Source organism: Streptomyces sp. NPDC007095 (assembly GCF_040634475.1).
GTDB lineage: Bacteria > Actinomycetota > Actinomycetes > Streptomycetales > Streptomycetaceae > Streptomyces.
Window position 1 is genome coordinate 57,425 of the sequence record NZ_JBEYFS010000010.1, and the last position, 43,866, is coordinate 101,290.

A 43,866-nucleotide genomic window follows, 5' to 3' on the forward strand; every position below is an offset into this window, starting at 1 on the left:
CCGCGCCGCTCACGAGGGCGCCCGCGAACTGGAGGAAGCCGGGGTCCGAAAAGACCAGGTTCACCGACTGGAGCGCGACGGCCGCCGTCACCAGCAGCGCGCCCCGGCCCCACAGGCGGCGCCGCAGCACGGGACGGCGCTCCCACCCCGGCACCCGGCCGCACGGCGACGATCCCGACGGCCGCCGCGAGTCCGAGGACCACGCCTTCGCCGAGGCCTGCCGCGAAGAGCCAGGGCCCTGTCATCGGCGTTCGGGGGCGTCGGCGCGACCGGGGCTCCGGGAGGCTATCTGGAGCACGAGCCCCGCGATGAACAGGGCCATACCGGTCATCGCGAAGGGCGCCATGCTGAGGTCGGGCCCTCGGAGCGGGCCGATGAACATGTACAGGGACATCCCTGCGGCTCCCATCACCGAGCCGTACCCCCACAGCTTCGGCCGGAAGACACGGGGGCGCAGCCAGGGCGGCACCCATCCCGTGACGATCCCGGCGATCCCCATCAGCGCCGCGCCGGTCATGGCCAGCGCGGCGAAGGCCACCAGATACGGGTGCACGGACTTCCCCCTCCCCCGGAGCGCGCCGAACCGACGCGCGCCCTCAGATCATGGCACGGGGTTCTCCAGCAGCGTGAGGGTCTGCCCGATGCTGTGTTCCGCGATCGCCCGCATGAACTCCGGATCCGGGAAGTCGCCGTCGAGGAGCCGGAGCGGGCCCGCGACCAGTGAGAGGTGCATGGCCAGGCGGTAGAGGCGCAGCCGGTCCTCGTCGAGGCCGTCGGCGCGCAGTGCCTCGTAGGCGTGGTGGAAGCGCTGGCGGAGGAAGACATGCTCCCACTCGGCGTCGAAGTAGAGCAGGCCCTCGATGTCGATGAGGGCGGGGCGGCCGTGCCCGTCCACGAGCACGTGGTCCGGGCCGAGTTCGCCGTGGACCAGGCCGACGCGGCTACGCGGGCGGACCCTCTCGGCGAGGGCGTGCAGACGGTCGTGCAGGGCCTCGCGTACGGCGGCGATCCGGGGGTCGCGTGCGGCGGCCTCCGCCAGGTCGGCCAGGGCCCGTTCGAGGACGACCTGCTCGCACGAACCGCCGTGCGCGCTGCCGCCGTTGTCGACGACGGCGACCTTGCCGTGGCGTGGTGCGGGGTGGGCGTGCAGGGTGCGCAGGGCCTCGGCCAGGTCCCGCAGGGGCCCCGCGGCGGCCTCGGGGTCGCGGTGCAGCAGGTCCTCCAGACTGCCGCCGCGTATGTCCTCCACCACGGCCACGTCCGAGGGCACGCGCGTGTGTGTGCGGTCGGCGAACAGCAGGCGGGGGGTGCGGATGCCGAGGGCGGTGAGTCTGTCGTACGCGGCGGTGAAGAGATCGAGCCCGGAGGCGTGCGAGAAGGAGTCTCGTGGGTCGGCCGGCTCCGCGTCCCAGTAGTCCTCGGCCGGGTCCCAGACGTAGGCGACCGCGGTGGAGCCGTCGTCGAGGAAGAGCCGGTAGACACCCTTCTTGCTGCCGCCGCGCAGACGGGCGACAGCGGTGAGCGTCCGGGCCGGGCCGAGGGCGGCACGCGCGAGGGGCGCCAGCTCGTCCCTCGTGAGCGGTCTGCGGGTGACGGTCACCGGACCCAGCCTTCCTCGTACGCCGTCCAGTCCTTCTCCCGGGCGGCGAAGTCCACGTACAGGGCGACGCCGAAGTGTTCCCGGGTGCGGTCGGTGCGGGAGAGGCCGAGGCGGGCGCCGCGGACGGCCGCCGCGACCGTCTCGGCGGAGCCGTGGTGGTCCATGTTGTCCTCGTAGTAGAAGGGCAGCCCCATCAGCAGGTCGGTCGATTCCGGGGTGACTTCGAGAGCGAGGGAGGTCTGCTCGGCGACGTAACCCCCGTACAGGCTCTCCAGCGGAAGCGCCGTGTCGTACGACATCACGGCGATCTGGTCGACCCGGCGGGCGACCTGTCCGAAGAACGACTGGGACCACCACTTGGGGTGCGCCGTGAAGACGCCGAAGACGGAGTGGAGGTTCGGGAGCGGGTCGATCTGGTGGGCGGCGACGGAGAGCTGGGCGTCGTGGGCCCGGGTGACGCGGCGCAGATCGTCGAGCAGGGAGAGGTAGTTCGAGTCGCCGGAGTGCAGGGGCTCCAGGTCGAAGTGGGCGCCCTCGAAACCGGCGTCGAGGATCTGCCCGGCGGAGCGGACGACGGCGGCCCGGGTGGCCGCCCGTTCCAGGCGCATCCCGACCTCCCCCTCGGTGGCGAGCACGTCGCCGAGCCAGGCCTGGACGCGGACGCCGGGCAGTTCGCGGTGCACGGCCTCGACCAGCCAACGCGCCTTCGGGTACGCCGACTCGGGCAGGGTCCCGTCGTGCTCCAGCGGTCCCGCGTGCACGTACAGATCGCGGATCCCGGTCGTCCGCAGCCGCTCCGCGAGCGCCTTGACGTCCGCGTCCTTCTTCCGGCCGTCCACCCAGGCGTGGCCCATCCAGAGGGCGTCACGGTTCCTGGTCCGGGTACCGGAGGCCGGGTCTCCGGCGTATTCGACCCGCAGGGCGGTGCCCACGGCGAGCAGGGAGAGCACCGACACCACAACGAGCGCGAGCGCGACCCGTTTGGGCCGGCGGAGGCGGGGGTGCCGCCAGCCCCGGCCCACCGTTCGAAGCCAGGCGGGGACACGGCTCGGGGAGGTACGGCACCCGTCGTCCTCCGGCCCGCCCGCTCCCCTCTTTGTCCCCGCCCCGGTGTCCGCCCCCGCCCCGGCCGGTGTCGCCGTCGTCTCCTCCACCGGCTCCGCCCCGGTCCCCGTGCGCTGCTCGTCCATCCCCCGTGCCCCCTCCGTACGCCCCCGTATCTCCCGTACCTTAAGCGGCACCGCCTCGGCGCACCCCCGGTCGCGCCCCGGCGCAAGCGGTCATACGCTCCCAAATGTGACGTCGCCCCTGAGCCGAAGCCGGTCGCGCCGAGCCACGTCCCACATAGCCGTACGGGTGGCGCATGCCGTGCTCGGGGGGCTGCTGGCGGTGGGGTGGCTGCTGCTGCCCGTCGCACGGGCGGGTGCCGACGAGGTGCGGGCCGCGCCCGGGCGGGGCGGGACGAGCACCGGCGATCTCGTGCTGCCCCTCGTCGTGGTGGTCGCCGCGGGGGCGCTGGCGGCGTACTCATACGCGCGGCGGACACGGCGGGCCCGGACCCGTACGACACCCGGCGGCGGCACCCCGCATCCCGTGCCGTTCACCGAACTCGACCGGCGGGCGGGGCGGTTGCTCGTCGAGATCGACGACTGCGTGCGCACCGGCACGGAGGAACTCGGCTGGGCCGCGGACCGGTTCGGAGAGGAGGCCGTCGAGACGTACTCGGAGGCACTGGCGTTCGCGCGCTCCGAGCTGACGGTGTCCTTCCGGCTGTGGCAGCGGCTGGACGACTCCCTGACGGACGACAGCCTCGTGCGGCGGCAGCTGCTGGAGGACATCGTCGCCCGCTGTTCGGAGGCGGGGCGGCGGCTGGACGCGGAGGCGCCCGGGTTCGACCTGCTGCGCGCCCTGGAACGGACGCTGCCTGCCGCGCTGGAGTCGGCGCAGGCCCGTTTCCGGGAGCTCGCCGCGCGCACCCCGGCCGCGGAGGCGGCACTCACCGAGCTGCGCGAGCGGTACGCGCCCTCCGCGTCCCTGTCCGTCGCGGGCCACGTCGAACAGGCCAAGGACCGGCTCGTGTTCGCCACCACCCGCCTGGACCAGGCCGGGCAGTCCCTGGACAGGGGGGAGGGCGCGCGGGCGACGGCGTATCTGCGGGCCGCCGAGGCCGCCGTCGACCAGGCGGGCCTCTTCATGGACGGTATCGACCGGCTGGCCTCCGAACTCGCCTCCGCGGCGGCCCTGTTGCCCGGCGCACTGCGTGACGCGCGGGTCGAGCTGGCGGCGGCGCGCGGCCACCCGGCCGTCGGTGCGCTGCCCGGTCGGATCACGCACGCCGCGTCGGCCGTCGCCGACGTGCGGCGGGAGATCGCGGGCGGCGTCCGTCCGTACGACCCCCTCGGCGCCCTCCGTCGCGTCGCCGACGCCGCGGCACCGCTCCTCGCCGAGGACCGCGTCTCCGTCGACCGGGCCATCCTGGACCGGGCCTTCCTCGACCACGCGCTCCTTCCGGCCCGCAGTGCCGTCACCCTCGCCTCCGACTTCGTCACGACGCACCGGGGAGCGGTCGGGGTCGGGGCCCGGACCCGGCTGTCGGAGGCGGAGTGGCACCTCGCGCTCGCGCCCCGCACCCTCGTCGACGTCCGGCGCGCCGATGGGCTCGCCCTGGAGGCTCAGCAGCTCGCGGAGCGGGACGTGCGGGCGTACGGGAATCCGTATGCCGGGCCCGAGGGTGCGGGCGTCGGCGGTGCGGTGCTCGGCGGGATCCTGCTGGACGACACCCCCGAAGCCCCCGCGGCGAGCTTCGGCGGACCGCGGACACGCGGGCGCAGGGACTTCTGAGGGCGCGGGGGCTTTCAGGGGTGCAGGGGCTTTAGGGGGTACAGGAACTTGAGGGGCACAGGGGCCTTCAGGGGCGCGGGGAACTCTGCGGTCAGAACAGGCTCAGCAACGCCTCCGCCGGGTCCGTGAGGGGTGTGCCGCCGTCCGGGAGCGGGAGTTCGAACCAGACCGTCTTGCCGCGCGGCGTCCGCCGCGACCCCCACGCGGCGGAGAGCAGACCGACGAGCTGCAGCCCCCGGCCCCCCTCGTCCGTGTCGCGGGCGCGGCGCCGGCGCGGCTGGACGAGGCCCGCGTCCCAGACCTCGCACACCAGGGTCCGGTCCAGCAGCAGGCGCAGCCTGATCTCGCCCTCGCCGTAGCGCAGCGCGTTGGTGACGAGTTCGCTGACCAGGAGCTCGGCGGTGTCGACGAGCGGCTCCAGATCCCAGGCGGTGAGCTGGGTGCGCGCGTACTCACGGGCCCGCCCCACACTGCGCGGCTCGCGCGGCAGCGTCCAGTCGCCCACGGAGTCGGCGGGCAGCCCCTGGACACGCGCCATCAGCAGCGCGATGTCGTCCTCGCCGTGGTGGGTGTCTAGGGTGTTGAGGACGTGGTCACAGACGTCCTCCAGGGGGCGGGAGGGGTCGGTGAGCGCGCCGACGAAGGCCTGCAGGCCCTCGTCGAGGGGGTGATCGCGCGATTCGACCAGTCCATCCGTGTAAAGCGCCAACAGTGCGCCTTCGGGTAGTTCGACCTCCACCTCCTCGAAGGGCTCGCCGCCCACCCCGAGGGGCATGCCCGGCGGCACGTCGAGCATCAGCGCGCTCTCGCCGGGTTCGACGAGCACCGGCGGCAGATGGCCCGCGTTGGCGAAGGTGCAGCGGCGGGTCACGGAGTCGTACACCGCGTACACGCAGGTCGCCAAATACACCTCGGAGAGGTCGGCGTCGCGGGGCTGGCGGGCCGCGCGGGTGGCCTGCTGGACCCCGCCGGGTGTGCCGAGCCCGCGGGCGATCTCGTCCAACGCCGAGAGAACTTCGGCGGGTTCGAGGTCGAGGAGGGCCAGGGTGCGGACCGCGGTGCGCAGTTCACCCATCGCGACCGCCGCGCGCAGACCGCGCCCCATGACGTCGCCGACGACCAACGCCGTGCGGTGACCGGGGAGTTCGATGACGTCGAACCAGTCGCCACCGACCTCGGTGGCCGCGTTGCCGGGCAGGTACCGACACGCGATGTCCAGGCCGGAGGCCTCCGGGTCGCCCGGCGGGAGGAGCGAGCGCTGCAGGATCAGCGCGCGTTCGTGCTCGCGGCGGTAGAGGCGGGCGTTGTCGATGCAGACCGCGGCGCGCGCCGCGAGCTCCACCGCGAGCGCCCGGTCGCGGTCGCCGAACGGCTCGCTGCCCTTCGTGCGGGAGAACTGGGCGAGGCCGACCACCGTGTCGTGGGCGACCATCGGGACCGCCAGCGTGGACTGGATGAGCCCGCCGTCCTCGGCGGGGACGCGCTGGGGGCGGGCGGTGCGCAGGGCGTCCGCGCAGGGCGAGTTGAACGGGTAGTGGTGGACGGCGCCCACGGTCACGGGGGCCGGTCCGCCGATGAACGGCGCGTCGGACACGGCGCTGGCGAAGGCGACCCGGCGCAGCTCCGCGCTGCCGTCGGCGAGTGCCCGCGGGGTCTCGTCGCCCGCCAGCAGGCCCTGGTAGAGGTCGACGGTGGCGAGGTCGCAGAAGCCGGGCACGACGACGTCGAGGAGTTCGCGCGCGGTGGTCTCCAGGTCGAGGGAGTTGCCGATGCGGGCGCCCGCCTCGTTCAGAAGGGCGAGATTACGCCGTGCGGCGGCCGCTTCCCGGGCCGCGGCGCGGCGGCTGGTGATGTCGGTTCCGAGCCAGGCGATACCGATGGGGCGGCCGCTGCCGCTGTGCACGCGGTAGAGGTTGATCGACCAGTGCCGGCGCTCGTCGGAGCCGGGTATGAAACCGGTGACGTGCATGTCCGTGATGGAGTCGCCGGTTTCGAGGACGCGGCGCAGCGTCGCGGCGACCCGCTCGGCCTCGGAACGCGGCAGATAGTCGTGGACCGTACGGCCACGGTGGCTCTCCACGTTTCCGCCGAACACCGAGGCGAACCGCTTGTTGGCGCGCCGGACCCGCAGATCCGTGTCGATGAGCAGGAAGCCGAACGGAGATTGACCGAAAATCGCCTGCGAGGCGGCGAGGTCCGTCTCGATGCTGCGGAGGGTCCGGACGTCCACGACGATGCACACGGCGGCCCGTTCGCCGTCCTCCGTCGTGGTGGGCATCACATAGACCTCTGCGAGGCCCTCGTCGCCGGGCCCACCGTCCTCGGCGGCCGGCATGCGGAAGGGGACCACACCGGTCCACTCGCGGCCGTCCAGGATCTCCGCCATCTTGCGCTGGCCGCGCTCGCGCTGGTCGGGTTCGAAGAACGCCTCGATGGGGTCCATGCCGAGGGCGCGCTCGGGGGATATCCCGAAGAGCTGCTCGGCACGCAGGCTCCACTGGTCGACGAGGCCGTCGGCGCCGATGGAGAACGAGGCGACCTTGATGTAGTCGTAGATCGAACCGGGCGGGCTGCTCTGCCACATCGCGTCGCCCATGGGCTCTCCGGACGGTTCGACGGACGCTCCGCCCTGCGGTCCACCAGGCGACTTGGCCATGGCCCGGTGCATGTCCGCGCCGCTGTCCGTGCCCGCGTCCGTCGGATCGCCCGTCGGGGAGCCCGCCGAGGCGCCCGTCGTCCGGGGCCTCGCGTCGCCGCTCGCTCCGGCGGGTGTGCCGCCCCATGGTGTGTTCGTCGGCTCGGTTCTCGCGTCGCCTCGCGGTCGGGTCATGGCGTCGCCCATCGCCCCGCCCGTCGCTCCGGCCACGGCGGAATCCCCCGCGACCCCCGCCCTCGCGCCGTCCGACGGGTCCTCGGACTCCGTGGCCTTCGCTGGTATCTCGCTCACGCGAACCGTCCCCTCCAGCTCACCGCGTCCGGCACCGGTCACCGGGGGCGGCTGCCCGCAGTATCCAGCACTACGGCGCCGCACAACACGGTGTTCACGATCACAGCACGGTCCCGATGGTTTTTGGACCGGCCGCGACATACTCCCAGTCTTCTAACCAGGTGGCGCCCCCTCGAATCAAAGACTCCGGACAACTCTGCCGGCCTGAACCAATCGGTCGCCCCACCCTCCGCCCGACACACCCTCAGCACGACAGCCGACGCACCCTCAGCCGGGCACCGTCAACGCACTCGACCGGACACCACCCGGCCCCTCAACCGGGCCGCGTCCGCACCCTCGGCCCGGCACCGTCGGCACACCCTCAGCCGGGCACCCCCAGTTCGAACCACACCGTCTTTCCAGTGTCCCCGGGCCGCGTACCCCAACGCCGCGACGACCCCGCCACCAGTTGCAGCCCTCGACCGCTCTCGTCGTCCGCGTCGGCGGACCGCTCACGGGGCGGGTCGGGCAACGGGTCGGAGACCTCCACGAGGAGGGCACCCGGAAGCCCCCCGGGTCTGACCAGGCGGACACCGATGGGGCCGGTGGCGTGCCGCAGCGAGTTGGTCACCAGCTCGCTGACCAGCAGCGCGGTCACATCTACGAGGGAATCCAGCCCCCAGGTGCGCAGCTGCCCCCGGACGACGGCACGGGCGGTACGGACGGCACCGGGCTCCGCGGGAAAACTCCACTCGGCACAGTCGCCTTCGGTGTCGATCACGCCGATCACTTCCCAGGCCAGGAACCCACCCATGTCCGGTTTCATGGGGTTAATGGGCACATACCCGATATCCGGGACGCCTTACCGCACATGTGGGCGCACTGTGGCACGAACGGCGTACGGGACTCCGAGCCGCGGACACGGCTCGCGCTCCCCCGCCCCCTAAAGCCGTACACACAGCGCCGCGCACCGGCGCCCGCGCCCGCACCTCGCATGTGACCGGTGTCCCCCGAAGAGAGGACCCGGTGTGCGAAGCCCGGTCCTGCGGCCCGCCGGCACCTCAGCCGTCCCAGCGCCGCAGCACCGCCTTCACGGCGGGGACGTCCTGGTCCAGCCAGTCCACGTCCCAGAGCTCGTCCGGGCTAAGCCAGCGCAGCTCGTCGTGATCCTCGAGGGGCATGGGGTCGACCGAGCCGGGAAGCAGCCGCGCGGTCCACACACGCAGGACGTACGGCGTCCGCAGGGGCCACTCCCCCGGGACGCGCTCGACGGACTCCGCCGTGACGCCGAGTTCCTCGCGCAGTTCGCGCACGAGGGCGGCTTCGGGGGCCTCGCCCGGTTCCACCTTGCCGCCGGGCAGCTCCCAGCGTCCGGCCAGTTCGGGGGGTGCGCTGCGGCGCGCGGCGAGGAGGCGTCCGTCGTGCAGCAGGGCGCCGCCCACCACCACGATCGTTTCGTCCATGCGCCGGAGCCTACGGCAGGGCACACCGGACACGGTCGGGACGTCGGACCGGGGCCGGGGCCGTCACACCGTCACCTGGATCCGTTCTGCGCGATCCGCTCGACCCAGTAGAGCTGCTTGTGGCCGCGGTCGTCGAGGCTGTCCGCGATCTTCTGAGCCTCGGCCCGGGTCGCGTACCTGCCGACGCGGTAGCGATTGCCGTTGTCGTCCTGCCGTATGACGAGCCAGGGAAGAGTGATCGTGCCGTCGTTCATCGAGCCCCTCCGCTTCCCGCCCCCGGCCCGCGCCGTGCCCCACACCCTAAGGAAACCGCAATCCGCATATGCCCGAGCGTACGCCTAACCTTCACGCAGCGAATACGCCTTTACACAAAGAGGTACGCAACCGGCCAAGACGGAGGGGGCGCATGGGTACGAACGCGCCGTCGAGCGCCCTCCGTGCGCCCGTCAGGCAGCGCGAAATCCGCCCGGGGCAGGGCATTTGAGAAAGGCCAGATTGCAACCGACCTCGCACGCGGGGCACTTGGCGGTCCGCTCACCCGGGAACGAGGGGGTACCCGCCCCGCGGACGCCGACCGCCCGTGAACTCCTACGGCTACTTCACCGGCAGGTGGTACGCGATGCGATACCGGTCCGCCGGTACGACGACGTCGGCCGTCTCCACCGGACGGCCGGAGGCGAAGTACGTCCGCTGGATGACGACGACGACATGCCCGGGGACACCGCCCAGCGCGAGGAGTTCCTCGGCGAGGCCGGGACGGGCGCCCACTTCCTCCGTGACGTTGTCCACGATCACGTCGATGGCCGCCATCCGCTCGACGACGCCCATGCCCCCGAGCGGGCCCTCTTCGGGGAGCATCACCGGGGTGCGGCCCGTGACGGCGAGGGGCTCCCAGGAGGTGGAGAGCATCATCGCCTCGCCGGCGTCCCGGAAGACGTAGTTCGTACACATCACGCGGTCGCCGGGCCGGATCGAGAGGCGCTCGGCGATCGCGCCGCTCGCCTCGGCCTGCTCGCTGTGCGACTCCCAGGTGCCTCGCACGGCCAGGTCCGCCTGCTCCTGGCGGAAGGGGGTCGCGCCACTGTCCGGGCGGTACCCGGAACGGGCCACCCGGCGCGGCACCGGCCGCTCCCGCACATACGTCCCCGAGCCGGAGCGGCCCTCGACCAGGCCTTCGGCCATCAGCACCTTGCGCGCTTCGAGGGCGACCGTGTCCGAGACGCCGTACTCCTCGCGGATCCTGGCCTGGGAGGGGAGGCGGGTGTGCGGTGGCAGCGAACCGTCGACGATCTTCTTGCGGAGATCACCCGCGACACGCAGATACGCCGGCTGCTCACCGAAAGTCACTGGCCGCTCCCATCAGGTTGTACAGACAGCTACAGCCTGGCAACCGTGGGTTGTGCCATGCAAGCGAAGGCCAGAGAATCACTCGATGTGATTACCGATCCTCGCCGAGGGCTTTACCCAGGCACTTTCTCCCCGCTATAGCCCGCGTCACACCTCCAGGCCGCCACTGCTTCCCCCGTCGCCCCGGCCGCCCCCGCCCCCGTCGCTCGACGGCGGGGTGGTGGTGAGGCCCAGAACCTTGCGTGCGGTGACCGTCCTCCTCGGGTCGACGAGCTTCAGGCCCTTCTTGCAGTGGGCGGAGAAGGTGCCCGCATCCTTGGCGGCCGCCGCCTTCACCCACTCCTTCCGCGAGGCCTCGGCGTCGTCGACGAGGGTGGCGACGGGCTTCTCGGCGGCGGGGAACCAGCCGTGTCCGCGCAGCAGATGCACCTCGTCGTCGAGCGCACGCACCCTCCGCGGCAAGGGAGTTGCTGACGGCAACGGCGGGGGTGCGCGGGCTCGACTCCGCACTCGGGCTGTGGACCCGGCGCACGCTGGAGGTGCGGGAGGCATGGCAGGCGGGGCTGCCCTGGGCTTCCGGGCCGCAGCGGTGACGGCCTTGGGCGCGGTCGGAGCGAGCGGTGCCATGTCCGCCCTCCGCCACTCGTCACCACGGTCAACGTCACCTTCGACCGCCCCTTCGGCTTCCTCGCTCTGCACCGCACCTCGCGTCTCGTCCTCGCGGCGGGGTGGGTCACGGACCCGGAGCCGCTCCCCGAGGATGTCGAGGTGCACGCATAGCCTGCGCCCATGACACCTTTGCCGGATTGCTTCTGCCCGGCGGACGGTACGCGCGTCCCCGGCGGCTCGCTCGACTGGTGCTGCCCGGTCTGCCGCGGCCCGCTCGACCTGGACTTCGCACCGACCCCCGCGCCCCTCAAGTCCCTGACCGGGCGCGTGAACTCACTGTGGCGGTACACGGAGTGCCTGCCGCTGGCCGCGCCCTCGGTCAGCCTGGGCGAGGGCCGTACCCCGCTGGTGGAGCTGCGCGGGGGCATCTCGGCCAAGCTGGACTTCCTGATGCCGACCCTGTCCTTCAAGGACCGCGGCGCCGTCCTGCTCGCCGAGCTGGCACTGCGGCTGGGGCCACGGCAGGTGATCGCGGACAGCAGCGGAAACGCGGGGACGGCGATCGCCGCGTACTGCGCGCGGGCCGCGCTGCCCTGCACGGTGTACGTCCCCGAGGAAACGTCGCCGAAGAAGCTGGAGCAGATCGAGGCGCACGGGGCGCGGACGCACGTCGTGGACGGGGACCGGGAGGCGACGGCCCGGGCGGCGCGCGAGGCCGCGGACCTCCCGGGCACGTTCTACGCCTCGCACGTCTTCAACCCGTACTTCCTGCACGGTACGAAGACGTACGTGCACGAGCTCTGGGAAGACCTGGGCGGGCGCCTGCCCGACGTCATCGTCGTCCCCGTCGGCAATGGCACGCTGCTCCTCGGCGCCGCCCTCGCCGTCGCCGAGCTGCACGGGGCGGGGCTCATCGACCGGCGGCCCGCGCTGTACGCCGTCCAGGCCGCCGCGGTGGCGCCGCTCGCGCACGCCTGGGCCGAGGGCGCGGACGACCTGGTCGGCGTCACTCCCCCGGCCCCCACCTTCGCCGAGGGCATCGCCATCCCGCGCCCGCCCCGGGCCCGCCAGATCCTGCGCGCCGTACGCTCCTCCGGCGGCACGTTCCTCACGGTGACCGAGGACCAGATCCGCCACGCCCAGAGGGACTTGGCGTCCCGGGGCCTGTACGTCGAGTCGACAGGAGTGGCGTGCTGGGCGGCGGTACGGGAAGGGGTGCTCGGGGGACGTACGGCGGTGGTGCCGTTGTGCGGGGCGGGCCTGAAGACGGGGCCGGCCCGGGGATAGGCGGTCCGGGCGGCCCCAGGCTTTACAACGTCCCGTCGGCGGTCACTCGTCGAAGGACGTGCTCCGCGTGCGCTTCTCCCAGGTCGCGATGTCACCGCGCACCTGGTCGAGGTGGTCGAGTACGGCGGTGACGGCGTCGTCGCCGAGGGGCAGGCGCAGCGGGGTGTGCTCGGCGTCCAGCGCGGCCAGGACGAGGGCCGCCGCCTTCACGGGGTCGCCCGGCTGGGTGCCGTCGGCGGTCTCGACCATGCGGCGGGTGGCGCCGACCGAGGCGTCGTACACACCGAGGTCGGGGCTGACGCCCGCACGGGTGCTGTCCATCAGCGCGGTGCGGAACGCGCCGGGCTCGACGATCAGCACCCTGATCCCGAACTCCTTCACCTCGTCGGCGAGCGCCTCCGACATCCCCTCCAGCGCGAACTTCGTACCGGAGTACGCAGAGAAGCCCGCGAAGGACATCTGCCCGCCCATGCTGCTCATCTGCACGATCGCGCCGGCCCGCGCGGCCCGCATGTACGGCAGCACGGCCCGTACGAGCGCCGCCGGACCGAACACATGCAGATCGAAGAGCGAGCGCAGCTCACTGTCCCCGGTCTCCTCCATGGCCCCCACGTGCGTGCGCCCGGCGTTGTTGACGAGCACGTCGATACGCCCGTGCCGCTCCACGACCCCCCGCACGACGTCCTCGGCCGCCGTCACGTCGGTCACGTCGAACGGCACCGCCTCGACCCGTTCGGGATACGCGGCGACGAGATCCGCGAGCCCATCCACGCGCCGCGCCGCGCCGACGACCACGTCGCCCGCCCCGAGCGCCGCCTCCGCGATCGCCCGCCCGAACCCGCTACTGGCTCCGGTGATCAGCCACACCCTGCTCATGGCGCCCCCTGGTCCACGCAGCCGTGACCCTCACGGCTCCCGCGCACCACCCTGCACCGGCCCCACGCCGCCCGCCAGTCGTATTTGCTCCTCCTCCACGATGCGGCGGGCGAGGGCGCTGTCGGAGATGTCGACCGCGTCCGGGCTCTGTTCGGCGGTGTCGCTGCGGCGGGCGTAGGCGTCGAAGAGGCGGCTCTTGTTCTTGAGGATGTGCAGCAGGCGCTGGTCGACGCTGTCGGTGGCGAGGAGGCGGTGCACCTGGACGGGGCGGACCTGGCCCATACGGTGGGCGCGGGCCACGGCCTGGTGTTCCATCGTGGGCTTGACCTGCGGTTCGCACAGAACGACCACGGAGGCGGCCTGAAGGTTGAGGCCGATACCGGCGGCCTCGATCTGACAGAGGAGGACCGCGTGACCGGGAGCGGCCGTGAAGTCGTCGACGAGACGCTGCCGGCGCGCGGCGGGCACGGCACCGGAGACCGGCCCGAACACGCCCTCTCCCAAGGCTTGTCGAACCAGTGCCAGCACATCGCGGAAGTAGGAGAACACCACCACCTTCAGGCCGTTCTCCGCCGCCTCGGCCACCAGTTCGCGCAGTCGCCCGAGCTTCGCGGACTTCTCCGCGTCGGCGTACGCGGCCCGGCGCATCGCCATGAAGTTCCCGTCCTCGACGGCCCTGAGGTACGCCTCCCGGTCCGCGGCGCTGAACTCCTCCCACTCGTCGACCTCCACCAGCGCGGGCAGTTCGGTGAGGACGTCCTGCTGGTTGCGGCGCAGATAGGCGGGGGCGACGGAGGCCGCGGGCAGCAGCGCCCCGAGCCGCTCGTCGAGCCGCGTCGCCGCGTCCACGGCCCGGCGCAGCTCGGGACCGGCCTCGACGAGGGTGCGCAGGGCGATCACCAGGGCGGTCGTGCGGGGCTCGGGCCGGTCGACGTCCATCCGTACGGAGACGGTCTCCTCCACCGCCCTCGCGAGCTGCCGCGCCGCCGCGAGGGCACGGTCGGCGGTCTGCGCGCCCACCCCCGGCAGCTGCCGCAGCTCGTAGCGCCCCACCTCGTACACCGCCCGCACCGACGCGAACCCGGCCGTCTCCAGCGCCCCGAGCCGCAACCGCCCCTCGGTGACGTCCTTCAGCCGGGAGACGGGGATGGACTCCAGCTCCTTGCCGACGAGTTCGGCGTGGACCGGTGCCAGCGCCGCGCGCACCGCTTCGAGCGCGCGGGCGTGATCGGCGAGCACACCCCGCGCGGCCTCGTGCAGTCCGGCGCCCTCGGCGAGCAGACTCCGCTCACGTTTCCCCACCGGCCCGACATTACTGCCCGCCACCGACAGCCCGACCCGGCTCCGGGTGCGCGGAAGCACGGTGGACCGAACAGGGCTTCACGGCCCGCCTGTTGGCCTTGCGGGGCCACCGCCGTCTGCCCGGGCGCGAGGGGCGGGGGCCTGATCGAACACGTCGGCGGGACGGCTACGATTGGGCGGCTTCGGGGTCGGGGTCTGGAGCTGGAGGGGGAGTCATGACTGCAAGACGTACAGCAAGACGGATGCCGCTCGCTTTCGTGGGCGTGGCCGTGCTGGCGCCGTTGTTCGTTCCGGCGGCTTCCGCGCAGGCGGCGTCGGCCTCACTGACCGTCACCACGCTGGGGCGGCACGGCAGTAAGGTCGCGACGACGGTCACCGTCGTCGCCGTTCCGTCCGGTGAGTCGTACAGCGTCGCGTCCGGCAAGCGGATCAACCTGCCCTCGGGGCGCTACGTCGCGATGACCGACATCTACGAGAGCGCCGCGAACGGGCTGGGCACCGACACCCTCGGCGCGCAGGTCGTGTCGGTTTCGGGCAGGGCCTCGGTGACGCTCGACGCCCGCAAGGGCAAAGCGGTGAAGGCGTCGCTCGACACCCCCGCCGACGTGACCGGGCCGCCGCGGATCAGCGGACAGGTGTGCGCCGCCACCGTCGGCAACATGCCCTCCGCCTTCAGCGTGGCGGGCTGGAACACCGCGGGGTCCCTCTACGCCATTCCCAACTCCTCCAAGCTGCTGCAGTTCGGATACCTGGCGCAGTGGACGGGGAACGACACCTACGTCGCGGTGAAGAAGACCACCGGGATCCCGGCACAGCCGGGCGGGTCGTTCAAGCGCTCGGGGCTGGCGGCGATGCGCTTCTCGGTGCGCAGCGGGACGCAGATGGCCCGTCGGAACGACACCGCGCTCCAGGCCCTGCCGAAGGTCTCGGACTGCACGACCGACCTGTACGCCGACGTCCACGACGCCAACGCGCCGTACAGCGCCACCGCCCATGTGACTCCCGGGCGCTGGCAGCCGCGCTCCGACATCTTCGCCGACAACGGCGACGACGTCGGCGGCGGTTTCCCGGCGGCCAGGACACTGAAGGCGGGGCAGCGTGTCACCCAGTCCTTCGGCCGCGCCGCGTGGAGTCCGCTCCGCTCCCTGCCCATGGTCCGGCAGAAGTCCGTCCAGTTCTATCCGGGATCCCTGATCGGCGACCCCGACGTGGGCTGGGCCGACCCGACGAAAGAGTCGGTGGCCCTGTACAAGGGCAGCACCACCGTCAAGAAGCAGACCCTGACCAACTGGCGCTCCGACCCCGCCTTCTCCGCCCGTATCCACGCGGCCGGCTGGTACCGGTTGACCGTGGACGCCCACCGCTACCGCCCGGGCATCACCTTCCCGTCCGGCATGCTGTCCCCGCGCGTCACCCTCGACTGGCGGTTCAAGGCCGACCCGGCCAAGTCGGCGGTCGCGCCCGTCTTCCTGACGCGGTTCCTGCCCGCCGGCCTGAACAACCGCAACCAGGCGGCGGCCAACAGCACCACGACGGTCACCGTCAGCGCCGGGCGCGGCTCCCAGGACCCGGACGTGAAGTTCACCAAGGTGGCGGTCAAGACCGTACGGGTCTGGACGTCCGCCGACGGAGGCAAGACCTGGAAGGCCGCCGCCGTCGCCCGCTCCGGCTCCTCCTGGAAGGTGTCGGTGCACAATCCGGCCTCCGGCGCCATCGCCCTGCGCTCCGAGGTGACCGACTCCGATGGCGATCGCTCGGTGGAGACCGTGTACCGCGCTTACGCCATCGGGTGACTCCGTCATCCCCGAGTGACGGCCGCACAGTCCCCCCGGATTTCACGATCAGGTCTCTGTCCGGCCCTCGTCCTCGCCTTCCCGAACACCGTTGATCGGCTGGGTCGTTGGCCGGGACTTCCGGGTCCCGGGCAGCCGACCCGCCGTCAGCCCCCGTGCCATGGAATGGATCGCGTCACTTCGCACCCTATTGCGTTGCGTCTGCAACGCGTGATGCGAGAGGATGTTCGACGGCCGTGAGGCGTGCATGACGCGCGGGTACGTCGGGGCGGTCGAACGACTGCGGTACACAACACACTTACGGGGGCGAGTGGATGAAGTTCGACATGGGGTCGTCGACCCTGGCGGATCTCGGCAAGAGCACGCTCGGCTCAACCGAGGACCTGGGCACGCTCATCCGCTGGCTGGTGCAGGCGGCGGAGCCGTTGGAGGGGAAGTTCAACGGGGCGGGCAAAGCCGCGTTCGACTCGTTCAAGGCGCACACGGACGACATCACGAACGCGCTGAACGGGTCGCTGGGCGCGATCCTGGGCGGCCAGGGCGGGATGGACACCGCGTTCGGCTCCGGTGACCTGGAGCAGGAGGACAACGCCCACCAGAACATGGGCCAGTCCAACTTCGACGCCGCCCGTTTCGGCGCCCGATAGTCGTCATCGAGGGGGAGCTTGATCATGGGTCAGAATCTGGATCGTCGCTCGTACGACACCGGCGCCTCCACCGAGGTGCAGGGCAGCCTGCAGGGCATCATCGGCCAGCTGGAGCGCGTCCTCGGCGATCGCGACCGCGCGGTGCAGGCCGCGATGGCCGACTTCACGGCCGACGGCGTCGCCGACGAGTACCACGGCAAGGAGCAGCGCTGGAACCGCGCCGCGAACGAGGTCCGCGACATCATCCGCCTTGTGCGCACCACGCTGGAGCAGAACGACGGCACCGCGCAGTCGACCATGGCCAAGGCTCGCGCCGCCGTCGACAACATCGGCTGACCGAGGCCGGGGCCCGCAGTAAGCAGGAACGTTTCCACGGGGGTTTGGCATGTCGGGGTGGGACATCTCGTCGTCCGGCGTCGAGTTCGTGACCTCGCTGGTCGCGGACGCGATGGACGACGTGGCCAAGGACGTCAAGGCGTACGGGACGGACATGGAGAGCGCGGCCACCTCGGCCGGCACGGTCAGCGGACCGTACTGCGGGGCCGCACCAACCGGCGCGATCGGCGCGGCGCTGGCCATCTTCGTCGAGAAGACCGCGGGTGACGTGCTGTTCCTCGGCGCGCGGGCGGCGAAGTCGGTGAACGGGGCGCGGGAGGCGACCGCGTACTACATGGCCGGAGATCTCGAAATGGCCGCCCAGGCCGAGCACAAGGCGCTCGGCGCACCGAAGATCGATCTGCCGGGTCGGGGCGGCACGGGCAAGGACGGCGGCGCCAAGTGATCGACCCGTCGGGCATACCCCAGTTCACCGGCGACTTCGACCAGTTGGACAAGGACACCTCCGGGCTGCGCGGCGACGCCATCGGGATCCGCAACGGCGGGATGGACGTGCACTCCCGCTTCCAGATGCTGGAGGCCTTCTACACCGCTCCGGAGGCCGACGACCTTTTCGCGACCACACAGCCGGTGATGGACAAGGCGGATGTCTTCGCCACCAAGCTGGACACGGTCGCGGACGCGCTGGACACGTACTCCGTCGAGGCCCGTCCGCTCGCCAAGAGGCTCGCCCAGCTCAAGACGGACGCCTTCGCGTTCGTCGACAGCGTCGAGGGCGACGACGACTGGACGTACGACGGGGACAAGATCCACCGTCACCAGGAGCTCATGGACGGCATCGCCACCGCGGAGAGCGCCTTCCGGGAGGCTGAGCGCCGGGCCGCCACCAAGATCTCATCCCTCGTCGGCGGGCCGGAGTTCGTGGTCGACGACGGCCACCACACCGTCGACAAGAAGACGGTGATGTACGGCTACGACCTCGACGTCCTCAAGCACGCCGAGAAGACGCCCTGGGGGGTCCCGGAAAGCGAGTCCCACCACGCGTGGGAGGTCGGCTACTGGGCCAAGAGCTTCTTCTGGGACGGCCTCGTCATCGACAACATCTGGGGCGGCATCAAGGGACTGGGCACCCTGGTCGGCTGGAACGGCTCGGACGCGGCCGGTGACGCCTGGGGTCATCTCGGGGACGTCGTCAGCGGTATCGGCCAGTACACCGCCAAGCCGTACGACGCGCTCATGGACTGGGCGATCGGCCCGGACAAGGAGAGCGCCACGGAGGTCCGGCAGAAGAAGGCCGCCAAGGACTTCGCCAAGTCCATGGTCGCCTGGGACATGTGGAGCGAGAACCCCGCCCGCGCCGCGGCAACGGTCGTCTTCAACGGCCTCACCCTCGGCGCCGGCCCCCTGGCCGTCGCGGCCAAGGGCGGGGAAGTCGGCGCGGTTGCCAAGGGCGCCGGGATCGCCGCCAAGGTCGGCGAGTACATCGACCCGGTCGCCGTCGGCCTCAAAGCGACCGGCAAAGCCATCAGCACACTGCCCAAGCTCTCCGACCTCACGTCCAGGATCTCAACCGGCATCGGCGCCTCGGCGGACTCCCAGCGCATCCACACCGTCATCGAACTCGGCGACGGCTCCAAAGTCGTCATCGAGGACGGCAAGTTCATCCCTGTCGACAAGCACGGCAACGTCGTCGGGGACACGCCGCGCCAGGAAGCGTCCGCGGACGCACGGTCCACGCCGGAGGAGACACCCGCACAGCAGCGGGAACCCGCCGGAGTCGGCGCCACCTCACGCACTCCCGGAGCCACGACTCACGTCGGGGAAGCATCCGGCAGGGCCGGAGCCTCGCACCCCGTCGGCCCCGAGACCCCAAGGCCCGGTGCCGGGCCGGTCGGCAACGGCCATGCCGGCACGGGGTCCGGCAGCCACGGAGGCGGCGGCCCGGACGACCTCGGCCGGGCAGGCGACGACGCGCTCGGAGACGGCGCGGACAGGCCGGACAGTGACATCCCTGGTCAGCGTACTGAGGTCGAACGCCCCAGTTTCATCCGTGAGGGAAGCAATCCTTACGGACATCGCGGATCGCTCACGCTGGAGCAGATCGAGGAGATCCAGGTCTACCGGGCCAACCACGAGCCCGGTTACTTCGAGCACTACTACCGCAAAGACGGCACCCGAAAGCTCCTGGAGCGCTACGACGAGAGCGGGCACACCCCGCCGCAGCTCACTCGGCTGTCCGACGACGCACCGTTGACCCGTGCCAAGGACGCACCGGAGCCGCCCAAGCCGCATTTCCTTGACGACGATTACATCTCCGTGAAGTCCGACACCGTCACGAGTACGGCACGGCGTCGGGTCTTGGAGGAGGCTGCGCGGATCCGCCACTTCGCTATCAAGTGGGACAACCTCGTCTCGGACTGGAAGGCGGAGACGGGCAAGGCGCACGAGCTTCACGGAACCATCGATTCGGCCGCACAGTGGGGTGAGGCCCGTGGTGCGTACAAGGAATCCCACACCCTTATGGGGGAAAAGGCCGAAGACTTCGGCGAGGCGGCGGCCGAGTATCACTACATCGCCGAGAACCACCCGGACTTCACGAAAGAGACCCTCCTCGGCCCGAAGAGCGGAAACGACCAGTTCGACCAGGTCTGGACTCATGAGGACGGCCGTGCCGTCGTCATCGAGGCCAAGAGCAGCCCCACTACCGAGCTGGGCAGACGTACCCTGCCGAACGGTCGCCAAGTATCCCAGGGGAGCAGGGAGTACTTCTTCGACATCATCGACGCCATGGAGAAACGCGGCGAGTTCGATTTGGCGGAAACCCTCGACAAAGCGCTCAACGACGGGAAGCTAGAATATGTTGTCGTAAAGGGCGAAAAGAACGCGGGGACATACACCGGATTCAAATATCGCCAGTTCGACATCAGCAAGGGGACCCTTCCGTGACAGCACGCATCGACCGGCATGAGCTGCCGACAGGGCCTGAGGCCGAACAGTTCGCGGAACGGCTCAACAAGCACCTCAGCAGGAAGGTCGACCGGCTCGAGGAGTCCACATCCACCATCGACTCGGCCTTCAACACGTCAATCCTGAACCTGCGTGCCCACTGTGTCATCGACCCTCGGGCAGCCGCGGTGGAGACGTGGGAAGCCACGGTCACGGCGATGCAACTGGGTTCTGCGCTGTTTGCTGTGACCGGCGTGAGCGAGGGCACCGTCGAGTGCCGTATCGACCGCGAGGTACGCAGCTTGCGGGCCGTCGGCCCCCTCTCTACTGCTGATGCGGGCACCTGGCTGCAGGCGTTCTGGCTGGCTGTCATCTGCCGCGAACAGGACCGCATGACGCAACTGTGCGAGATCCCGCTGGAGCGCCTGCGTGCGCCGGAGGGGCAGTACGACGAGTACATCTACCACTGGGTGGACACCCTGCAGACGTACTGGCTGCGGCGATCGGGGCTGGTGGAGAAGCTCACCGCCGCGTTCCAGGCGTCGGATCCCGCGGTGGCGCAGGTTGCCCCCCGGGATCTGCTGCAGGGTGTGCTCTATCCGCCGATCAACCTCTTCTACCACTTCGTACGCAAGGACGAAGAGGGCTTCAGCCCGGCCCTTGTCGAGGCACTGAAGCTGCACCGTGCCTACTGGACCTTGAGCGAGGAGCGGACGGCGGACATCGACGGCAGCATCGCCCTGGGTCCGCTGGCCATCGCATGTCTGGCCTACGACGGGGGCATCCCCATCGAGGTCGAGTCCGACTATCTGCCCAAGCACCTCCTCCAGCACGGCTGGCTCGGCGAGTTCCCCACCTGAGAACTGAAACGGACGACGGATACCTGTGGCAGCCCAGGACTACGACAGCCAATTGCTGGAGTCGGTGTCGGTTCGGCGCCGGCGGCTGCGGGATGCCGTCCTGTTCGGGACGCAGCGACAGCGGCGGTCGGTCGACGAGCGGTTGGGGAAGGTGTTCGCCGGGATCGTGGTCGCGGCGGTGCTGTGTGCCGGGTGTGTGGGCTGGTCGTTCGTTTCGCACCGGGTCGTGGGGAAAAGCCCGTACGGCCCCTCCGCGCCCTCTTTCTCGCCTTCCGCGGCGCCTTCGGCGTCTTCCACCCGATGACTCGATGATAGGTTCGAACGCGTGATATCTGCGGGGTCCCTGAGCCGTACGACGCCGAACCGGACTGCTTTGAGCCGGGTCACTCTGATCGGCGAGCGGAGGCGGATCGACCTCGTCCTGCCCTCTCAGGAACCAGTCGGGCTGCTCTTGCCCGAAGTGATGCGGCTGCTGGACGATCGGGCATCGGCCCGGCCGGAGTCGCGGCACCTCGTCACCACGGAGGGTTCGGCGCTCGCGCACGACAGCACGCTGGAATCGGCGGGGATTCCGGACGGCGCCGTCCTGCGGCTCGTGCGGCTGGAGGACGCCCCCGCGGCGCCCGTGGTGCACGACGTCACTGATGAGGTCGCCGACGAGCTGAATGTACGTGCGTGGCGGTGGAGCCCTGCGTCCCGGCGCATCGTCTCGGGAGTCGCGACGGTCGGCTGGGCCGTCCTGGCCGCGGCCCTGGCCCGCAGCGAGTTCGCGCTGCCGGTGGTAGGCAGCACTCTGGTGACCGTCGCCGCCGTGTCCGCACTCGCGGGGGCTCTCTTCGGGCGGTCCGGGCAACGCGGCCTGGCCACCACGCTCCTGGTCACCGGGGGGACTGTCGGGGCGCTCGGGGTATGGACCCTGGCCGATGCCCATGGCTGGTCCGGCGCGGCGCGGCTGGCCGGCGTCGCGGTCGCACTCGTTGTGACGCTGCTCCTGCTGCCCTCCTCCTGCCCCCACAGGCCGACCACCCACGGCCGTCGCCGCCGTCCTCACCGCCGCCGCAGCCCCGCCCCACCGACCTCTTCGCCGACCGCCTCCTCGCCGTGCTCAGCGGCCAACGCCCCGTCCACTGCATGCTGCGCCACACCGCGGGCCGGGCCTACGACGAGCTGGCCTGGCTCGCCGAACGCGGCCCCCTGCGCACCCGCGGCACCCGCCCGGTCGTCCGCGACATCGGCTACTACGTGCCACGCCCCGGCGCGATCGAGGCCTTCGCCCGCATCGGCGCGGGCGACCGGCTCCGCGCGATGGCCTTCCGCCTGGAACAGGGCCCCGACCTCCGCTGGCGCTGCACTGCGGTGGAACTGGGCGGCCCCCGCATGCCCCGCCCGGACGACGACTGAGCAGCCCCTGGGTTCCGCAACACCCCACTGGCAAGTCCCGCGGGCCCCTGAACCCGCACTGATAGCAACGCAAAGGGCCGGACACCCACAGGTGCCCGGCCCTTCACCACCGCTCAGCTCTCGTCAGCTCTCGCGAGCCGATCGGTCACTTCTTGCGGCGTCGCCCGTTGCTCTTCTGCTGCTTGCGGCGCTCCGCGCGCGTGAGGCCGTCCGCCTCGGAACGCACGGGCTCGTCGTCGTCGCTGGCGAAGTCGCCCTCGACGATGCCGCCCTCACCGTCCACGGTCGGCGCGGAGAAGTGCAGCCGGTCGGGACGCTGCGGGGCGTCGAGCCCCTTGGCGCGGATCTCGGGACGCGCACCCGCGGGCACGACGTCCTCCCTCTTCTCCAGCGACGGCGCGGCGTCCTCGACCGGGACCTCCTCGACCTGCTGCTCGACCTGGACCTCCAGGTTGAACAGATAGCCGACGGACTCCTCCTTGATGCCGTCCATCATGGCGGAGAACATGTCGAAGCCCTCGCGCTGGTACTCGACCAGCGGGTCCTTCTGCGCCATGGCGCGCAGGCCGATGCCCTCCTGGAGGTAGTCCATCTCGTAGAGGTGCTCGCGCCACTTGCGGTCGAGGACCGACAGGACGACCCGCCGCTCCAGCTCCCGCATGATCTCGGAGCCGAGCTGCTCCTCACGGGCCGCGTACTGCTCGTGGATGTCGTCCTTGATGGACTCGGAGATGAACTCGGCGGTCAGACCGGCACGGTCACCGGCCGCCTCCTCCAGCTCGTCGACGGTGACCTTCACCGGGTAGAGCTGCTTGAAGGCGCCCCACAGCCGGTCCAGGTCCCACTCCTCGGCGAAGCCCTCGGCGGTCTCGGCCGCGATGTAGGCGTCGATCGTGTCGTCCATGAAGTGCAGGATCTGCTCCTGGAGGTCCTCGCCCTCCAGGACGCGGCGGCGCTCGCCGTAGATGACCTCGCGCTGCCGGTTGAGCACCTCGTCGTACTTCAGAACGTTCTTGCGCGTCTCGAAGTTCTGCTGCTCGACCTGCGACTGGGCGGAGGCGATCGCGCGCGTGACCATCTTGTTCTCGATCGGCACGTCGTCCGGCACGTTGGCCATCGACATCACGCGCTCGACCATCTGGGCCTTGAACAGCCGCATCAGGTCGTCACCGAGCGACAGGTAGAAGCGGGACTCGCCCGGGTCGCCCTGACGGCCGGAACGACCGCGCAGCTGGTTGTCGATACGACGCGACTCGTGGCGCTCGGTGCCCAGCACGTAGAGGCCGCCGAGCTCCTTGACCTCTTCGAACTCCGCCTTGACGGCCTGCTCGGCCTTCTCCAGGGCGGCGGGGAGGGCTGCGGCCCACTCCTCGATGTGCTCCTCGGGGTCGAGGCCACGCTGACGCAGCTCCGCCTCGGCGAGGTCGTCCGGGTTGCCGCCGAGCTTGATGTCCGTGCCTCGGCCGGCCATGTTCGTGGCGACGGTCACGGCGCCCCGGCGGCCGGCCTGGGCGATGATCGGGGCCTCACGGTCGTGCTGCTTCGCGTTCAGCACCTCGTGCTGGATGCCCCGCTTCGAGAGCTGCTGCGAAAGGTACTCGGACTTCTCGACCGACGTCGTGCCGACGAGGATCGGCTGGCCCTTCTCGTGCTTCTCGGCGATGTCGTCGACCACCGCGTCGAACTTGGCGACCTCGGTGCGGTAGATCAGGTCCGACTGGTCCTTGCGGACCATCGGCTTGTTGGTCGGGATCGGGACGACGCCGAGCTTGTAGATCTGGTGGAACTCGGCGGCCTCGGTCATCGCCGTACCGGTCATGCCGGAGAGCTTGCCGTAGAGGCGGAAGAAGTTCTGCAGGGTGATCGTGGCGAGCGTCTGGTTCTCGTCCTTGATGTCCACCCCTTCCTTCGCCTCGATCGCCTGGTGCATGCCCTCGTTGTAGCGGCGGCCGGCGAGGATACGGCCGGTGTGCTCGTCGACGATCATGACTTCGCCGTCGATGACGACGTAGTCCTTGTCCTTCTTGAAGAGCTCCTTGGCCTTGATGGCGTTGTTCAGGTAGCCCACCAGCGGCGTGTTCACCGACTCGTACAGGTTGTCGATGCCCAGCCAGTCCTCGACCTTGGAGACGCCGGGCTCGTGGATGGCGACGGTGCGCTTCTTCTCGTCGACCTCGTAGTCCCCGGTCTCCTCGAGGCCCTTGAGGGGGTTGCCGGCCTCACCCTTCTTCAGCCGGGTGACCAGCTTGGCGAAGTCGCCGTACCACTTGGTGGCCTGGTCGGCCGGGCCGGAGATGATGAGCGGCGTACGGGCCTCGTCGACGAGGATGGAGTCGACCTCGTCGACGATCGCGAAGTTGTGGCCCCGCTGGACGAGTTCGTCCTGCGACCAGGCCATGTTGTCGCGCAGGTAGTCGAAGCCGAACTCGTTGTTCGTGCCGTACGTGATGTCGCACGCGTACTGCTCGCGGCGCTGGGCCGGCGTCATGTTGGCGAGGATGCAGCCGACGCTCAGACCCAGGAACTTGTGGACGCGACCCATCATCTCGGAGTCGCGCTCGGCCAGGTAGTCGTTGACCGTGATCAGGTGAACGCCGTCTCCGGAGAGGGCGTTCAGATACGCGGGCAGCGTGCCGACGAGGGTCTTGCCCTCGCCGGTCTTCATCTCCGCGACGTAGCCGAGGTGGAGCGCGGCGCCACCCATCATCTGCACGTCGTAGTGACGCTGACCGAGGACGCGCTTGGCGGCCTCGCGCACGGTGGCGAAGGCCTCGGGGAGCAGGTCGTCCAGGCTCTCCCCATCCGCATACCGCTGCTTGTACTCATCAGTGAGGGCGCGCAGCTCGGCGTCGGAGAGGTCGACGAAGTCCTCTTCGATGGAGTTGACCTGGTCCGCGATGCGGTGCAGCTTGCGCAGGATCTTGCCTTCGCCTGCACGCATGATCTTCGAGAGGACGGACACGGGGGTTTGTCTCCTTGCCGGTCGGGCCTGGGACGGTCGGGTTCAATGTCAGATTCAAATCACAGCTTGAGCAACGGCCATCGTAAGCGAGGACCCCACCACGCCGGGAGGTCTGCCAGTGACAGCCACTAGGACAACGGACAGGGGTTGCGGAAGGTGCCGTGCCCGTGCTGCGAAAAGTAACCGAACCGTCACTCGCCGCAAAGGAATGGCGCCTTTTCGGCGGCCCTAGCAGAATCGGCCGATGGACCCCGTCACGCTCACCACCGGCCGGCTGCTCCTGCGCGCCGTGGACTCGCACGACACCGACGCGGTGTACGAAGCCGTCCAGGACGCCGACATCCAGCGCTGGACCACGATCCCCTCGCCCTATCTCCGCGAGCATGCGACGGGCTTCACGGACCAGATGGTGCCGGAGGGCTGGGCGGACGGCTCCATGTTCACCTTCGGTGCCTTCCTCCTGTCGGGGGACTTGGCGGGCATGCTCTCCATCAGCATGCGTTCCCTGGGCGTCGGCGAGGTCGGCTTCTGGGCGGCCAAGGAGCACCGCGGCAACGGCTACATCACCGAGGCCACCCTCACCGCCGCCCGCTGGGCCTTCACGAGCCTCGCCGTCGACCGTCTGGAATGGCGCGCCGAGGTCGGCAACAAGGGCTCCCGCGCGGTCGCCGAACGCGCCGGCTTCACCCTGGAAGGCACCCTCCGCTCCGCCCTCAACAACAAAGGCGTACGCCGCGACTGCTGGATCGGTTCCCTACTCCCCTCAGACCTGGGCCTGCCATCAACGGCCCCGTACTTGCCGGCCCCTCCCCCCACCCCGTAAAGCACCCCTCCACCCCACTCACCGTCCAAGGCCAGCTCCAGACCCCATCAGCCCGAAGCGGGTTCGAGACGACAGCCCCTGGAGAGTGCAGGGGCGCAGCCCCTCGGGGACCCGGGGCGCGTCCTTGGCGGGCCCCGCCCCGCAGCCCTGTCGGGGTGGGCGAAGCCCCTGTCGGGGTGGGCGAAGCCCTGTCGGGGTGGGCGAAGCCCCGTGGTGATTTGGGACAGCAGCCCCGGCGCAGTCCGGGAAGCACAGCCCCCCGGCGGAGCCCGGAGACGAAACCTCACCCCGGAGATCCAGGGGCGCGGCCCCGCCGGGGGTACAGGGGCGAAGCCCCACAGGGGTCGAAGGGCACAGACCAGATGGGGTGCAGGGGTGTGGCCCCACAGAGGGCCGGAGGGCACAGCCCGCCAAGGTGCAGGAGTGGCAGCCCCGCCGGAAGTGCGGGGGCGGAGCCCCTGGCCGGGTGCAGAGGCGCAACCCGCCAGGGATCCCGGGACGCAGCCCCTGGCCGGGTGCAGAGGCACAGCCCGCCAGGGATCCCGGGACGCAGCCCCTGGCCGGGTGCAGAGGCACAGCCCGCCAGGGATCCGGGGGCGGAGCCCCGGCGGGGGCTGGGGCGGAGCCCCTGGGATGGGACGGGTAGGGGCGGCGGGGGCGAGTCCACTGTCAGTGGCACCGCCTACCGTGTGGAACATGACGAGCCTCCCGCGTCCCACCACCGACCTCTCCGCCGAAGAAGCCCGCCGCATCGCCCTACGGGCCCAGGGCTTCCTGGGCGCCCCCGACCGCAAGGCCGGCGTCCGCGGAATCCTGCGACACCTCGGCGCGGTCCAGCTCGACACGATCTCCGTCCTGGCCCGCTCCCACGAACTCATCCCGTACGCCCGCCTGGGCGCGGTAGGCCGCAAAGCCGTGGACCAGGCCTACTGGACCGACACCCACGCCTTCGAGTACTGGTCCCACGCCGCCTGCATCCTCCCGGTAGAGGAATGGCCCCATTTCGCCTTCCGCCGCCGCGCCTACCGCTCCCGCCCGCACTGGAACCACGATCTGCCGGACGGCACCTACGACCAGGTCATCAAGCAGCTCCGCGCCGAAGGTCCCCTCACGGCCACGGAGTTGGGCGGCGCGAAGAAGACCAGCGAGTGGTGGGACTGGTCGGGCACCAAGGTGGCCGTAGAGCGCGCGCTGATGTACGGCGAGGTGGTGTGCACGGAGCGCCGCGGCTGGAAGCGGGTGTACGACCTCGCCGAGCGCGCCGTCCCCGAGTCCCTGCTCCATGACGAGCTGGATGACACGGAGTGCCTGCGCCGCCTGGTCGGCCTGGCCGGCAAGTCCCTGGGCGTCGGCACGCGCGCGGACATCGCCGACTATCACCGCCTCAAGGGCGATCAGGTCGACGCGGTGATCGCGGACTCGGGCCTGGTCCCGGTGACGGTGGAGGGCTGGGGCAAGCCCGCGTGGGCGGACCCGGCGGCCCTGGAGACTCCGCCGCGCGGCCGCCACCGTACGACGCTGCTGTCCCCGTTCGACTCACTCATCTGGGAGCGGGCCCGCACGGAACGGATCTTCGGCTTCACCCACCGTCTGGAGGCGTACACGCCCAAGCCGAAGCGGGTGTACGGCTACTTCGCGATGCCGGTCCTCGCCGGAGGCCGGCTCGTCGGCCGCGTGGACCCCGCCCGCGAGGGCCGCACCCTGGTCGCGAGACAGGTCACGCTGGACGGCGCCAAGGCGGTCCCTGCCGTGGCCCAGGCCCTCCTGGAGGCAGCGAGCTGGGTGGACTGCACAAACGTACGCGTGGAACGGGTCGACGCCCCGGACCTCCGCGAGCCCCTCGCGAAGGAACTCACCCGCGCACTGGCCTGACCTGGCCGGCCATCCTGCACTGGCCGACCTGACCTGCCTCACGCAGGCTCACCGGATCTCGAGGATCTTCTCCCGCATCGCGTAGACCACCGCCTCCATCCTGGAGTGCAGCTGCAGCTTCTCCAGGATGTTGCGCACATGGTTCTTCACGGTGTTCTCGGAGATGAACAACTCCTTGGCGATGTCCCGGTTGTTCATCCCGGTCGCGACGAGCTTGAGAACCTCCAGCTCGCGATCCGTGAGCCGCGGCGCGGGCACGAGCCGGCGCTCGTCCGTCCGCTGAATCATCGACTTGAACTCGGTGAGAAGTTTCGACGCCATCGACGGGCTGATCTGCGACTGCCCGTCCGCCACCGCGCGAATGGCCGTGGCCACCTCGTCCGTGGAGATCTCCTTGAGGAGATAACCGGTAGCGCCCGCCTTGATCGCGTCGTAGAGATCGGCTTCCTCGTCGCTGATCGTCAGCATGATGATCTTCGCGCTCGGAGCCACCTCCTTGATGGAGGTGCACGCCTCGATGCCGCCCCGCTTCGGCATACGTACGTCCATCAGCACGATGTCGGGAAGCAGGTCGGCCGCCTTGTCGACCGCCTCCGCCCCGTCACCCGCCTCGCCGACGACCTGGATGTCCTCCTCGGCCGCGAGCACGATCTCCAGGCCGCGGCGGAAGAGGGCATGGTCGTCCACGACGAGGACCCGAATGGGCTCCTTGCGTGGAGAGCCCGCGTCCGGGCCCATGCCGACGACGCCGCCGTCGGCATCCCCGTCACGCATCGGTCCGAAGCTGTCCGGCATCGTTCCTCCCCCTGAAGGCCGTGGCCTGCGTTCCTGTGCCATCGCCAATCCGAGGCAACGACCCACCGGTTGGGGCCGGTTCGGCCATGATTCCATGCCCGGACGACAGTGGGGTGACAGAGCGGGTCGCGAAGTGGTCGCACACCGGTGCCCCTGGGGGCGCACGCGCGCTCCAGGGGCACCGGCTCAGCCGTCATCGGGGCGGGTCAGCCGCCGAGCGCACCGCCCGGCGCGTCCGATCCGGCCTGGGTGACCATGGGGTCCGTGCTGAGGTGGATGACGCCGTAGTCGTACGCGTGCCGCCGGTAGACGACACTCGGTTCCTTCGTCTCGGAGTCGACGAAGAGATAGAAGTCGTGCCCGACCAGCTCCATCTCGTAGAGCGCCTGGTCGAGCGTCATCGGGGCGGCCACGTGGGTCTTCTCGCGAACGATGAGGGGGCCTTCGCCCATGACCTCGAGGGAGCCGATCTTCTTTGTCGGCACGCTGTCCATGTCGTCCTCGTGGACGACGGCACCGTTCCCGTTGAGCGTCGCCGCGCCGGGGACGTGGTCGGCGACCTCGGCGGCCGAGATCCGGCCGTTGCCACGGCGGGTGTAGCGCTTGTCGTGCTGCTTGCGCAGGCGGGCTTCGAGTTTGTCCGCCGCCAGGTCGAGTGCCGCGTACGGGTCACTTGCCGCCGCCTCCGCCCGGATCACCGGACCGCGGGAGTGGAGCGTGATCTCCACTCGGTCGCAACGGTCGGCCTGCCGGGGGTTGGGCTCCTTGGACACCTCCACGTCGAGGCTGATCACCTTGCCATCGAGCTTCTGGATCTTCTCCAGCTTCAGCTTCTCGGCCACGTGCTTGCGGAACCGCTCGGGCACCTCGGTCTTGCGGCCCTTGACGACGATGTCCACGCAGAACTCCGTTCCCGGATTGCTCCGCTGCACTGGCGGAGCGTCTCCCTTTTGCACCAGGCCCCGGTGAGTGCCGGAACCTCGGACTTGGTGACTTTCACCTCCTCCTCCCCCATGGGCAAGATCCACACCCCACCGCTACGGGTGATTCAGAAACCCGCAGCACGGCATTCGGATGGTCGAGGCACGGCCTGCGCCATTGCCTCACAACCGAACATATCTCGCCCGGACTGATGTCGTCACCCTCTACTGCGACGTACCTCCGTTCAGGTGAATTGACCTGGTCATTACCTGCAACGATGGAAGTTCTCGGTCAGTTCCGGTTTTTTTCGAAAGAGTCTGGCGACGCCGCGACCACGGCCGCGCAGATCATGTCGCCGACTCCGCTCATACCCGCCATTCCCTGGGCTGCTTGTGCCCGGTCCGTACCCGCTGTCGTTGCCTCGGTCATCCGTTCCCCCGTTGCTTCCCCCGCTTCCGCGATGCATGCATCGGTATCCGGGCATGCCTCAGTGTCCAGGCTTGGATCGACGCCCGCCACCGCCGCCCGTATGGCACGGGCCGCCTCCGCCATGGAGGCGCCCGTCGTCATCAGGTCGTCCACGAGTACGACCCGAGCGCCGACCGCCAACAGCCGAGCACCTCCGGCGGCCACCTCCAGGGCGCCCGCGAGATTGTCCAGTCGCTGCCGGGAGTTGAGCCCCGCCTGGTCGGCCACGGCACGCCGCTGCCGCAGCACGGCCAGCACCCGGGCCGGCATCCCCGTACGCCGCAGTTCCCCCGCCGCCGCGAGCGCGATCCGCCGCACCGGGTCATGGCCCCGCGCCCGCACCGCCCACCGCGAGGACGGCAAGGGAACAAGCAGCACAGGTCCTGGGCCGGAAGGCAGCCCGGTGCCGTAACCGCCGCCGGGCCGCAGTTGCCCGTTCCCACCCCTCAGGCGCCCGTCCCAGACCATGGGCGGCCAGCCCGGGGCAGCCGGGCACGTCTGCCCCAGCCCTGCCCGCACAGCCCCCGCCAGGGCCGCCCCCAAGGGAGTCGCAAGTGTCAGCACCCCCCGTTCCTTGTGAGCGAGGAGCGTCGCGCGCACCTCGTCCTCGTATGGGGCCGCCGCGTGCACCACCGGCAGCCCGGGCGGCTCCGGATCCGGCCGCACCCGGCGCGGTGCGGCCCCACTCAGGGCGGCACGGCACTCCGCACAGAGCACCGTGCGAGGCCTTCCACAGCCTCCGCACTCGGCCGGCAGCACAAGATCGGTGAGGTCCTGCCACCACCCCCGCATGTCCACCACTGTGCCAAGCGCGGGGCACCCGCCACCCACCCTGTGGATAACCTGAGTCCACATTCATTCGGACGCAAACTCCGTGGACATGTGTTCGATTACCTTTTAAGATCACGCCATGAACAAGAAGCAGAAGACCCTGGCTGTCGCGGCATCCGCAACGACGCTGACCGCAGCCTTCTTGACCCTTGCAACACCCGCCAGCGCCGCGGACGGCGTCGTCCCGTACAACGGCGCTTGCGGATCCGGATACTCAGTGATCGATCACAAAGACATCTCGTTTTTGGGCGGATCGGAAAACGCAACGGTCTACCTGGCCTACAACGGCAGCAAGAACTGTGCCGTGACCATCAAGTTCCACACGGACTACACGGAACCGATGAGGGCAACGATCCGGGTCACCGGTGGCGTCTGGGACACGGACGATGGTAACTACCACTCATACGCTGGCCCCGTATACACCACAAACTCGGCTGGTCAGTGCGTCGACTGGTACGGCAGCTTGCAAGGCATCGGCGCCGGCGAGAACAACAGTCACTGCGGGTGACATGCGCTCCCAGAGTCGCACGCAGGTAAGAGTGAGGCTTTGCCTCTCCGAAGGATGAAAGCTGGTTGGGCTGACAAGCACAGCGAGGCTTCTGGCAGACAGGTTGTCGATCAAGATCGGCCTTCTCTGCCAGGAGTTTCGTTGTGCTTGTCTACCCCGTCCGGGATCCACGCAGTCGGCGAACAGACCATGGACACCGCCAGGTCCTGGCGTCTCCTGTACAAGGTCCGCTGCAGCACCACCCGCATCACCGACCTGGGTCAAGGCCCTCCTCACCTTGGATCTCGCCGCATCAGCGAGAGGCTGCCACACCCGACACGGTGTGGCCCCGTCAGGGCGGCACGGCACTCGAGACAGAGCACCGTGCGAGGCGTCCCGCAGCCACCGCACACCGTCGGCAGCACCAGATCGGTGAGGTCCTGCCACCACCCCCGCACGTCCACCACTCTGCCAATGCACGGGCCTATCGGCTGCCCCTGCGGGCAACTCCGCAGGCCGTCGCCCATGCCAAGGAAACGAGCCAAGGAACCACAAACGCCTACCCCGGGTAGACCGGCGCCTTCCCTTCCCTGACCACCTTCTGCCATTGCTCCCCGGACGACAGCCGCACGATCCCGTCCTCCTCCGAGTGCGCCACCAGCGGCAGCCGTTCGTCCTCGGACGCGGCGACCTCCTTCACCCCCGTCAGCGCGGAGGGCGCGGCGCCCACCGGAGTGGAACCGTCGACCTGGACGTAGCGCATCTGCTGCACTCCACCGGACTCACGCCCGACGACGACGAGCCGGCTGTCCCCGGCCCACGACATGGCGGTGACCTCCTCCAGCTGCGGCGCCACGGAGCGCAGCTCGAGGATCGAGATGAGGGGCCGTCCGCCGGTCTTGGTGTCGCGCTGGATGCGCCCGATCTGCAGTGAGCTCTTGCCGTCCTTCTGCACGATCAGCGCGATCCGCACCCCATCGGCGGCCACCCGCACCGCCTTGACACGGCCGTCGATGCCCGGCGCGGTGACCTCCAGCGGAGTACCCGCGCCCTTCTCCAGCAGGAGCAGCTGCGGGTTCTTCGGATCACGGTCGGCCACCCACAGGTCGCCCTGTCCGTCCCAACTGGGCGTCGTCAGCCGGTCACCCGCCGTCGCCCCCCGGCTGTGCAGCACCGCGTCCCCCAGCGAGGCGCCCGACACCAGCGATCCGACGTACAGCGAACTCCCGTCGGCCGACACACCGGCCGCGCTGTCCTCGCTCCGCGACACCGCGGCCGACCGCAGCTTCTTGTCGCCCACTCCCAGCGCACCGGGTACCGGCTCGGGCTGCTTGTCACGGTTGCCGCTGGGCAGCCGTACGAGCCGCTGCTTGGCGTCGATGAAGTACTCGTACTCGGGGTGCTTGGCCGTGCCGTGCGAAGCGACGGTCTCCGCGCGGCTCTCGGTGACCACGCACAACTGCGAACCGTTCGACCGCTGCAGCTCCACCTCGTCGACGCCCGTGGGCGTCAGGTTCTGGAGCGTGAAGAGGAGTTGGGTGGCCATCTTGTTGCACTGGGTCTCTCCGACCCGGTCGGCCTTCTTGTTCAGCGGGACCGTCACCCTGTTGCGGTCGTCGGGCGACAACGACGCGACGCCCTTCTTCAACTCCGTGCCGGAGGGGAAGCTCGACGTCACCACCGGATCCAGCCAGCGTGTGGGCCCCTTCAGGACTGATCGGACCATCTCCGTCATCGGGTCCACCTTGTCCCGCACATAGACGGGATCGGCGACGGTCCCCAGCAGTCCGCCCGACCCGGAGGGCACATAGGAGGCGAAGTAGTACTTGTTGACGGACACGTAGTTGCGCTGGAAGTCGGAGTTGCCCATCACCACGCCCTGCGGCAGCGCGTCGATACGCCACTGCTTGGTGTCCTTCTGCAGCGAGAGGTGCACCGTCGTCCGGTACGAACCGGCGTCCGGCGCGTACGCGTGCTGTTCGTCCACCGTGGCGACCTTGCTGCCCGAGAGCGTGTACGAGTCGTCGCCCTCCCTGGCGCCCGAGCGCTCCGACTCGGGGTTGGGCCCGTCCGCGAGGACGGTCGTGGAGCGGTACGGATCCCACGCCTTGCGGGCGCTCGCCGTCAGATACTTGCGCGCCGTCTCGTACTGCGCGTCGTCACTGGTCAGTGCCTCCAGGAAGCCCTGCACTATCTCCGCCGGCGGAGCGTTCTCGCGCGGCGGCAGCGCGAAGACGCGGACCTGCGAGTCCTGCCTCGGCGTCGACTCGACCCCGCGCAGATCCCCACTGTCCGGCATCGAGGCACACCCGGTCAGCAGCAATGCGCCGCAGCCGATGTACACCCCCACACGCGCAGGACGCAGACGGCCGCTCCCCTCGCGGTCAGCGCCCACGAAATGCCTCCCCTTGCCCGAGTTCCTCGGGCTCTCCTTGTCCGAGTCCGTCAGGCCCGCCGCCGTCCCGGCCACGCTCCTGCACGGTCCGCTCCCCACCTGCGGCAGGCATGTCATCCGGCCGCCGCACGGCCCCGGAGGGCCTCGGCACCACGCGCGCGCCGTTGCCCGGCAGCGCCGTCGGATCGGCCGTGGGCGACGCCCCGGCCAGTCGCGGCACCACGGACGTCCGCTGCATCGGCGGTGCCGCCTTCCCGCCCGCGGCCTGCATCGGCACCGTGGCGAGCTTGTCGCCGCCGCCGGAGGGCAGCCCCGCGTCATTAAGTCCACGATTACGCCGCGAGTCCATGGGCTCCAGGGGTATCGGAGACCCTCGCAGCGGCTCGTCCGCGGTCCGCGGCAGCGTCAGCCGGAACTGCGAACCGCCGCCCGGCTCACCCCACGCCTGCAGCCAGCCGCCGTGCAGCCGGGCATCTTCCAGGGCGATGGACAGCCCGAGCCCCGTGCCGCCGGTGGTACGCGCGCGTGCCGGGTCGGCACGCCAGAAGCGGCTGAAGACCCGGGTCGCCTCGCCGGGCTTGAGGCCTACGCCGTAGTCGCGCACCGCGATGGCGACCGCCCCGCCCGCCACGGCGAGCTTGACCACCACTTCCTTGCCGTCGCCGTGCTCCACGGCGTTGACGACGAGGTTGCGCAGCACCCGCTCCACCCGCCGGGCATCCGCCTCGGCGACCACCGGCTGCTGGTCGCCGACCACGCGTATCTGCGAGCCCTTGCGCTCGGCGAGCGGCTCGGCCCCGCTGACGACACGCCGTACGACTTCCCGGAGGTCTATCGCCTCGGCCTCCAGCGCCGCCGCGCCCGCGTCGAACCGGCTGATCTCCAGCAGGTCCGCGAGCAGCGTCTCGAACCGGTCCAGTTGATCGGCGAGCAGCTCGGCCGACCGAGCGGTCACCGGATCGAAGTCCACGCGCGCGTCGTGGATGACGTCGGCCGCCATCCGGACAGTCGTGAGCGGCGTACGCAGCTCGTGCGACACGTCGGACACGAACCGGCGCTGCATCCGCGACAGGTCCTCCAGCTGCTGGATCTTCAGCTGAAGGTTCTGCGCCATCTTGTTGAAGGCCTCGCCGAGCCGCGCGATGTCGTCCTCGCCGGTGACCTTCATCCGTTCCTGCAGGCGCCCGGCGGAGAGCCGCTCGGCGATCCCGGCCGCCATCCGCACCGGAGTGACGACCTGACGCACCACGAGCCAGGCGATGGCCCCCAGAAGCACCACGACGAACAGACCGGCCGTCGCGAGCGTCCCCTTGACCAGGCTCAGCGACTTCTCCTCCTGCGTCAGCGGGAAGAGGTAGTAGAGCTGGTACGAGTCTCCGTTGGGGTCGAGGACCTGCTTGCCGATGACCAGCGCGGCCTGCGACTCCGTGCCGTCCTTGTAGACGACCCTGGTGTAGCTCTGGGCCGCCATCGTGTTGCTGTCGATGCGGGCGCGCAGATCATCCGGGATGCTCAGTGTCGGATCGACGTCACCCGAGGAACGCGGGCCCAGCCCGGCACCGCCGTTGCCGGCCGTGGTGGAGCTGAGCGTCACCACGTCGAAGGCGCCCTGGCCGCCACTGGAAAGGGAGACGACGAGTTCGCTCATCCAGCGGCTGACGTTCTTGGACGGGCGGCCGTCCGCACTCGAACCGTCGTCGTCGTTGGCCGTCACGGCCGCGTCCGCCTTCTGCTTGGCCACCGAGAAACCACCCGTGGCCTGACTCTGGGAGGCCTTCACCTTGGCGTCCAGCAGACCGTTGCGCACCTGCCCGATGACCACGAAGCCGAGCAGCAGCACGACACCCAGCGACATCAGCAGCGTCGTGACGACGATCTTGAGCTGGATGTTGCGCCGCCACAGCCGCATCACGGGCAGCAACGGACGGCGCACCCAGCGCATGAACAACCGAAGGACCGGGCTGCCCTGGACTCCGCCCTGCAGCAGCCCGCCCTCCAAGAAACGTCCCCAACGGGAGCCCGTCACCTTCCGGCCGACAGGCCGCCCCGAACGGACCCCCGACTCACCGGGCGCCGAAGCGGCACTGTCCCGGGTCATGTCAGCTCGGTCCGGCCTTGTAACCGACACCACGGACGGTCACCACGATCTCCGGCCGCTCCGGGTCCTTCTCGACCTTGGAGCGCAGCCGCTGGACATGGACGTTGACCAGACGGGTGTCCGCCGCATGCCGGTAGCCCCACACCTGTTCGAGGAGCACCTCCCGCGTGAACACCTGCCACGGCTTGCGGGCCAGCGCCACCAGCAGATCGAACTCCAGCGGCGTCAGCGCGATCGACTGCCCTTCCCGCTTCACAGAGTGACCGGCCACATCGATCACAAGATCACCGATGGCCAGCTGCTCAGGCGCCGGCTCCTCGGAACGGCGCAGCCGCGCCCTGATCCGCGCCACCAGCTCCTTTGGCTTGAACGGCTTCACGATGTAGTCGTCGGCACCCGACTCGAGGCCGACCACGACATCGACGGTGTCGCTCTTCGCGGTAAGCATCACGATCGGCACCCCGGACTCCGCCCTGATCAGGCGGCACACCTCGATACCGTCCCGGCCGGGAAGCATCAGGTCCAGGAGCACCAGATCGGGCTTGGTCTCACGGAAAGCGGCCAGCGCCTTGTCGCCGTCGGCTACGAAAGACGGCTCAAAACCTTCACCACGCAACACAATGCCGAGCATCTCGGCCAGTGCGGTGTCGTCATCGACGACAAGGACTCGTCCCTTCATAAACGACATCATCCCATTAACTAAATCGTTACCTGGCGTGACCTGTCACACAGCTCAGCGAGTGCCTCAGCTGTCACGGGCGACACGGCGCCCTCTTCGGTCACGATCGCCGTCACCAACTCGGGGGGCGTCACATCGAATGCCGGGTTGTACGCCTGGGTTCCCAGGGGCGCCACCGGTATCCCACCTCCCGCTTCCACTCCCGCCACAGGCACCTGGGGTGCTGTGACCTCGGTCACTTCATGACCGGGGCGCTGCTCGACCTCGATGGATGCTCCGTCCGGGGTGTCCGGGTCGACCGTCGTCACCGGCGCCACCACGATGAACGGCACATGGTGATACCGGGCCAGCACCGCGAGCGGATAGCTCCCCACCTTGTTCGCCACCGAACCGTCGGCAGCGATCCGATCGGCCCCGATGAGCACCGCGTCCACCTCCCCCGCCGCGAACAGTGATCCCGCCGCGTTGTCCGTGAGCAAGGTGTACGCCATTCCGTTGCGCGCCGCTTCGTAAGCCGTCAGGCGAGCACCTTGCAGCAACGGACGCGTTTCGTCCACCCACAGCCTCCGCAGCTGCCCCGCCCGATGCGCCGCGAGGGCCACCGCGAAGGCCGTACCCTCCCCACCGGACACCAACGCCCCGGTGTTGCAATGGGTCAGAATCCGGTGCCCGCCACCCGGCAGCAGCTCGTCGAGCAGCGCCAACCCGTGCTCGGCCATCCGTGCGCTGGCAGCGGCATCCTCCCGGTGCAGCGCCCGCGCCGCTTCGAGCGCCGCCTCGGCAGCCTGCCGCTGATCACCGGTGCCGGAGAGCGCGGCACGGTACGCCGTCTGCGCCCGGCGCACACCGACAGCGAGGTTCACCGCGGTGGGCCGGGCGCCCGCCAGCGCCTGGGCGGCATCGTCCACATCGAAGCCACGCGCGGCCGCGAGCGCGACTCCGTACGCCCCGGCGATACCCAGCAACGGCGCCCCTCGCACGGCCAGCGTGCGGATCGCCTCCACCAGCGCGGGAGCGTCCGTGCACACCAGCTCAACTTCCTCGGCCGGCAACCGTGTCTGGTCGAGAAGGACCAGCACCGGCCCTTCGGGCGGCTCGTCCCAGCGGATCGCCGGTATCTCCAGTGGCCCGTCGCCCTCGCGGAATTGCGCGTACTGATCAGCCATCCGCCCAGTCTGCCCCGTAGCAGGCGGACAATTGAAGGTGTCCGCCCCATACGGGGGCCGGTCCCATGCCGGGCACACCGTGGCACGATGGCTGCCAACCTGCCGCCGCGACCGCGGACGGGCACCGTGAAGGAGCGACGATGAAAGACACTCCGGGCTGGGCCTCGCCCGGATCTGCCCCCTCCGACGGGCAGGAGCCGGACAACTCCGGCACCGCCGAGCCCCCGGAGCAGCCCGCGGACCAAGGTGGCACGAACCAGCCGGAGCCGCCCTCTAAGTGGTCCAAAGAGCAGCCCCCGCCCGGCCAGTGGTCCGCTCCCAGCCCACAGGGCCCCGGCCAGGCCCCGCCGCCACCGCCCCCCGGCCCCGGCTGGGGCGGTCAGCAGCCGCCGGGTGCGGGCGGCCACGGAGGCCAGGGCGGAGGCTACGGCGGCTGGGGAGGCCCCGGCCGTGGCTACGGAGGCCCAGGAGGCCCCGGTGGCTGGGGCGGCAACTGGGGCGGCCCGCCGCCCGCCGCCAAGCCCGGCGTGATCCCCCTGCGCCCGCTCGGCGTCGGCGAGATCCTCGACGGCGCGGTCTCCACGATGCGGACCTACTGGCGCACCGTCCTGGGCATCTCGCTCACCGTCGCCGTCGTCACACAGATCGCGGTCATCCTGCTCCAGGGCCTGGTCCTGGACGACAGCGCGAGCACGGACGTCCTCAACGACCCGAGTGCCACCGCCGGCGAGCTGAGCCGCGCCCTGGGCGACACCCTGCTGAGCTCCGGCGTCGTCGTGCTCATCGGCCTGCTCGGCACCATCGTCGCCACCGCCCTGCTCACCTCCGTGACCAGCCGCGCGGTACTCGGCAAGCCGGTGACCACCGCCGAGGCCTGGCGCGACGCCAGACCCCGGCTGCCGAAGCTGTTCGCCCTGACCTTCCTGCTTCCGCTCATCGCCGTCGCGATCATCACCGTCGGCACTCTTCCCGGCCTGCTCGTCGCCATCGCCGGCTCGAGCAGCGCGGGCGCCGCGCTCGCGGTCCTCGGCGGGCTCGGCGCGGGCGTCGTCGCCCTCTGGCTGATGATCCGCTTCTCGCTCGCCTCGCCCGCCCTGATGCTGGAGAAGCAGGGCGTCCTGAAGTCGATGAGCCGCTCCGCGAAGCTCGTCCGCGGCTCCTGGTGGCGAGTCTTCGGTATCCAGCTGCTCGCCACGATCATCGCCAACATCGTGGCGTCGATCGTCGTGATCCCCTTCGCCCTCATCGCCTCCGCCCTGAGCGGCGACGGCGTCGCCGGTTTCCTGAGCAACGGCGGAAGCCCCGGCTGGACGTTCCTCATCGTCAGCGGAATCGGTTCGGTGATCGGCTCCATGATCACCTTCCCGATCTCCGCGGGCGTCACCGTGCTCCTCTACATCGACCAGCGCATCCGCCGCGAGGCCCTCGACCTCGACCTGGCCCGCGCCGCCGGTGTCCAGGACTACGGCTCCAGCACCCCCGGCACCACTCCGGGGAGCTGATGCGGTGAGTCCGGCGGGGGGAGTTCTCACAGCGGTACTGGCACTGCCGCACACCGGCGCCACGGCCGTACTCGCGCTACCGCGCGACGACGAACCACCGGTGACGATCCCGCGCGACCCCGCGCGGGAGGCGGCCAAGCGCGAACTGTCCAAACGGATGTACCACGAGAACGACCCCAGCCCGGTGCAACGCGCTCTGAACGCCTTCTGGGACTGGGTCGACAAACTGTTCAGCGCCGCCTCCACGGTGACTCCCGGCGGCACACTCGGACTCGTCGTCATCGTGGTGGCGGTGCTGGCGGTCGTGGCCGCCCTCTGGTGGCGCCTCGGCACCCCGCACCGCACCCCCACCTCCTCCGCCGCACTCTTCGACGACCGACCCCGCAGCGCCGCCGAACACCGCGCGGCCGCCGAAGCGCACGCCGCCCAGGGCCACTGGAACCAAGCCGTCCAAGAACGCATGCGCGCCGTCGTGCGCTCCCTCGAGGAGCGCGCCCTGCTCGACCCACGCCCCGGCCGCACCGCGGACGAGGCCGCCGCCGAAGCGGGCCGCACACTGCCTTCCCACACGGACCGACTCCGCGCCGCCGCCCGGGACTTCGACGAGGTCACATACGGCGGCCGGTCCGCGGGCTCCGGCACATACCACCGCCTCACCGAACTCGACCGCGACCTCGAGCGCACCAAACCCGTACTCACCAGCAGCGCCCAGAGCACGGACCACAACAGCCGCCAGGGGGCCGCCTCATGACCGAGGCCACCCTCACGTCCACCTCGGCATCGCCCACCGCCCGACAGGTGTGGACCCGCGCCCGAGGCATCGTCCTCGCCGTCGTCATCCTGCTGGCGGCCGCCGTCGCGATCGCCGCGATCCGCTCCGGCGCCCAGCACGGCCGCCTCGACCCACGCTCCGCCGAACCCTACGGCAGCCGCGCCACCGCCGAACTCCTCGGCGACAGCGGGGTCTCCACGCGCGTGGTCACCACCCTGGACGAGGCGCGCGCCGCGGCCGGCGCCGACACCACCCTCCTCGTCGCCGCCCCGGACCTGCTGACCGACCATCAGCAGGCCGGCCTCCGCGCGGCGACCAAGAACTCCGGCGGCCGCACGATCCTGATCGCCCCCGACTCGCCCTCCCTCGGCACCCTCGCCCCCGGAGTCACAGCCGATCCCGCGATCAGCTTCGACTCGACGCTCTCCCCCGGCTGCGACCTGCCCGCCGCCCGCCGCGCGGGCAGCGCCGACACCGGCGGCATCCGCTACAGCACCAGCGACCCCGGCGCCGACGTCTGCTACCCCAGCGACGGCCTGCCCACCCTGCTGCGCATCCCGGCGGCCACCGGGAACGGCGACACCGTCGTCATCGGCGCCCCCGACATCCTCTACAACAACCGTCTCGACAAGCAGGGCAACGCCTCGCTCGCCCTCCAACTGCTCGGCTCCCGTCCCCACTTGGTCTGGTACCTCCCCTCCCTCTCCGACACCTCGGCCACCGACGCGGGCAAAAAGACCTTCTTCGACCTGCTCCCCTCGGGCTGGCTCTGGGGCACCCTTCAGCTCTTCATCGCGGCAGCCCTGGCGGCCCTCTGGCGGGCACGCCGACTCGGCCCCCTCGTACCCGAACGCCTTCCCGTCGCGATCCGCGCCTCCGAAACCGTCGAAGGCCGCGCCCGCCTCTACCGCAAGGCCAGCGCCCGCGACCGCGCGGCCGCCGCTCTGCGCTCCACCACCCGCACCCGACTCGCCCCCCTCATCGGCGTGTCCCCCGCCCAGGCGCACGCGCCCGAGGCACTGCTCCCCGCCCTGTCCGCCCGCCTCAACGGCGACGGACAGGCCCTGCACACCCTCCTCTTCGGCCCGCCGCCCAGCGACGACGCGGCCCTCATCTCCCTCGCCGACCAACTCGACGCCCTCGAAAGAGAGGTACGCCGTTCATGATGGCCCCGACCACTGACAACGCCGGGTACACCGGGGATCCGGGCGCCGCCCGCTCCTCCCTGGAAGCCCTGCGCGCCGAGATCGCCAAAGCCGTGGTCGGCCAGGACCCCGCCGTGACCGGCCTCGTCGTCGCCCTCCTCTGCCGCGGACACGTTCTACTAGAAGGAGTCCCTGGAGTCGCCAAAACGTTGCTCGTCCGCGCGCTGGCATCCGCGCTCGAACTCGACACCAAGCGCGTCCAGTTCACTCCCGATCTGATGCCGAGCGACATCACCGGCTCTCTCGTCTACGACGCCCGCACCGCCGAGTTCTCGTTCCAGCCCGGCCCGGTCTTCACGAACCTCCTGCTGGCCGACGAGATCAACCGCACCCCGCCCAAGACCCAGTCGTCCCTCCTCGAAGCGATGGAGGAGCGCCAAGTCACGGTTGACGGCACCCCCCGCCCGCTCCCGGAGCCCTTCCTGGTCGCCGCGACCCAGAACCCGGTCGAGTACGAGGGAACGTATCCTCTGCCCGAAGCCCAACTGGACCGCTTCCTGCTGAAACTGACGATCCCTCTGCCGTCCCGTCAGGACGAGATCGACGTCCTCACCCGCCACGCCGAGGGCTTCAACCCGCGCGACCTGCGCGCCGCCGGCGTACGCCCCGTAGCGGGCCCGGCCGACCTGGAAGCCGCCCGCGCCGCCGTGGCCAAGACATCGGTCTCCCCCGAAATCACCGGCTACGTCGTCGACATCTGCCGCGCCACCCGCGAATCGCCGTCCCTCACCCTCGGCGTCTCCCCGCGCGGCGCGACCGCCCTCCTCGCCACCGCCCGCGCCTGGGCCTGGCTGACCGGCCGCGACTACGTCATCCCCGACGACGTGAAGGCCCTGGCCCTGCCCACCCTCCGCCACCGCATCCAGCTCCGCCCCGAGGCCGAGATGGAAGGCGTGACGGCCGACTCGGTCATCAACGCGATCCTCGCCCACGTCCCAGTCCCCCGCTGATGGCGCTCACCGGACGCGCCGCCCTGCTGGCGGCCCTCGGCACACTCCCCATCGGCATCTGGGAGCCTAGTTGGGCGGGCATCCTCGCCGTGAACGCTCCACTGGCCCTGGCCTGCGCCTGCGACGCCGCCCTGGCCGCACCCGTACGCCGTCTCGGCCTGGCCCGCTCCGGCGACACTTCCGTACGTCTCGGCGAAACCGCCGATGTCACCCTGACCGTCACCAACCCCTCCGGCCGCCTCCTGCGCGCCCACCTCCGTGACGCCTGGCCTCCCAGCAGCTGGGAGCCGGGCACCGAGGTGGCCGCCTCCCGCCACCGCCTGACGGTCCCCGCCGGCGAGCGTCGACGCCTCACCACCCGCCTACGCCCCACCCGGCGCGGCGACCGCCAGACGGACCGCGTCACCATCCGCTCGTACGGCCCCCTCGGTCTCTTCTCCCGCCAGGGCAGCCACAAGGTGCCCTGGACTGTGCGAGTCCTGCCACCTTTCACCAGCCGCAAGCACCTTCCCTCCAAACTGGCCCGCCTACGCGAACTCGACGGCCGCACCAGCGTCCTGACCCGCGGCGAGGGCACGGAATTCGACAGCCTGCGCGAGTACGTCCCCGGCGACGACACCCGCTCCATCGACTGGCGTGCCACGGCCCGCCAGACCACGGTCGCCGTGCGTACCTGGCGTCCCGAGCGCGACCGCCACATCCTTCTGGTCCTCGACACGGGCCGAACCTCGGCCGGCCGCGTGGGCGACGCCCCACGCCTCGACGCCTCCATGGACGCGGCACTCCTCCTGGCCGCCCTGGCCTCCCGGGCCGGCGACCGCGTGGACCTCCTCGCCTACGACCGCCGGGTACGCGCCCTGGTCCAGGGCCGCTCAGCCCGCGACGTCCTCCCCTCCCTGGTCAACGCGATGGCGCCCCTGGAGCCGGAGCTCGTCGAAACGGATGCCCGCGGCCTCACCGCCACGGCCCTCCGTACGGCCCCTCGCCGATCCCTGATCGTGTTGCTGACCAGCCTCGACGCGGCCCCCATCGAAGAGGGCCTGCTCCCCGTACTCTCCGGTCTCACCCACCGCCACACAGTGCTCGTGGCTTCAGTGGCCGACCCGCACATCGCGCACATGGCTACGGCTCGGGGAAGCGCCGAGGCGGTGTACGAGGCGGCAGCCGCGGTCCAGGCCCAGACGGAACGCCATCGCACGGCCGAACAACTTCAGCGGCACGGAGTAACCGTCGTCGACGCGGTTCCGGACAATCTGGCGCCTGCCCTCGCGGATGCGTATCTGGCACTCAAGGCAGCGGGACGGCTGTAAACCGGCACAAAAAAAGGGGCCTCTCCAATCGAGAGGCCCCAAAAAAAATTGATCCCGAACGCAGAAAACCCCCGTACCGATTTCCCGGTACGGGGGTTCTCCCTAAAATTTGTTCGGCGGCGTCCTACTCTCCCACAGGGTCCCCCCTGCAGTACCATCGGCGCTGTGAGGCTTAGCTTCCGGGTTCGGAATGTAACCGGGCGTTTCCCTCACGCTATGACCACCGAAACACTATGAAACTGTAACTACCGCACCATGCCCGGTGGCCCCGGACATGGGGTTGTTCGTGGTTTCAGAACCAACACAGTGGACGCGAGCAACTGAGGACAAGCCCTCGGCCTATTAGTACCGGTCACCTCCAGCGGTTACCCGCCTTCCAGATCCGGCCTATCAACC

General features: G+C 70.5%; 39 protein-coding genes, 1 rRNA gene and 3 pseudogenes (1 of these 43 running past the window's edge). 22 read left to right on the plus strand and 21 right to left on the minus strand.

Annotation, left to right across the window (positions count from 1 at the left end; genetic code table 11):
- The 4 genes from ABZ656_RS05660 to ABZ656_RS05675 all read right to left on the minus strand — a co-directional run.
- On the minus strand, positions 1-130 hold the 5' portion of the coding sequence (locus tag ABZ656_RS05660) for a hypothetical protein (RefSeq protein WP_360264877.1). 92 nt of this gene lie to the left of the window's left edge; only the first 130 of its 222 coding nucleotides appear in the window; its start codon is at positions 128-130; the stop codon falls past the left edge of the window.
- A 111-nt stretch (positions 131-241) separates the two neighbouring features.
- Positions 242-553 carry a hypothetical protein gene (locus tag ABZ656_RS05665; RefSeq protein ID WP_360264880.1) on the minus strand — a complete coding sequence of 104 codons (312 nt, stop codon included), beginning with the start codon at positions 551-553 and terminating at the stop codon, positions 242-244.
- 48 nt (positions 554-601) lie between these two features.
- A complete protein-coding gene (locus ABZ656_RS05670; protein WP_360264883.1) occupies positions 602-1,600 on the minus strand; it encodes a phosphotransferase in 999 nt (332 codons plus the stop codon).
- Positions 1,597-2,790, minus strand: a complete 1,194-nt coding sequence (locus tag ABZ656_RS05675) for a hypothetical protein (RefSeq protein WP_360264886.1) — start codon at positions 2,788-2,790, stop codon at positions 1,597-1,599. Before ABZ656_RS05675 ends, ABZ656_RS05670 begins: the two co-directional genes overlap by 4 nt.
- Positions 2,791-2,896: 106 nt before the next feature.
- Here ABZ656_RS05675 and ABZ656_RS05680 point away from each other — a divergent pair, with 106 nt between their 5' ends.
- Positions 2,897-4,441, plus strand: coding sequence for a hypothetical protein (locus ABZ656_RS05680; RefSeq protein WP_360264889.1), 1,545 nt, complete (start codon positions 2,897-2,899; stop codon positions 4,439-4,441).
- A gap of 91 nt (positions 4,442-4,532) precedes the next feature.
- Here ABZ656_RS05680 and ABZ656_RS05685 read toward each other — a convergent pair whose 3' ends face one another.
- From ABZ656_RS05685 to ABZ656_RS05710, 6 genes are all read right to left on the minus strand, one after another.
- Positions 4,533-7,388, minus strand: a complete 2,856-nt coding sequence (locus ABZ656_RS05685) for a SpoIIE family protein phosphatase (RefSeq protein ID WP_360264892.1) — start codon at positions 7,386-7,388, stop codon at positions 4,533-4,535.
- A gap of 361 nt (positions 7,389-7,749) precedes the next feature.
- A complete protein-coding gene (locus tag ABZ656_RS05690) occupies positions 7,750-8,193 on the minus strand; it encodes an ATP-binding protein (RefSeq protein ID WP_360264895.1) in 444 nt (147 codons plus the stop codon).
- A 235-nt stretch (positions 8,194-8,428) separates the two neighbouring features.
- On the minus strand, positions 8,429-8,830 hold the full coding sequence (locus ABZ656_RS05695; protein WP_360264898.1) for a (deoxy)nucleoside triphosphate pyrophosphohydrolase: 402 nt from the start codon (positions 8,828-8,830) through the stop codon (positions 8,429-8,431).
- Positions 8,831-8,901: 71 nt separating this feature from the next.
- Positions 8,902-9,084, minus strand: coding sequence for an SPOR domain-containing protein (locus ABZ656_RS05700; protein ID WP_101400465.1), 183 nt, complete (start codon positions 9,082-9,084; stop codon positions 8,902-8,904).
- 340 nt (positions 9,085-9,424) lie between these two features.
- Entirely contained in the window at positions 9,425-10,177 is a 753-nt protein-coding gene (locus ABZ656_RS05705; protein ID WP_054228262.1) for a GntR family transcriptional regulator, read from the minus strand.
- A 147-nt stretch (positions 10,178-10,324) separates the two neighbouring features.
- Positions 10,325-10,627, minus strand: a complete 303-nt coding sequence (locus ABZ656_RS05710; protein WP_360264902.1) for a hypothetical protein — start codon at positions 10,625-10,627, stop codon at positions 10,325-10,327.
- A gap of 17 nt (positions 10,628-10,644) precedes the next feature.
- Between ABZ656_RS05710 and ABZ656_RS05715 the strand changes: the two genes are divergently transcribed.
- From ABZ656_RS05715 to ABZ656_RS05725, 3 genes and pseudogenes are all read left to right on the plus strand, one after another.
- Positions 10,645-10,770 (plus strand): hypothetical protein, encoded by a 126-nt coding sequence (locus ABZ656_RS05715; protein ID WP_360264958.1) that lies wholly within the window; start codon positions 10,645-10,647, stop codon positions 10,768-10,770.
- Positions 10,743-10,957 (plus strand): annotated as a pseudogene (locus ABZ656_RS05720) (proteinase inhibitor I4 serpin); the annotation flags it as partial. The gene ABZ656_RS05715 and the pseudogene ABZ656_RS05720, both read left to right, overlap by 28 nt.
- A gap of 9 nt (positions 10,958-10,966) precedes the next feature.
- A complete protein-coding gene (locus ABZ656_RS05725) occupies positions 10,967-12,073 on the plus strand; it encodes a pyridoxal-phosphate dependent enzyme (protein ID WP_360264905.1) in 1,107 nt (368 codons plus the stop codon).
- A 42-nt stretch (positions 12,074-12,115) separates the two neighbouring features.
- On the opposite strand, the gene ABZ656_RS05730 is transcribed toward ABZ656_RS05725, so the two are convergent.
- Together ABZ656_RS05730 and ABZ656_RS05735 are read right to left on the minus strand one after the other, a co-directional pair.
- Positions 12,116-12,949, minus strand: coding sequence for an oxidoreductase (locus ABZ656_RS05730; RefSeq protein WP_360264908.1), 834 nt, complete (start codon positions 12,947-12,949; stop codon positions 12,116-12,118).
- Positions 12,950-12,979: 30 nt separating this feature from the next.
- Positions 12,980-14,251: a C-terminal helicase domain-containing protein gene (locus ABZ656_RS05735; RefSeq protein ID WP_360264911.1), complete on the minus strand. Its 1,272-nt coding sequence runs from the start codon at positions 14,249-14,251 to the stop codon at positions 12,980-12,982.
- 242 nt (positions 14,252-14,493) lie between these two features.
- On the opposite strand from ABZ656_RS05735, the gene ABZ656_RS05740 reads away from it, so the two are divergent.
- The 9 genes and pseudogenes from ABZ656_RS05740 to ABZ656_RS05780 all read left to right on the plus strand — a co-directional run bounded on the left by ABZ656_RS05740 (position 14,494) and on the right by ABZ656_RS05780 (position 22,234).
- Positions 14,494-16,044: a hypothetical protein gene (locus ABZ656_RS05740; RefSeq protein WP_360264914.1), complete on the plus strand. Its 1,551-nt coding sequence runs from the start codon at positions 14,494-14,496 to the stop codon at positions 16,042-16,044.
- Between the two features lie 314 nt (positions 16,045-16,358).
- Positions 16,359-16,691, plus strand: a complete 333-nt coding sequence (locus tag ABZ656_RS05745; RefSeq protein WP_101400458.1) for a hypothetical protein — start codon at positions 16,359-16,361, stop codon at positions 16,689-16,691.
- 24 nt (positions 16,692-16,715) lie between these two features.
- Entirely contained in the window at positions 16,716-17,027 is a 312-nt protein-coding gene (locus tag ABZ656_RS05750) for a pore-forming ESAT-6 family protein (RefSeq protein WP_101400457.1), read from the plus strand.
- 49 nt (positions 17,028-17,076) lie between these two features.
- Entirely contained in the window at positions 17,077-17,472 is a 396-nt protein-coding gene (locus ABZ656_RS05755) for a DUF6507 family protein (RefSeq protein WP_101400456.1), read from the plus strand.
- Complete coding sequence (locus ABZ656_RS05760) at positions 17,469-19,973, plus strand: hypothetical protein (RefSeq protein ID WP_360264918.1); 2,505 nt, start codon at positions 17,469-17,471, stop codon at positions 19,971-19,973. Before ABZ656_RS05755 ends, ABZ656_RS05760 begins: the two co-directional genes overlap by 4 nt.
- The gene (locus ABZ656_RS05765; protein ID WP_360264921.1) at positions 19,970-20,833 is read left to right on the plus strand and encodes an immunity 49 family protein; all 864 of its coding nucleotides are present in this window, start codon (positions 19,970-19,972) and stop codon (positions 20,831-20,833) included. Before ABZ656_RS05760 ends, ABZ656_RS05765 begins: the two co-directional genes overlap by 4 nt.
- Before the next feature lie 25 nt (positions 20,834-20,858).
- Positions 20,859-21,137, plus strand: coding sequence for a hypothetical protein (locus ABZ656_RS05770; RefSeq protein WP_101400452.1), 279 nt, complete (start codon positions 20,859-20,861; stop codon positions 21,135-21,137).
- A 21-nt stretch (positions 21,138-21,158) separates the two neighbouring features.
- Positions 21,159-21,368 (plus strand): annotated as a pseudogene (locus tag ABZ656_RS05775) (EsaB/YukD family protein); the annotation flags it as partial.
- A 146-nt stretch (positions 21,369-21,514) separates the two neighbouring features.
- A complete protein-coding gene (locus tag ABZ656_RS05780; RefSeq protein ID WP_360264952.1) occupies positions 21,515-22,234 on the plus strand; it encodes an Rv3235 family protein in 720 nt (239 codons plus the stop codon).
- 145 nt (positions 22,235-22,379) lie between these two features.
- On the opposite strand, the gene secA is transcribed toward ABZ656_RS05780, so the two are convergent.
- Positions 22,380-25,196, minus strand: coding sequence for a preprotein translocase subunit SecA (gene secA / locus ABZ656_RS05785; RefSeq protein WP_101404850.1), 2,817 nt, complete (start codon positions 25,194-25,196; stop codon positions 22,380-22,382).
- Positions 25,197-25,440: 244 nt separating this feature from the next.
- On the opposite strand from secA, the gene ABZ656_RS05790 reads away from it, so the two are divergent.
- The gene (locus tag ABZ656_RS05790) at positions 25,441-26,019 is read left to right on the plus strand and encodes a GNAT family protein (protein WP_101404849.1); all 579 of its coding nucleotides are present in this window, start codon (positions 25,441-25,443) and stop codon (positions 26,017-26,019) included.
- Between the two features lie 696 nt (positions 26,020-26,715).
- Positions 26,716-27,891, plus strand: coding sequence for a crosslink repair DNA glycosylase YcaQ family protein (locus tag ABZ656_RS05795; RefSeq protein WP_360264926.1), 1,176 nt, complete (start codon positions 26,716-26,718; stop codon positions 27,889-27,891).
- A 48-nt stretch (positions 27,892-27,939) separates the two neighbouring features.
- Here the strand turns inward: ABZ656_RS05795 and ABZ656_RS05800 are convergent, their stop codons facing one another.
- From ABZ656_RS05800 to ABZ656_RS05810, 3 genes are all read right to left on the minus strand, one after another.
- The gene (locus tag ABZ656_RS05800) at positions 27,940-28,686 is read right to left on the minus strand and encodes a response regulator transcription factor (RefSeq protein ID WP_054229594.1); all 747 of its coding nucleotides are present in this window, start codon (positions 28,684-28,686) and stop codon (positions 27,940-27,942) included.
- Between the two features lie 206 nt (positions 28,687-28,892).
- On the minus strand, positions 28,893-29,618 hold the full coding sequence (gene raiA, locus ABZ656_RS05805) for a ribosome-associated translation inhibitor RaiA (protein ID WP_360264929.1): 726 nt from the start codon (positions 29,616-29,618) through the stop codon (positions 28,893-28,895).
- 280 nt (positions 29,619-29,898) lie between these two features.
- Complete coding sequence (locus tag ABZ656_RS05810) at positions 29,899-30,867, minus strand: ComF family protein (protein WP_360264934.1); 969 nt, start codon at positions 30,865-30,867, stop codon at positions 29,899-29,901.
- A gap of 118 nt (positions 30,868-30,985) precedes the next feature.
- Between ABZ656_RS05810 and ABZ656_RS05815 the strand changes: the two genes are divergently transcribed.
- Both ABZ656_RS05815 and ABZ656_RS05820 read left to right on the plus strand, forming a co-directional pair.
- Positions 30,986-31,414: a hypothetical protein gene (locus ABZ656_RS05815; protein WP_360264937.1), complete on the plus strand. Its 429-nt coding sequence runs from the start codon at positions 30,986-30,988 to the stop codon at positions 31,412-31,414.
- A gap of 159 nt (positions 31,415-31,573) precedes the next feature.
- Positions 31,574-31,715 (plus strand): annotated as a pseudogene (locus ABZ656_RS05820) (IS5/IS1182 family transposase); the annotation flags it as partial.
- A 237-nt stretch (positions 31,716-31,952) separates the two neighbouring features.
- On the opposite strand, the gene ABZ656_RS05825 reads toward ABZ656_RS05820, so the two are convergent.
- Genes ABZ656_RS05825 through mtnA form a run of 4 tightly spaced genes read right to left on the minus strand, consistent with a single transcriptional unit; the run spans position 31,953 to position 37,731 of the window.
- The gene (locus tag ABZ656_RS05825; RefSeq protein ID WP_360264940.1) at positions 31,953-33,788 is read right to left on the minus strand and encodes an LpqB family beta-propeller domain-containing protein; all 1,836 of its coding nucleotides are present in this window, start codon (positions 33,786-33,788) and stop codon (positions 31,953-31,955) included.
- Complete coding sequence (gene mtrB / locus ABZ656_RS05830) at positions 33,778-35,886, minus strand: MtrAB system histidine kinase MtrB (RefSeq protein ID WP_101404845.1); 2,109 nt, start codon at positions 35,884-35,886, stop codon at positions 33,778-33,780. The genes ABZ656_RS05825 and mtrB overlap by 11 nt, the downstream gene beginning before the upstream one ends.
- 1 nt (position 35,887) lies before the next feature.
- Positions 35,888-36,577, minus strand: a complete 690-nt coding sequence (mtrA, locus tag ABZ656_RS05835; protein WP_150136091.1) for a two-component system response regulator MtrA — start codon at positions 36,575-36,577, stop codon at positions 35,888-35,890.
- 8 nt (positions 36,578-36,585) lie between these two features.
- A complete protein-coding gene (gene mtnA / locus ABZ656_RS05840) occupies positions 36,586-37,731 on the minus strand; it encodes an S-methyl-5-thioribose-1-phosphate isomerase (protein ID WP_101404844.1) in 1,146 nt (381 codons plus the stop codon).
- Between the two features lie 140 nt (positions 37,732-37,871).
- On the opposite strand from mtnA, the gene ABZ656_RS05845 reads away from it, so the two are divergent.
- Genes ABZ656_RS05845 through ABZ656_RS05865 form a run of 5 tightly spaced genes read left to right on the plus strand, consistent with a single transcriptional unit; the run spans position 37,872 to position 43,470 of the window.
- Entirely contained in the window at positions 37,872-39,233 is a 1,362-nt protein-coding gene (locus ABZ656_RS05845; RefSeq protein ID WP_101404843.1) for a hypothetical protein, read from the plus strand.
- Positions 39,234-39,237: 4 nt separating this feature from the next.
- Positions 39,238-39,984, plus strand: coding sequence for a DUF4129 domain-containing protein (locus ABZ656_RS05850; RefSeq protein ID WP_101404842.1), 747 nt, complete (start codon positions 39,238-39,240; stop codon positions 39,982-39,984).
- Positions 39,981-41,171, plus strand: coding sequence for a DUF4350 domain-containing protein (locus tag ABZ656_RS05855; RefSeq protein ID WP_101404841.1), 1,191 nt, complete (start codon positions 39,981-39,983; stop codon positions 41,169-41,171). The genes ABZ656_RS05850 and ABZ656_RS05855 overlap by 4 nt, the downstream gene beginning before the upstream one ends.
- Positions 41,171-42,160 (plus strand): MoxR family ATPase, encoded by a 990-nt coding sequence (locus tag ABZ656_RS05860; protein ID WP_360264955.1) that lies wholly within the window; start codon positions 41,171-41,173, stop codon positions 42,158-42,160. Before ABZ656_RS05855 ends, ABZ656_RS05860 begins: the two co-directional genes overlap by 1 nt.
- The gene (locus ABZ656_RS05865) at positions 42,160-43,470 is read left to right on the plus strand and encodes a DUF58 domain-containing protein (protein WP_360264946.1); all 1,311 of its coding nucleotides are present in this window, start codon (positions 42,160-42,162) and stop codon (positions 43,468-43,470) included. Before ABZ656_RS05860 ends, ABZ656_RS05865 begins: the two co-directional genes overlap by 1 nt.
- 111 nt (positions 43,471-43,581) lie before the next feature.
- On the opposite strand, the gene rrf is transcribed toward ABZ656_RS05865, so the two are convergent.
- Positions 43,582-43,698, minus strand: a 5S ribosomal RNA gene (rrf, locus tag ABZ656_RS05870).
- Positions 43,699-43,866: the final 168 nt, after the last annotated feature.

Coding starts and splice junctions, on each gene's coding strand:
- ABZ656_RS05755 (WP_101400456.1), top strand. CDS start 17,077: ATGTCGGGGTGGGACATCTCGTCGTCCGGCGTCGAGTTCGTGACCTCG.
- ABZ656_RS05810 (WP_360264934.1), bottom strand. CDS start 30,867: ATGCGGGGGTGGTGGCAGGACCTCACCGATCTTGTGCTGCCGGCCGAG.
- ABZ656_RS05790 (WP_101404849.1), top strand. CDS start 25,441: ATGGACCCCGTCACGCTCACCACCGGCCGGCTGCTCCTGCGCGCCGTG.
- ABZ656_RS05815 (WP_360264937.1), top strand. CDS start 30,986: ATGAACAAGAAGCAGAAGACCCTGGCTGTCGCGGCATCCGCAACGACG.
- ABZ656_RS05795 (WP_360264926.1), top strand. CDS start 26,716: ATGACGAGCCTCCCGCGTCCCACCACCGACCTCTCCGCCGAAGAAGCC.
- ABZ656_RS05675 (WP_360264886.1), bottom strand. CDS start 2,790: ATGGACGAGCAGCGCACGGGGACCGGGGCGGAGCCGGTGGAGGAGACG.
- ABZ656_RS05800 (WP_054229594.1), bottom strand. CDS start 28,686: ATGCCGGACAGCTTCGGACCGATGCGTGACGGGGATGCCGACGGCGGC.
- ABZ656_RS05855 (WP_101404841.1), top strand. CDS start 39,981: ATGACCGAGGCCACCCTCACGTCCACCTCGGCATCGCCCACCGCCCGA.
- ABZ656_RS05750 (WP_101400457.1), top strand. CDS start 16,716: ATGGGTCAGAATCTGGATCGTCGCTCGTACGACACCGGCGCCTCCACC.
- mtnA (WP_101404844.1), bottom strand. CDS start 37,731: ATGGCTGATCAGTACGCGCAATTCCGCGAGGGCGACGGGCCACTGGAG.
- ABZ656_RS05860 (WP_360264955.1), top strand. CDS start 41,171: ATGGCCCCGACCACTGACAACGCCGGGTACACCGGGGATCCGGGCGCC.
- ABZ656_RS05695 (WP_360264898.1), bottom strand. CDS start 8,830: ATGGACGAAACGATCGTGGTGGTGGGCGGCGCCCTGCTGCACGACGGA.
- ABZ656_RS05690 (WP_360264895.1), bottom strand. CDS start 8,193: ATGAAACCGGACATGGGTGGGTTCCTGGCCTGGGAAGTGATCGGCGTG.
- mtrB (WP_101404845.1), bottom strand. CDS start 35,886: ATGACCCGGGACAGTGCCGCTTCGGCGCCCGGTGAGTCGGGGGTCCGT.
- ABZ656_RS05845 (WP_101404843.1), top strand. CDS start 37,872: ATGAAAGACACTCCGGGCTGGGCCTCGCCCGGATCTGCCCCCTCCGAC.
- ABZ656_RS05740 (WP_360264914.1), top strand. CDS start 14,494: ATGCCGCTCGCTTTCGTGGGCGTGGCCGTGCTGGCGCCGTTGTTCGTT.
- ABZ656_RS05725 (WP_360264905.1), top strand. CDS start 10,967: ATGACACCTTTGCCGGATTGCTTCTGCCCGGCGGACGGTACGCGCGTC.
- mtrA (WP_150136091.1), bottom strand. CDS start 36,577: ATGATGTCGTTTATGAAGGGACGAGTCCTTGTCGTCGATGACGACACC.
- ABZ656_RS05745 (WP_101400458.1), top strand. CDS start 16,359: ATGAAGTTCGACATGGGGTCGTCGACCCTGGCGGATCTCGGCAAGAGC.
- ABZ656_RS05730 (WP_360264908.1), bottom strand. CDS start 12,949: ATGAGCAGGGTGTGGCTGATCACCGGAGCCAGTAGCGGGTTCGGGCGG.
- ABZ656_RS05865 (WP_360264946.1), top strand. CDS start 42,160: ATGGCGCTCACCGGACGCGCCGCCCTGCTGGCGGCCCTCGGCACACTC.
- ABZ656_RS05700 (WP_101400465.1), bottom strand. CDS start 9,084: ATGAACGACGGCACGATCACTCTTCCCTGGCTCGTCATACGGCAGGAC.